We start from the raw sequence: 54626 nt of genomic DNA, 5'->3' as shown, positions 1-54626 counted from the left end.
ATCCTGCGCAACTCCGTTGACTCAGACCCCATCCCTTGCGCAGACTTCCAATGCACAGGAATCATGGGGCACGCAGCCATTGCGTTTCAGCAAGCTCAAACTGACCGGCTTCAAAAGCTTTGTTGATCCGACCGATTTGATCATCGCGGACGGGTTGACCGGTGTGGTGGGCCCGAATGGTTGCGGCAAATCCAACCTTCTGGAAGCTTTGCGTTGGGTGATGGGTGAAAACCGCCCCAAATCCATGCGCGGTGGCGCGATGGAAGACGTGATCTTTGCCGGGGCCGCCACGCGACCCGCGCGCAACTTTGCCGAAGTTGTCCTGACCATGGACAACTCGGAACGTCTGGCGCCGTCGGGGTTCAACGACAGCGATCAACTGGAAATCGTTCGCCGCATCACCCGCGATGTGGGCAGTGCCTACAAGACCAATGGCAAAGACGTTCGTGCGCGCGATGTGCAGATGCTGTTTGCCGATGCTTCGACCGGTGCGCATTCGCCCGCGTTGGTCGGACAGAACCGCATTGCCGAGTTGATCAACGCCAAGCCGCGCGCCCGGCGGCGCATTCTGGAAGAGGCCGCCGGGATCTCGGGCCTGTATCAGCGTCGCCATGAGGCCGAGCTCAAGCTGAAAGGCACCGAAGCCAACCTGACCCGCGTCGATGACGTGCTGGAGCAGTTGGGCGGACAACTGGCCCAGCTTGCGCGTCAGGCCCGTCAGGCGGCCCGCTATCGTGAAATTGGCGAACAGCTGCGTCAGGCCGAGGGGATGCTGCTGTATCGACGCTGGAAAGAGGCCGACATGGCCCGCCAGCAGGCCGAAGAAAAACTGCGTGAGCGGATCACCGAAGCCTCCCGTGCCGAGGCTGAAGCCCGCGCTGCCGCCGCAAAACGTGCCGAGATCGAGGAAACCCTGCCGCCGCTGCGCGAGGAGGAGGCCATTGCCGCCGCCGTGCTGCAACGCCAGCAGGTGCAGCGCGATCAATTGTCCGATCAGGAAACCCGCGCCCGTCAAGCGATCGAGACGCTGACCAACCGAATCCAGCAGCTGGCCAACGATATCGAACGCGAAGCCGGATTGAACCGCGATGCGGGACAAATGATTGAGCGGCTGGAATGGGAAGCGCGCGAACTGGCCAAAGCGGCAGAAGGTCACGATGAGAAAGTGGCCGAAGCGGCGGAAATCGCCCGCGAGGCAGCCTCGATCCTACAGGAACGCGAAGACTACCTGTCGCAGCAAACCGAAGATATGGCCCGTCTTGTCGCCCGGCACCAGTCCGCCCAGCGTCTGGTCGAAGACAGCCGCAAGACACTGGCCCGATCCGAAAGTGAAGAGGAAGAAGCCCGGAAAGCCGTGGACGAGGCCAAGACGGCCCTGATCCGCGCCAGCGAGGCGTTTGAAGACGCCCAATCGGGCGAAGAAGAAGCCCGTGAAGCGGTGGAAGCCGCCGAAGAGGCGCTTGCCGCGGCGGATGAACTGCGCAACGAAACGCAAGCGCGCGAAGCCGAGGCTCGGGCGAGACGGTCCGAGGCAGAAGGCGAGCTGGGCGCGATCCGGGCCGAAACCACGGCGCTGGCCAAGCTGGTGGAACGCGACACGGCGGAAGGCGGTCAGGTGCTGGACCTGCTGCGCGTCGAACCCGGTTATGAAAAGGCTTTGGGTGCTGCTCTGGCCGACGATCTTCGCGCGCCGCTGGTCGAGGGTGACGGGCCATCCGGCTGGGTGCAGGTGGCTGGATATGACAGCGACCAGCCATTGCCTGAAGGGGCCGAGCCTCTGGCGCTTCATGTATCGGGCCCCGATCGTCTCAGCCGACGCATTGCGCAAATCGGGTTGGTGGATGCGGATCAGGGCGCTCGGTTGCAGGCATCGCTGAAACCTGGCCAGCGTCTCGTGTCTCGCTCGGGCGACCTTTGGCGCTGGGACGGGTTCCGTGCCTGGGCCGAAGACGCGCCAAGCGCTGCTGCTCTGCGGTTGGAGCAGCTCAACAAGCTGGAAGCACTGAAACAGGACCTTGCCCGTGCCGAAGCACAGGCTGACGGTGCCCGTGCCGCGCATGAGGCGCTGTCTCAGCAATTGGCGGATGTGACCGAGGCAGACCGGCGCGCGCGTGAGGCCCGCCGTGCTGCTGATCAGCGCATGGCCGAAACCGCGCGCGCACTGTCGCGGGCCGAGGCCGACCGCAATCTGGCCCAGGGCAAGCTGGAAACTCTGACCCTCGCCGTTGACCGCCACAAGGACGACGCCACGGCCGCCCGCGCGCAACTGCGCGACGCCGAAGCGGCTTTGGCCGGTCTGGGTGATCTCGACAGTGCCCGCGCACAGGTCGAAGACATCAAGCAGACGGTCGAGGCGGCGCGGATCACCATGCTGACCCACCGTTCGACTCATGACGAGCTGCGCCGTGAGGGGGACGCTCGCACGCGTCGTACCCAGGAGGTCGCGAAAGATCTCAGCGGGTGGCGCCACCGTTTGGAAACGGCTGAAAAGCGGATTTCCGAACTTGCCGAGCGCAAGGAAAGCTCGGAAGAAGAGCTGACGGAGGCCATGGCCGTGCCCGGCGAAATCGCCGAGGCGCGTGAGGAGCTGAACGAACAGATCGAAGCCGCCGAAGCACGGCGCGCCGAAGCCGCCGACAAATTGGCCGAAGCCGAGGCTATGCACCGTGAAATCGTTCTGGCCGAACGGGAGGCCGAGCGTCTGGCATCAGAAGCGCGCGAAAGCCGTGCCGCGGCCGAGGCGCGCTGTGACGCGGCCAAGGAAAGTGTTGTCGCGGCGGCGGAACGGATTGCCGAGGATCAGCAACTGACCCCGAACCAATTGCTTAACCAGCTGGAAGTGAACCCCGACCAGATGCCAGCTGCGGACGTTCTGGAATCCGAAGTGAACCGTCACAAACGTCAGCGCGATGCGATGGGGGCCGTGAACCTGAGGGCCGAGGAAGACAGCAAGGAAGTTCAGGAAGAATTCGATACGCTCAGCAGCGAAAAAGCCGATCTGGAAGAGGCAATCAAGGCGCTGCGCAGCGGGATCGCCAGCCTCAACCGCGAAGGGCGCGAGCGGTTGCTGACCGCGTTTGAACAGGTGAATTCGAACTTTGCCATGTTGTTCAAGCATCTCTTTGGGGGCGGCGAGGCCAATCTTGTGATGGTCGAAAGTGACGACCCGCTGGATGCGGGCCTTGAGATCATGTGCCAGCCGCCTGGCAAGAAACTGTCGACTCTCAGCCTGCTGTCGGGCGGAGAACAGACCCTGACGGCGACCGCGCTGATTTTCGGCGTCTTCCTTGCCAATCCAGCTCCGATCTGCGTGCTGGACGAGGTTGATGCGCCTTTGGATGATGCAAACGTGACGCGTTTCTGTGATCTGCTGGACGAGATGTGCCGCCAGACTGACACGCGGTTCCTGATCATCACCCACCATGCGGTGACGATGGCGCGCATGGATCGCCTTTTCGGTGTCACAATGCAGGAACAGGGAGTCAGCCAACTGGTTTCGGTCGATCTGAAGAAGGCCGAACAGATGGTCGCCTGACCGCTCACTGGAAGTTTATGACGGTTGCGGCTTTATCGCGCTAACGTGAGCGCATGACGCGCTTCCTGATCCCCGCCCTCATCGCCGCCGGCCCTGTATTTGCAGCCGACTGGCCCGTCAAAACCGGGGATACGCCCCTTACAGCCGCAGAGCTTGATGCTTTGGCGGGGCAGACACTGACCTTTTACGACGACGGACAGGCCAAATTCTCGGCCGGGGGCGCCTATTCCTACACATACGCAAGCGGAGATTCTGCCTTTGGAACTTACGCGATTGCCGATGATGGCAGCGTGTGCATCGCGTACCGCAATGGGTTCAGCCGCTGTGATCTGTACGTGCGTAGCGGGGGGCGACTGATCCTGATAGACGAGAAGGGCGACCGCTATCCGGTGCGGCCGGAGTAGTGCGTACCATGATTAGTGTTCTTTCTTCGCCGCGAGAGGACGGACAAGTTCGGAAACGGCACTTTGAACGATAAGTATGTTCCGCCGCCAAGCTTTAATATTCTTAGGATCAACGTCAGGCCAATCATAGACTGAGCCATGATGATTGATGGTTACAAGTCTGATCTCTGCGAATATATCGTCAGAAACGTATAGAAGTAAGTCGCAGCCTTTTCCACCTAACTCAGCGGCCAGCGGGTTCAGCGATTCACGACATAGCAAAGCTTTATCGTCGTCTTCTTGGCCGATAAAATCTACTTGTGAATAAAGACGAGACACGGTTTGCGGGTTTTTGAGTGGGGAGTAGTTTGGATTCAATATGGCTCGCAATGATATGCCAAGCGTCCCTTCGGGCACATGAATTTCTAGTGCTTCTAGATCTTGGTGTCGCCAATAGACTGAGGTTGCATCCTCGGATAGCCAGGCAATCTTATCGTCTGACCAAGCGGGGGAGACCACAAAGCACACAGCTGTCTCTCTTGAAATCAATGGTAAATAGCCTTCTCCACAAACTGTCTCAGTTGAGGGCCTGTCAGAGTTGCCTTGTTCTGGTTTGTCGATCTTGCGCAATGGCAAGATGAAAGGGACAATAAGAAGCAATACAATTGAAATCACGGTAGCGCGTCGAAATTTTGAGCGATTGCTGGAGAGCTTTGGCATCATGACCGCAAGTTGAAGACTTCTGCTAAATGCAAGACTTAGTAAGACACTATAATTGTCCTAGCAACTCCACCGTCGGCCATGCATCCGCAGGCAATCCCAATCTCACCTGTTCGGCCCGCACTGCGGCGCGGGTACCGGCACCCAGAATCCCGTCGATCTTGCCCACATCATATCCTTTGGCTTGCAGCTTGGTTTGCAATTGCTTCATCTGCGCGCCGCTCAGGCCCGGCGTGGGGTTGCCAGCATCATAAATTTGTGCCCCTTCCAGACGTGTCCCGAAATAGGCGGCAGTCAATACATAGACAAAGCTCTGGTTCCATTCGAAATAGACGTCGAAATTCGGATAGGCCAGAAAGGCCGGGCCCTTGTGCCCCTGGGGCAGGATCAGCGAGGCAGGCAGGTTTGCCAGCGACCCGCTGCGTGCCTGAACGCCCATGGCCTGCCAATCGGCCACCGACCGGGGCTTGCCGGGGCCGGACAGAGACCAGTCCATCTGCGCGGGCACCGCGACCTCTTGCAGCCACGGTTCGCCTGCGCGCCAGCCCAGATGCGACAGCATCTTGGCCCCGGACATCAGCGCATCGGGGGCCGAGGTTTTCAGGCGGACATGCCCGTCGCCGTCACCATCGACACCGTTTTCCAGAATGTCCCGCGGCAGCATCTGGACCATACCGATTTCCCCGGCCCACGCGCCCGTTGTGCGGGCCGGGTCGAAATCACCATTCTGATAAAGTTCGATGGCCGCGAAGATTTGAGGGCGGAACAGGTCGGGGCGACGGCAGTCATGGGCCAAAGTCACCAGTGCATTGCGGGTGTTGAAGTCGCCCTGAAAGGATCCGTAGTCGGTCTCGAACGCCCAGAAGGCCAGCAACACCCCGCGTGAGATGCCGTATTGCTTTTCGATCCGGTCAAACACCGCGTCATATTTGCGCGACATCGCCTGCCCGCGTTCGATCCGATTGGCCGAGATCAGCCGCCGGGAAAACTCGATAAAGGGTTTCTGAAACACCCCCTGCGCCCGATCGGCCTTCAGCACGGCGCTGTCCTGCTGCACGCCTTTGAAAAATGCGTTCACGGTGGATTTGTCAAAGCCTTGCTGCACGGCCTCGGTCTTTAGCCCTTGGACAAAGGAATTGAAGCCACCACCACATTGGGCCAGGGCAGGTTGGGCAAACAGGGTGGCGGCGATCAGGCCGGAAAGAAAACGCATGACAAATGTCCGTCAGTAAATCAGGTCGATCCCAACCGACACCGACACGAGCCCAAGCGCAAGCCCCCAAACACGCCACAACATGCGACATGCGCGGAAAATGTCCAAAGCTCCGATCTCGCGCTGAGCGTTGCCATTGACCCATGCCAGATCCCGCACCTTGCCGTCATAGCTGCGCGGCCCGGCCAGGGCGACGTTCAGCGCGCGGGCCATGGCGGCCTCGGGCCAGCCCGCATTGGGCGAGATGTGACGGTGCGCATCTGCAAAGATTTCGCGCCAGCGCGACCACTGGCCCGACAGCGCCACGATCATCACGCAGGTCAGGCGGGCTGGGATCAGGTTCAGCAGGTCGTCGAACCGTGCTGAAGCCCAGCCAAACGCGCGGTACGTTTCATTGCGATACCCGATCATGCTGTCGGCCGTGTTCACCGCCTTGTAGACCAGCAGCCCCGGCAACCCGGCAATCAGAAACCAGAAAGCAGGCGCGATGACGCCGTCACTTAGGTTTTCAGCGGCGCTTTCGATGGCCGAGCGTGCCACCTGTGCCTCGGTCATGTCCCGTGTATCGCGCGAGACGATCATGGCCACCCGTGCCCGCCCCTCTGACAGCGAGGCCATCAGCCCTTCGCCCACGGCGCGCACATGGGTGACCAACGATTTTTGCGCCAACAGGATCGCGCAGACCAGGATTTCAACCACCGGCCCCAACAGGGACAAACCCCAGCCAAGCGCCCCAGCGCCGCAAACCAGCAGGACAAGCACACCCACCCCTTTTGAACGGCGCTGGGCCCCGTGGTTCAGGCGTGTATCCAGCCAGCCGATCAGGTTGCCGATCATCACCGCCGGATGCCTGACGCGCGACCAGAGCCAGTCGGGTTCCCCCAGTGCTGCGTCCAGACACATGGCACAGACCAGCATCAGGCCAGGGCTCACAGGGCCGCCTCCAACCTGTTCCATCCATCCTCGGGCGGGAGCCCAAGGCGCAGATAGGTTTCAGAATAGGGGAAGATGCGGCTCCAGATATGGGACCGTGCCAGACGACCTTGCCAATGGGCGGCGTTGTCGACCTGATAAAGTCGGAACAGGCTGGTGCCGCCGATCACCTTGGCCCCCTTTCTTGTGACCAGCGCATCCAGCCTTGAGGCCTCGTCAGCCAAACGCGCACGCGTGGCGTCCGCCCAACGGTTGTCCATCAAAGCCTGTGTGCCGACCCGCAAGGCCGGACCTGATACCGACCAAGGGCCGGTCAGATCGTTCAACCGGCTGATCATATCCGGCCGTCCTATGGCAAACCCCAGCCTTACCCCGGCCAGCCCCCAGAATTTGCCAAAACTCTTCAGCACGATCACTCCGGGGCGGTCTGCCAGATGGATCAAGGACTTGTCCGGCATGACGTCGCAAAAGCTTTCGTCAATCACGGTAAGTGGTGCCGATACGTCGCTTTCCTGCCAGATACGCCCGTCCGGGTTGTTCGGATGTACGATCACGCGGGCGTCGCTGGGCGCGTCTTGCCGTATCTTCCACCCCTGAGCCGAAAAGGCGGCGGCGTGTTCGTTATAGGTGGGCGGCGTGATCTGTACCGTACCCGTCGCGGCCAGAGCCGGCAGGCGCGCGATGATCGCCGACGCTCCGGGCGCGGGCAGAATCGCGGCACGCTGCGGCACGTTCCAGAACCGGCGCGCGGCATCGCTGAGCCGTTCAAACGCCCCGTGATCCGGCAATTCGGCCCAATCCCCGGCCGTCAGGCCAGACACGGGATAGGCATGAGGATTGATGCCGGTGGACAGATCGATCCAGTCGGTGCGTTGCCCGCCATAGTTGACAATCGCCTTGTCCAACCCGCCGCCATGGTCACGAACCGCGCGTGGATCCAGATCTTCGTCCAAAGTGTTCATCTGCTCTCTCTGCGAGAAATTACCGCTTTTGGCCCGCTTCAAGCGGATTTTCGCCTCTTACACAAGCAAATCCGCCTGTTCACGGGCCTGTGGGGCTGCTGTTAACACTTTGTTAAGGAAATAACGAGATCACGGACCACGGGGGTCGGCACCACTCACCATACCAAGTGCCGAGGTTGTTGCAAATGAAAGTTCTGATTGTTGAGAGTAATCCCGACCTTGGTCGGGTCTGGAAAAGGCATCTGGAACGGCAGGGCGCCGAGGTCACGCTGGTCGAGACGCAGGAAGCCGCCATTCTGGCGCTGTACGGCACGGATTTCGAAATCATCGTGCTGGATCTGGTCCTGGAAACCGGAAGTGCATTGGCCGTGGCCGATTTTGCAAGCTATCGCCGCCCCCAGGCGCGGGTGATCTTTGTCACTAACACCACTTTCTTCTCGGATGGATCGATATTTGCCCACAGCCCGAACGCCTGTGCTTATGTGCAAAGCGAAACACCGCCAGAGGATCTGGCGGCGATGGTCGAGCATTACGCCGCAGGGCGCTGATCGCGGCGGTGCGGTTCTGTGTAATCCAGCACCGGGTTCACCGGAATGATCCGGTGCGGATTGATGCTGTCATGGCTGTAGTGATAGTGGCGCACGATATGGTTCATGTTCACCGTGGGTGCCACCCCGGGCCATTGGTACAGTTCACGCGTATAGGCCCATAGGTTCGGGTAATCGATCAGGCGCCGCTTGTTGCATTTGAAGTGCAGATGATAGACCGGATCAAAGCGGATCAGCGTCGTAAACAGCCGCCAGTCAGCCTCGGTGATCCGATCCCCCATCAGGTAACGGTTCCGGGCCAGACGATCTTCCAGCCAGTCCAGCGTGTCGAACAACGGGCCCACGGCGGCGTCATAGGCCGCTTGCGAGGTGGCAAAGCCGGACTTGTAGACGCCGTTGTTGACGTCTGAATAGATGCGCGCGTTGACCTCTTCGATTTCATCGCGCATCGCTTCGGGCCAGTAATCATCGGTATTGCCGGTGACCCCGTCGAAGGCCGAATTGAACATGCGGATGATTTCCGAGCTTTCGTTCGACACGATGGTTTCCTGCCGCTTGTCCCACAGGATCGGCACGGTCACGCGCCCCGAATAGGCTGGATCGGCTTTGCTATAGATCTGGTGCGCAAAGCCCAGCCCGTAAAGGTCATCTCCTGTCGCGCCGTGGGCGTCTGTTTCAAAGGTCCAACCCTGATCCAGCATGTCAGGATGCACGACCGACACCGAGATCAGATCGCTCAGCCCTTTCAACTCGCGAAAAATCAGCGTGCGATGGGCCCAGGGGCAGGCATAGCTGACGTAAAGGTGATAGCGCCCGGATTCTGCTTTGAACCCGCCTTTGCCTGATGGCCCCGCCTTGCCGTCAGCTGTCAACCAATTGCGAAACTGCGCGGCGCTGCGCTTGAATGCACCGCCCGTGGATTTTGTATCATACCAGGTATCGTGCCATTTTCCGTCGACCAGCAGGCCCATGTCTTTTCCTCCGCATGTGCGTTTCGAAAAACATAGGGCCAGGGCTTGCATCTTCCTATGCGAGCGCCCGCGCAAATGTTCTGCATCCGTGCACAGTCGAGTTCGGGATTTCTGTGCAACAAACCTCGGCTGGATCGTGTTTCTGTGACGTGGTTCACTGGATTTTTACAACTTATCCCGCACAATAGAAGTCATTCACGGGGGAACGGATTAATGAGTACCTATGTTTCAAAGGAAATACGCGCCGAGTTGGACGCGGCCCGAATCGCCACATTGAAAAAAGCCAGCCGTTTACGGGTGGAGATGGGCGACAATACCTACAAAATACTCAAATTGTGGAAAGACGGTTTTACGGTTGAGGCGGAAACCACGCCGCGCTTGCGCGGGCTTGTTGATATCTTTGACGGGGCCAACCACCTCTATCAATGCCTCATCGTCGCGGATGAGGATGAAGGCGGTGAGATGCGATATGAATTCAAACGCAGCACGGCCGCCCATGACAGCGCGCCGCTTGACTTTTACCGCGCGCCCGATGCGCCGATCGCCCTGCTGGGGCGTGACGACTAGGGGCGAATTTCAACCGGTATTCCGATTTGGCTGAGGGTTTGGTCGATGCCAAAGGCCAGCGGTGCCAGCCTAAAGACAGGCACGCGCGGCCCAAAGCGGCCTCAACCAAGGCAACCGGCACCTGTGGAAACAGGGCAGGGTTTGCAAGCCCCGGCCGGCACGTACTTATTGCAGATCCCCGAAGGCTCGTTTCAGCCGCAGGCAAGCTTCCTCGACCCGCGCCCGTTGCGTGGCGAGGTTGAACCGTTCAAACGTTTCTCCTCCAGTGCCGAAACCCGGACCTGACGATGTCGCGATCCGCGCGTCCTCGCGCAACCGGCGGACAAATTCAGCGTGATCCATGCCGGTGCCCGAGAAATCGACCCAGGCGAGATAGGTCGCCTGCAAGGGCATCGACCAGAGCCCCGGAATCTCGGTGATGGTCTGATCGAACAGACGCCGGTTTCCCTCCAGATGCGCGATCTGGGCATCTACCCATTCGGCCCCTTCGGGGCTGTACGCGGCGGTGATCATCGCCACGCCCAACGCGCCGGGATCGTAATCCAATGTTTGCAGCCGTTGCTTCATGGCCGCGCGCAGTTTGGGATCGGGAATGATCATGTTGCCGGTCCGCTGCCCGGCGATGTTGAAGGTCTTAGACGCCGCAGTCAGCGTCACGGTCCACGGACGTGCATCCGGGGCCGCTACGTCCATCGGTACAAATTTGGCGCCGGGATAGACCAGATCGTGGTGAATCTCGTCCGATACCAGGATCAAACCGTTCCGTTCGGCAAACGCGGCCACGGCCTGCAACTCGTCGGGCGTCCAGACACGACCCGACGGGTTTTGCGGCGAACACCACAGCAGCATCTTCTCGGACCCGTCCAACCGGGACTGGGCGTTGTCCAGATCAAGGCCGTAACTTTCCCCGTCCCGCACCAAAGGGCACTCCACGACCCGGCGGCCCGATTTGTTCACCTTGTGGGCAAACTCATGGTAAACGGGGGTGAAGATCACGATGCCATCACCGGGATCGGTCCAGACATCCAGCGACAGGGCGACTGCATTGCCCAAGCCCTGGGTCGTCAGAATCCAATCCGTGTCGATTTCCCAATCATGGCGGGTTTTCATCCACCATTGAACTGAGGCCAGATAGTCCGGGTGCATCCATGAATAGCCGAACACGCCGTGATCTGCGGCCTTGCGCACGGCCTCGATCACGCAGGGTGCCGTCTGGTAATCGGAATCGGCCGTCCACATGGCCAGACCGTCCTCGGGCGAGACGCCATACAGCATCTCCATCTTGTCCCATTTTGAACTGTTGGTGCCCCGGCGGTCGATCAGGTCGTTGAAAGTCATGTCTGCTCCATTTTCTCGACCGAAAGCTAACCGCAAATCGGGCGGGTGCAAGGGGGGCGTTGCGGCGCGGGGCGGGATGGCCTAAATCAGCCTCATGAAACGCACTATCCTGATCCATCCCGATCCCCGCCTGAAAAAGGTCTGCGCGCCCGTATCCGACCTGACGGACGAGCTGCGCACGCTGGCTGACGACATGCTGGAAACCATGTATGACGCGCCCGGGATTGGCCTCGCCGCGCCGCAGATCGGTGTGCTGGAACGGTTGATCGTGCTGGATTGCATCAAGGAAGAAGGCGAAACACCGCGCCCGCTGATCATGTTCAACCCTCAGGTCATCGCCTCTTCCGAGGAAACCAATGTATACGAGGAAGGATGCCTGTCGATCCCGGATCAATATGCCGAAGTGACCCGCCCCAAGGTGGTCGATGTCACCTGGATGGACGAGAAGGGAAACCTGCGACAGGAGACGTTCGACGGGCTTTGGGCCACTTGCGTGCAGCATGAAATCGACCATCTGAACGGCAAGCTGTTCATTGATTACCTAAAACCGCTGAAACGGCAGATGATTACCCGCAAGATGCAAAAGCTCAAACGTGAACGGGCGCGCGCATGACCGTCCGCACCTGTCTGCCCTGGCCCGACAAACGCTTGCGCACAAAGGCGGATGAGGTGACTGAAATCACCGATGACATTCGCCGGATTTGGCAGGACATGATCGATACGATGGAGGCCATGCCCGGTGTCGGTCTGGCCGCGCCGCAGATCGGAGTGATGTTGCGTCTGGCCGTGGTCGATGGGTCGGCCGAGCGGGGCAAGGCCGTGCGTCTGGCGAACCCGGAAATCCTGCACAGCTCGATCGAACTGCGTGAACATGAAGAGGCCAGTCCGAACCTGCCGGGCGTGTCGGCCAAGGTAAAACGCCCACGCGCGGTGACTGTCAAATTCCTGAACGAGCAGGGCGTGGTGGACCGTCGCGATTTTGTCGGCATCGAGGCCACCAGTGTCCAGCACCAGATCGACCATCTGAATGGCCGGATGTATTTTGACCGGCTCAGCAAGGTCAAACGCGACATGCTGCTGCGCAAAGCCAAGAAACAGGGGTAAAAATGCGCGTTGTTTTCATGGGAACCCCGGACTTCTCGGTGCCGGTTCTGGATGCGCTGGTCGAGGCCGGGCATGAGATCGCCGCCGTCTATTGCCAGCCCCCGCGCCCGGCGGGGCGGGGCAAGAAGGATCGCCCGACACCGGTCCACGCGCGGGCCCAGGCGCTGGGTCTGGACGTGCGTCACCCAACCTCGCTGAAACCGGCCGAGGAGCAGGACAGTTTTGCGGCACTGAACGCGGATGTGGCGGTGGTTGTGGCTTATGGGCTGATCCTGCCCCAGCCCATCCTCGATGCGCCGGCTCATGGCTGCCTGAACATTCATGCCAGCCTGTTGCCGCGCTGGCGCGGGGCGGCTCCGATCCACCGCGCGATCATGGCGGGCGATGCGCAAACCGGCGTCTGTATCATGCAAATGGAGGCGGGCCTTGATACCGGCCCCGTTCTGTTGCGACAGGCCACCGATATCGGGCCCGAGGAAACCACTGCGGAACTGCATGACCGGCTCTCGGCGATGGGCGCGGCTTTGATTGTCGAGGCGTTGGCAAAGCTGCCCGGCCTGACCCCTGATCCGCAGCCCGAGATTGGTGTCACCTATGCCGCCAAGATCGACAAGTCCGAGGCCCGCGTGGACTGGTCGCGCCCCGCGGTCGAGGTCGATCGGCAGATCCGCGGCCTGTCGCCCTTTCCCGGGGCCTGGACCGAGATCGAAGGCAACAGGGTAAAATTCCTCGCTTCGCGTCTGGCGCAAGGGAAGGGCGCACCGGGGGAGGTTCTGAATGGCGATCTGTATGTGGCTTGCGGGCAGGGCGCCATAGAACTGCTGCGCTTGCAAAGGGCGGGCAAAGGCGCGCAGGATAAGGAAACGTTCCTGCGGGGCTGGCCAATCCCGATCGGCACCCGGATGTCTTCGGAGTAAAGCCATATGTTCATGGTGATGATGGGCACTGTCGTGATTGCCGGGATCGTCGGGTATCTGTCCGAACAGACCGGTTTCACCCATAACGGCTATTTGCAATCCATCATCATCTGTGTGGGCGGGGCGTTCCTGTTCTATTTCGTCCGTATCATGTTCGGTATCAGCTTTGGTCCTCCGGGGCTGGATGCGGTGATTTCCTCTGTTGGTGCCTTGATCATCGTGCCGACCCACTGGAGGAAGTGACATGCCAATCGTCGCCCTGATCATCATCGGTGCAGCGGCAGGGTTTCTGGCCACCCGCCTGATGCGGATCGAGGCGGATATCCCGACGACCATGCTGATCGGTATCGCAGGCGCCCTGATCGGAGGGATGCTGCTGCGGTTTCTTGTAACCGTTATGGGGTGGCTGTCTGGTTTTGTCGGGGCGGTTCTGGGTGCGTTGCTGGTGATTTGGATCTGGCAGACCTACCTGCGCCGTTGACCCCTTGACCCGGCGTCTTTCCTCCGTCCAGATCGCCTTCAACGAAAAAGGGGAATGATGATGCCGCATGATTTGAAGCCGGGTGATGTCGCTCTGATGGGCGTTCCTTTGGATCTGCATTCCTCGTTCCTGCAAGGGCCGGCCTTCGCCCCCGGACGCATCCGCGAGGCGCTGCATTCCGGTGCCGCCAACCTGACCGCCGAAGATGGCACCGATCTGGGTGCAAGCGCCAAATTCAGGGATACCGGCGATCTGGATGTGTTCGAAATGCGCGGGCAGGAACCGATTGACCGGATCGAGGCCGAAGCGGCGAAACGGATCGCAACCGGCGCGCGCCTGTTGTCTCTGGGCGGCGACCATTCGGTGGCCTATCCGCTGATCAAGGCCCATGCGGATCGGTACGAAGGGCTGAGCATCCTGCATATCGACAGCCACCCTGATCTGTACGACACGCAGGATATCGGACCGCTCGGCCATGGCTGCCCCTTTGCCCGGGTGATGGAGACCTGCCCGGTCAAGCGTCTGGTGCAGGTCGGCATCCGCGCCATGAACGCCCATCAGCGCGAACAGGCCGATAAGTTCGGGGTCGAGGTGATCGACATGCGCAACTGGCGCCCCGACTTGCAGATTTCATTCGATGGCCCGGTCTACCTGTCCCTTGATCTGGATGCGCTGGACCCGGCCTTTGCGCCGGGCGTCTCGCACCATGAGCCCGGTGGGCTGAGCACGCGCGAGGTTATCGACCTGATCCACCGGTTCAAAGGTCAGCTGGTTGGGGCGGATATCGTCGAGCTCAACCCGCATCGCGACCCCTATGGCATGACGGCGATGGTGGCCGCGAAATTCGTCAAGGAAATCGGCGCGCGCTTGCTGAACGGCTGACTTACCGTTCGTCGCACACCGTCGCAGACCCAAGTGCCGGAGCACCCTTGGTGGACAAATCGAACCGGTTCGCCTCGGCAGTGGTCATCCAGTGCATACTGTCGGCCGGGGCTGCGAACAGGGTGTACCAGTAAAACTCCTCGTCCACGCCGATATCCTTGAAATAGTCCAGGTATCGGTCATGTTCTGGATCGTCCTCGGGCAAGTCGGTCGCCACCAGACCCGACCCGGCCCAGCTGTGGACACCGACACAGGCCCCCGGTTGCAGCACGCGGCGGTTTCCGGCCAGGAACAGGTCGGTGCCACCGCTGGCCACCAGCCCGTTCGATGGAACAACGGTATCGAACCCGGCCCTGTGCACTTCGCGGGCGAAGATGACATTGGCGTCATCATCAACCGATCCTTCAATGTATTGCAGAACCAGAGTGCGGGCTTCGGGGTTTTGGGCTGTCACTTCCTCAAAGGCAGACAGCGTTGTCTCGTCAATCGTGCCCGAGGCGATGATCTGGTCGCCCTGCGCAACAAAACTGACAGGGGTGTAATACGCGCCGCATGAGGCGAGCAGGGCCAGGCAGGCTGTGATGGATGCAAGTCTATGTGTCACGTTGGCCTCCGGGCTGTGCTTTCAAAAGGGGTAACAGCATGCCGCTTTGGCGTCCACTGTCGGGCTCAGTTGCGCGGCGGACGGTTTTTGTAGACCGGCAATTGCCAGCCAAACATCAACGACCCGGCGCGCAATGCCCAGCACACCAAGGCGCAGAGAGCCAGAGAAAACGCAGGCTCTGCCCCCAATCTGGCAGCCAGAACTGCCGTTAGGGCACCTGTAAAGGCGCAGGACACATAAAGCTCGCCTTGTTTCAGCACCAGCGGCACTTCGTTGCAGACCACATCGCGCATCAACCCGCCCAGGCATCCGGTCGTCACACCCATCAAAACGACAATGACCCCGGACTGATCCAGCGACAACGCCGCGCCGGTTCCGGCCGCGACAGCCACTGACAGTGCAAAACTGTCCAGCCAGACCAGCCAGTTATAGCGGCTTTCCACCAGATGTGCGGTAAAGAACACCAGGACCGATGCCGCGACTGCGATCAGGATGTAATCCGGCTGCCCGACCCAAAAGATCGGGTGACGGTCCAGCAAAAGGTCTCGTACAGTGCCGCCACCTACGGCCGTCAGGCAGGCCATGAAGGCAAATCCCACCAGATCCAGCTGGGCACGGCTGGCCACCAGTGCCCCTGTCAACGCGAAGATCAGAACCGAGGCATAGTCCAGCAGCGTCAGCGCGGTCACGCCTGTGCCTTCTTCGGTTTGAACGGCGCCATTCCGGCCCGGGCCAGCTCATCAGCTTTTTCATTCTCGGGGTGGCCTGCGTGGCCCTTGACCCATTCCCATGTCACATCATGCCGTTCCTGCGCCTCATCCAGACGCTGCCAAAGATCGACATTTTTGACCGGTTTCTTGTTCGAGGTTTTCCATCCGTTGCGTTTCCAACCGAAAATCCAGCCGGTGACGCCGTTCTTCACATAGGCGCTGTCGGTGACGACGGTTATCTTCGACGGTCGCTCCAGCGCTTCAAGGGCGCTGATGGCGGCCAGCAACTCCATCCGGTTGTTGGTCGTCTCGGCTTCGCCCCCGTTCAGCTCACGCTCTTTCAGAACGCTGTCCCCGTCCATCGCGCGCAACAGCACACCCCAGCCTCCGGGGCCGGGGTTTCCGGAACAGGCACCATCCGTATAGGCAAACAATTCAGGCATGGGCGAACACCAGAATATATCCGTCATACGATCCGGCCAGGCCTTTGCCCATGCCATGGACTGCGCGGTCAATCGTGAACCCTGCCTTGTTCAAGGCGTCCTCGATCTCGGCCTCTGTGTAATAGGAATAAAAACGATCCAGATCATCCCGGTGTTCACCAGTGCCCAGCTTCATCCCCAGAAACAGCTGTCCACCGGGTTTCAGAGCCCTGTGGATCGTATTCAGATGCCGCTGGAAATCAGCGCGCGGCGCGTGCAGCAGGGAAAAGCTGGCGTAAACACCGTCATATTCGGCCGTCTCGGTGACGTCATCGAACGTACCCAGATAAGCATCCACACCGTTTTCCCGCGCATGTTCGACAAAGGCTGGCGTGGCATCCAGCGCGCGAACCTTTAGGCCCTGACGCATCAGGAACCCGCTGTCCGACCCCGGCCCGGACCCCAAATCCAGTACATAGCCGCCTGCGCCGACCGCATCAGCAAAAGCCTGACGGGCCTCAAGCTGCTCGGGCGGCAGAGGGATCTTCAGATATTCGGCCACCTTGTTTGTATAGGCGTTGATCGTGCGTTCATCGGTCACAGGTACACTCCGACTGCAAGACTAGCCAATACGACCGCGGTCAGCAGGATGCGCAACCGCATCCACCAGACCGGTGTCAGGCGCCAGTAGGAAAACAGGGCATCCAGCAACAACAAACCAGCGAACCCATACATCAGATTGGTGCCCGCATTGACCGGCCCGCCGCCTGTCATGGCAAAGGCCCAAAGCGCGGGCAGAACCGACAACAGATAACACAGGGCCGCTTTGCTGCCCGATGTCTTGGTGGCAAAACCCCAGAGAACACCGGACATGAAGCTGAGGATGACCGATCCATAGAACAGTTGCACATAAGGCCCCACGAAACGTGGGCCAAAGGTTTGCGCGCCCCAGGCACTCAGGTCGCTGTTCAGATAGGTCAGGGCGCCCCAGACAAACGGAACCAGTCCCGCCAGCCCCAGATAGAGAGGCGCTTTCGGCACTCCGTTCACGCCGGTTGCCTCAACACGCGGGGGACTTTGAACTCGACGTTTTCAACGGCGGTTTCGACCGGCTCGACGGTGACATCATAATGCGCGCTGAACGCTTCGATCACCTCGTTTACCAGAACCTCCGGGGCCGACGCGCCTGCGGTGACAGCCACGGTCGAGATACCCTCGAGCGCGCGCCAGTCAATCTCGGTGGCGCGCTGGACCAGCTGCGCGTACTGACACCCCGCGCGCGAGGCAACCTCGACAAGGCGGCGCGAGTTCGATGAGTTCGGCGCGCCCACAACCAGCAAGGCATCCGCCTTGGGGGCCACGGCTTTCACCGCTTCCTGCCGGTTGGTGGTGGCATAACAGATATCTTCCTTGTGCGGTCCGACAATGGCCGGGAATCGGGCCTGAAGGGCGGCGATGATATCCTTGGTGTCATCGACCGAAAGGGTGGTTTGGGTGACAAAGGCCAGCTTATCCGGGTCACGCACCTGCACCGTGGCCACGTCGTCCACGGTCTCGACCAGCAGCACATCGCCCTCGGGCAGCTGCCCCATGGTGCCCACGGTTTCGGGATGGCCTTTGTGGCCGATCATGATCATCTGCAACCCCGCGTCCGCGTGGCGCTGCGCCTCGACATGCACCTTGGAAACCAGAGGACAGGTGGCGTCCACATAGATCATCTCGCGCTGGGCAGCCTCGGCGGGAACGGATTTCGGCACCCCGTGGGCGGAAAAGATCACCGGGCGGTCATCGGGGCATTCCTGCAATTCCTCGACGAAAACGGCCCCTTTGGCGCGAAGGCCGTCGACCACGAATTTGTTGTGCACGATCTCGTGGCGCACATAGACCGGTGGGCCCCATTTCTGCAAAGCCATCACAACGATTTTGATGGCACGGTCCACACCGGCGCAGAACCCGCGTGGGGCGGCAAGGTAAAGTGTCAGTGGCGGCTTTTTCATCAGGCTGTCTCCTTGTGGCACAGGTAAGTCTTTTCCCGGCCTTGGTCCAGACAGGACATCGTCATTCATCTGACACGAATCGTTGCTAATCGGGTGATGTTTAAGCACCTGTACCTTGTTAAAGAAGCGCGGCCAGGACCGATGTCCTGACCGCGCGATTTTTCCCCATCATGACAGGCCTATCGTCTTGTCAGCTGTTGCTGGCAACAGCGACGCTGCGATGCTCCGTCGGCATTTCACGCGGCGGGCGACCGATGACATCGCGCAAATCCTCCAGCTCGATGAAATTGTCGGCCTGGCGGCGCAGTTCATCCGAGATCATCGGCGGTTGGCTGCGAATGGTCGACACCACCGATACGCGCACGCCCTGCCGTTGCAGGCTGGCGATCAACGGGCGGAAATCCCCATCACCCGAGAACAGCACGATATGATCGACGCGCGGCGCCAGTTCCATGGCATCGACGGTAAGTTCGATATCCATATTTCCTTTGACTTTCCGACGCCCCATGCTGTCGGTGTATTCCTTGGCCGGTTTCGTGACCATGGTGAAGCCGTTGTAATGCAGCCAGTCAACCAATGGACGGATCGGCGAATACTCGTCGTTTTCCAGCAGCGCTGTATAGTAGAAGGCCCGAAGAAGCTTGCCGCGGCGCATGAATTCCTGCCGCAGAAGTTTGTAGTCAATGTCGAAACCGAGTGCTTTTGCCGCGGCATAAAGATTCGAGCCGTCGATGAACAGCGCTAGCCGTTCGTCTTTATAAAACATAAATATTCCCTTCCGGTATAATCCAGTGCGTGCCGCGTTACGTGAGTGAGTGAGTGATAAAATGACGCGCTCTGGTACGCCTATAATTAGAACTTCTGTCGATTATCGCAAGTATGCAATGGGTCGAATGTAGGGTATCACATGAGCAAATCCATGCCAAATGCCGTTGTTGCGCTGGGCGCAAATCTCGATTTGAGAGGAAATGGTCCCGCTGTAACACTTCAGAACGCGCTTGACGCGTTATCGCGTCACGATGTGGTGATTCGCTCCGTCAGTCGTTTTTTTGCAACGCCGTGCTTTCCCGCCGGGGCCGGCCCGGACTATGTGAATGCCGCGGCGCTGATTGCAACCGAGAGGTCTCCTTCGCAGCTGTTGCAGGTGCTGCACGAGGTGGAGCAGGAATTCGGGCGCGAACGGGTGCAGCGCTGGGGGATGCGGACGCTGGATCTGGATCTGGTCTGTTTCGAAGATCAGGTCCTGCCGGATCGCGCCACGTTTGATCGCTGGCTGACCCTGCCGACCGACGCGCAAAGGCAAGAGGCACCGGATCAGTTGATCTTGCCGCATCCGCGCCTTCAGGATCGCGCCTTTGTCCTCGTGCCGATGGCCGATATCGTGCCCGACTGGCGCCATCCGGTTCTGGGTCGCACGGTCTGCGAGATGATCCAGACCCTTCCCGCGGCAGAGGTTGCGGCGGTCACGGCGTTGTGATCCGTGCAAATGCAGCATTTCCTGCTTGTCAAGGCGCGGATTCGCGCTTAGATAAACCCCTTCCTGACATGGATTCAGAAACGGAGAGCGCCCAATGGCCCGCGTGACGGTTGAAGATTGCGTAGACAAGGTTCCAAACCGGTTCGAGCTGGTGATGCTCGCCGCCCATCGGGCGCGTGAGATTTCCGCCGGTGCAGCGATTACCGTTGACCGCGACAACGACAAAAACCCTGTCGTGTCTCTGCGTGAGATCGCCGACGAAACCCAAAGCGCGGACGAATTGCGCGAGCGCCTGATTGAGGCCAACCAGACCCAGATCGAGGTTGACGAGCCCGAAGAAGATCAGATGGCGCTGCTGATGGGTGCCGAAACGGACAAACCCGCCATGGACGACATGTCGGAAGAGAAGCTCCTGCGCGCTCTGATGGAGGCTCAAGGGCAGGGGTAAGCCCTGAAGACGAAGGTGCGGACCGGATGATTTCAGCTGACGATCTGATTGCGCTGGTCCGCAACTACAATCCCAAGACGAATGCTGACCGCATTGCGCTGGCCTATGAATTTGGCCAGCAGATGCACGAGGGGCAGTTCCGCCATTCCGGCGAGCCCTATTTCACCCATCCCGTTGCCGTTGCCGCCATCCTGACCGAACAGCGTCTGGATGATGCGACTATCATCACGGCGCTGCTTCACGACACGATCGAAGACACCAAGGCCAACTATGGCAAGGTGGCTGAACTTTTCGGGGATGAAGTCGCCAAACTGGTCGACGGCGTCACCAAGCTGACCAATCTGCAACTGTCCAGCCGCGAGACCAAGCAGGCCGAGAACTTCCGCAAGCTGTTCATGGCCATGTCCAAGGACCTGCGCGTGATTCTGGTCAAGCTGGCCGACCGTTTGCACAACATGCGCACGATCAAGGCGATGCGTCCCGAAAAACAGATCGTCAAGGCCCGCGAGACGATGGATATCTACGCACCGCTTGCGGGCCGGATGGGTATGCAGTGGATGCGTGAGGAACTTGAAGACCTGGCTTTCCGTGTCCTCAACCCTGAAGGCCGCCAGTCGATCATCCGCCGCTTTATTACCCTGCAACGCGAGACCGGCGACGTGATCCATCGCATCACCGGCGACATGCGGCACGAGTTGGAAAAGGCCGGGATCGAGGCCGAGGTGTTCGGCCGCGCCAAGAAACCCTATTCGATCTGGCGCAAGATGCAGGAAAAGGATCAGGGCTTCTCGCGCCTGTCAGACATCTATGGGTTCCGCATCATCACCCAGACCGAGGAAGACTGCTATCGAACCCTGGGTGCCATCCACCAGCGCTGGCGCGCGGTGCCGGGGCGCTTCAAGGACTATATCAGCCAGCCCAAATCGAACGGTTACCGCTCGATCCACACCACGGTGTCGGGCCGGGACGGTAAACGGGTCGAGGTCCAGATCCGCACCCGCCAGATGCACGACGTGGCCGAAACCGGGGTCGCGGCGCATTGGTCCTATCGCGACGGTGTGCGCACCGAGAACCCGTTCGCCGTCGACCCGGCCAAATGGATTTCCAATCTGACCGAGCAGTTCGACAACGAGGAAGATCACGAAGACTTCCTCGAGGCCGTCAAGCTCGAGATGTATTCGGACCAGGTGTTCTGTTTCACCCCCAAGGGCGACGTGGTGAAGCTGCCGCGTGGCGCGACGCCGATCGATTTTGCCTATGCCATTCACACCCGGATCGGTCATGCCTGTGTCGGGGCCAAGGTTGATGGTATCCGCGTTCCGCTTTGGACGCGGCTCAAAAATGGTCAGTCCGTGGACATCATCACCGCCGATGGTCAGACGCCGCAGGTCACGTGGCTGGAGATTGCAGTCACCGGCAAGGCCCGTACCGCCATTCGCCGCGCCCTGCGCGAAGTGGATCGGGAACGATTCATCAAGCTGGGCAAAGAACTGGCCCGTTCCGGGTTCGAGCATGTGGGCCGCAAGGCGACCGACAAAGCACTCGATACCGCGGCAAAACACCTGCGCCTGAAAGATCGGCACGAGCTGCTGGCCCGCCTTGGCAGTGCCGAACTGACTGCGCATGAGGTGGTTCAGGCCGTCTATCCCGAACTTGCCAAGGACGACGGCGACGCCATTCCGCTGCGCCGTGCGGTGATTGGCCTAGAGCCGGGGCAGAAGTTCGACCGGGCCCCCTGCTGTCAGCCGCTGCCGGGGGAACGTATCGTCGGTATCACCTATCGGGGCAAGGGCGTGGTCGTGCATGCCATCGATTGCGATCGGCTCAGCGAGTTCGAAGGCGAACCTGACCGGTGGGTCGATCTGCACTGGCATTCGGGCACGCACCCGGCCGTCTATGGCGCGACGCTGGATCTGACCATTGGCAACGATGCCGGGGTTCTGGGCCGTATTTGCACATTGATCGGCGAGAAAAAGGCCAATATCTCGAACCTCGAGTTTGTTGACCGCAAACCGGATTTTTACCGCCTTCTGATCAATGTCGAACTGCGCGACCTTGAACAGCTTCATTCACTCATGCTGATGCTGGAGGCGGAAAGCGATGTTGCTGCGGTCGAACGGTATCGGGATCAGGTCAAAACTTCGGTTGCGGCTGGCTGAGAAGGGGTGATCACGGGTGGTATTCAAGCGCCGAGACCGACGCTCTCCAGTCCAGATCGCATCGGATTTCGTCTATCCGCGTGGCGGATGGACCCGCGCCTTCCATTACGTGAAACACCGCGTCCGGCGCTTGCCGGATACCCCTGACCGGATCGCGCGCGGCATCGGGGCAGGGGTGTTTGCCGCCTTTACGCCGTTTTACGGGTTGCATTTTCTTGTCGCCGCCATCGGTGCCCGGCTGATCAAGGGAAACATTCTGGCCGCGCTCAGCGGCACGTTTTTCGGCAACCCGCTCACTTATGTTCCGATCGGGGTGATCTGCCTTCAGACCGGGCATTTCCTGCTGGGCACCGAATACGAAGAAGGCGACACACAAGGGCTGATGGGCAAATTCGCCAGCGCCATAGGGGATCTCAAGAACAATTTTCTGGCGTTGTTTACGGATCGCGTGGCCGACTGGCACGGGCTGTCGCAGTTCTACGATGACGTCTTCTATCCCTACATGATCGGTGGGATCATTCCGGGCGTCGTTGCGGGGGTGATCTGCTATTACCTCAGCCTGCCGCTGATCCTGACGTATCAGCAGCGCCGCCGCGCCAAGATCAAGGCGAAGTTCGAGGAAATCAAGCGTTTGGCCGAAGATTCGGCTGCCGTTTCCTCGGCAGAGCCTCTAGGCTCGGGCAAGAACATGCAAAAGGAATCGAGTGATGTCTGAGAACCATCTGCGTCTGGGTGTGAACATCGATCACGTGGCCACCGTGCGCAATGCGCGGGGTGGGGATTATCCAGATCCGCTGCGCGCTGCCAAACTGGCGGAAGAAGCGGGGGCGGATGGCATCACCGCGCACCTGCGCGAAGATCGGCGCCATATATCGGACGTCGATATCGACGGGCTGATGGAGGTTCTGTCGGTGCCGCTGAATTTTGAGATGGCCGCAACGCCCGAGATGCAGAAAATCGCCCTGCGCCACAAGCCTCACGCGGTCTGCATCGTGCCCGAAAAGCGCGAAGAGCGCACCACCGAAGGCGGGCTTGAAGTCGCGCGCGAGGAAAACAAGCTGGCGCATTTCATCGCGCCTCTGCGTGAGGCTGGCTGCCGCGTGTCGATCTTCATTGCCGCCGATCAGCGTCAGATCGAAGCTGCGCATCGCATCGGTGCCGAAGTGATCGAGCTGCACACCGGCGCCTATTGCGACGCCCATGCTGAAGGTCGCATGGAAGATGCCGAACGCGAGCTTGAGTCGCTGCGCCAGATGTCCACCTTCGCCCATTCGCTGGGGCTCGAGGTTCATGCGGGCCATGGCCTGACCTATGACACCGTAAAACCGGTTGCCGCCTTCCCAGAAGTCAAAGAGCTGAATATCGGTCATTTCCTGATTGGCGAGGCGATTTTTCTGGGCCTGACCCCGGCCATTCAGGAAATGCGCCGCCTGATGGACGAGGCGCGCGCGTGATCACGCCCGGCTTTGTCGCCATCTGGCTGGCCTGGCTGATGGCTGGCGGCTCTCCGGGGCCTGCCACGATGGGCATTGCAGGAACCGCCATGAACGAAGGCCGCCGCGCCGGTCTGGTCTTTGCGCTGGGCATCTGTGCCGGGTCCGCCGCCTGGGGCATTGCCGCAGCGCTTGGCTTGTCGGCGATCATGCTGGCCAATGTCTGGGTCTTCGAGGTGATCCGCTATATCGGCGTGGCCTATCTGGGTTGGCTGGCCCTCAAGGCCCTGCGCCGCGCGATGACAGCGGATGAGGTCGCTTTGGGCAAACCGGCCACAGGTTCGCTGCCGACGATCTTCGCCAAAGGTGCCGCCATCCACTTGACCAACCCAAAGGCGATCCTCAGCTGGGGCTCGATCTATGCCATCGTCGCGCCCAATGATGCCAGCCTGTCGATGCTGCTGGGCTATTTCGCCATGCTCTATGCCGGATCGCTGATGGTTTTCATCGGCTATGCCTTCCTGTTTTCCTCCGAGCGCATGGTCCGAACCTACCGCCGCGCCCGCCGCTGGTTCGATTTCGCCTTTGCGGGGTTCTTCGGGGTGGCGAGTTACAAGATTTTGACGGTGCGGTTGGGGTGATGAAACTTTGGACACCCGAACAGAAAACCTTGTTGTTTAACCGGGTTGGATACGTGGCGTTGTTCATGATTTTTCTTGTGTCGTCGGGAGGCTCAGGCTTTGCCGAAGAAAAATTGGGCCTGAAAGGTTTTTTTTTCTTTCCGCTCGATGCCTTGGTATTCCCAGTTATTTTGGCGTCGTTGGTCCAAATTCTTCTATGGTCTAAGCGGCTTACTCAAGCGAATCCAAACGCTACGCTATGGTACAACGCCACTTACATGGTTGGTCTGTCATTGTCGGTTTTATGGGCTGCTCAAATCTCAGTATTGGTTTACGGTTTTGGGCATTGGCATAGAATTGACTTCTGGGACCTGATCCTGAGAAACGTCTTTTTACTTTTCTGGGCAGGGGTTGCCACAGCTATTTGTCGTGCTGTGTTGGGGCAAGCTATGCAAACAAAGCAAACGCTTTTTGGCGAAAAAAGAAACTGAGAAAATGATCCTCGGCATCGGCACAGACCTCGCAAACATCGACCGCATCCAGGGCACGCTCGACCGGTTCGGCGACCGCTTCCGCAATCGTGTCTTCACCGACACCGAACAGCGCAAAGCCGAACGCCGCGCCGATACGGCCGGAACCTATGCCAAGCGCTGGGCCGCGAAAGAGGCGTGTTCCAAGGCGCTGGGCACCGGTCTGCGCATGGGCATCGCGTGGAAGGACATGGCCGTCACCAATCTGCGCACCGGCCAACCGGTGATGCACGTGACCGGCTGGGCCGCCGAGCGCCTCAAGGAAATGACCCCCGACGGGCACGAGGCGATCATCCACGTCACCCTGACCGATGATCACCCCTGGGCGCAGGCTTTTGTGGTGATCGAGGCGCGTCCGGTTCAAGATCAGGCCGCGCAGCCTTGACTTGCCCCCATCCCCCCCGCATGTAGCAGCGAAGCCAAGCAAAGAACTGGAGCGAGCAGAATGGCCGAGGACGCCAAAACCGGAAATCCCGTCTGGGAGACGATCAAGACCATCGTCTACGCGCTGCTGATTGCCGGCGTGTTCCGCACCCTCTTCTTTCAACCGTTCTGGATCCCCTCGGGCTCGATGAAGCAGACGCTGCTGATCGGTGATTTCCTCTTCGTCAACAAGATGGCCTATGGCTATTCCTACGCATCCTGCCCCAGCCTGATCATCCCAAGCGTCGGCCTGAACGTGGATGCCGAAGATATCTGTGGCTGGATGCAGGGCGAAGACAATACCCGTATCTGGGGCGGTGATCCCGAACGTGGCGATGTCATCGTCTTTCGCCATCCGGTCACCGGACGTGATTATATCAAGCGCCTGATTGGGTTGCCGGGCGACCGGATCCAGGTCCGCAATGGCCAGATCATTCTCAATGGCACTCCGGTTCCTCAGCAGCCCGACGGCGTGTTTACCGAAATTGCCGAACCGCAAGGCCCGCAGCGCCTGCGGCCCCGCTGTGAAAACGGCCCTGTTGGAATAGGCGGCACCTGTGAAAAGTCGCGCCTGATCGAAACCCTGCCCAACGGTGTGTCCTATGACGTGCTGAACATCGGCAACCAGGCATCGGACAATACCGGCATCTATACCGTGCCCGAGGGCCATTATTTCTTCATGGGTGACAACCGTGACAATTCCAGCGACAGCCGTCTGCCGCAATCTGCCGGTGGTGTCGGATACGTGCCTTACGAAAACCTGATCGGTCGTGCCGACCGGATCATGTTCTCGTCCGCGGGCCGTTCGATGCTGTTCTTCTGGACATGGCGCGGTGATCGGTTCTTCAAGGCGGTCAATTGAAGCCCTCGGCTGAAATAAAGGCGTTCCAGCGGCGATTGGGGTATGAGTTCAAAAACCCCGAACTGCTGGTGCGCGCGCTGACCCATGGCTCGGTGTCTTCGTCCACCCGACCCGACAATCAGCGGCTGGAGTTTCTGGGAGACCGCGTTCTGGGCCTGGTCATGGCCACTGCGCTGCTTGAAGCCGACAAAAAGGCGTCCGAGGGTCAGTTGGCCCCACGGTTCAATGCACTGGTCCGCAAAGAGGCTTGCGCTGATGTAGCCCGTCAGATTGATCTGGGCGCGGTGTTGAAACTCGGCCGGTCCGAGATGCTGTCCGGTGGCCGTCGCAAGCAAGCGCTGCTGGGCGACGCGATGGAGGCCGTGATCGCCGCCATCTATCGGGATGCGGGGTTCGAGGTTGCCCGCGATGTCATCCTGGCGCTTTGGGGGGACCGCATCCACAAGGTTGAGGCAGATGCGCGTGACGCCAAGACCTCTTTGCAGGAATGGGCGCAGGCGCGTGGGCAAAAGCCGCCCTCATACGTCGAGGTTAAACGCAGTGGCCCAGACCACGCCCCGATCTTCACCATTGCGGCCCGCCTTCAGGACGGCACCGAGGCGCAAGCCACTGCAGGATCCAAACGTCAGGCCGAACAGGCCGCGGCGAAAGCTTTGCTGGAACAGCTCAGCCCGGCCGGGTCTTCCTAGGTACATGCGGCTCAGACCAGCCCGGAAATCGGACGCCGCCAGCCTGGCGGCGCTGTCGATCGAAGTCTGGATCAGCACCTACCTGCGCCATGGCGTGAGCGCCTTCTTCGCCGAGTTTGCACTGTCCGAGTTCACCACTGCACGGTTCGAAGCGCTGCTTGAAGAAGGCAAGGACCTTCTGATTGTTTCGGAAAACCGCGATGGCATAGATGGGTACATTCGGTTGGCAGAGGGTCGTCCCGCCCCGATCGACGGGCTGTCCGATCTTGAGATCGTGACCTTTTACGTGCAGCCGCGTCACCACGGAAAGGGCATCGGGTCAGCTTTGTTGCAGGTGGCCATTGACCATTGCCGCAACAAAGGCCGCACCGAAATTTGGCTGACGACCAATTCCGAAAACGCTCCGGCCATCGATTTCTACCTGTCCAAAGGTTTCCGTCAAGTTGGCGTCACGGATTTCCATATCGCGGACCAAGCCTATCCGAACTACGTTCTGGCGTTGAACATGGCACCGCTGGACTAGCGTCAAATCACCCGGATGAACCCGGTCAGCCCGGTTTTCTGGTGTTCGATCACGTGGCAATGAAACGCCCAGTCGCCGGGATTGTCCGCGACCAGCGCGATGTCGACGGTCTCGTCTTTGAACAAAAGCATGGTATCGGACAGCAACGGTGGCAGTTTGCGCAGGTTCGACGTCAGCGGAACGAAGGCCAGCCCGTGCAGGTGGATCGGGTGTAGATTGGGCGATTCATTGCGCAGTCGCAGAACATAGCTCTTGCCCCGTTGCAGAACGGCCAGCGGTCCGGTTCCCTGCGCCGCATCGCCCGGCCAGGGCGTGCGGTTGATCGACCAGAAACTATAGCCCAAAGACCCGCAGAACCCGTCATTCGGGGCGCCGCCTTCCGGGGTCCAGCCGAACACGAACTCATGCAACTCGGCCTGATCAAGATCAGGGCGCGGGACAGGGTTTGCCTGCAATGGGCGCAGCTCTCGCAGATCACGCGCGATGGAGTGTCCCGTGGCCCGCAACCGGACCATGGCGCGGTGTTTCTGCCCGGGAAACTTTGCCATCAGCAGGGCTGATTGCCCTTCGTCGTCCGGCATCCGAACGGCCAAATCCACCCGTTGACCCGGGGCCAGCAAGAGCGGCTGGGCTGCTGTGGGCCGTGTTACGTCTGTTTCTACCGGATGTCCGTCCCATGCGATGATACGGGTCTCGGCCCCTTCGGGATGCAAGTTGTAGATACGGGTCGTGTCCGTGTTGACCACCCGTACGCGCACCAGGCTGCCCGCGGCGTGGTCATATACTGCCTCGCTCTGCCAATTGGCGGTCTGCACGTTGCCGAACGTGCCGGCCCGCGCCGCGCCGCGGGCGGTATAGGCCGGCAGAAACGCGTCGTCTTCGTCCAGCCGGAAATCCCGCAGATTGATCACCTGTTCGCTGTCGAATCCCGGGTCTTCCGGTTCGGCAATCACCATCACACCGGTCAGCCCTCGGGCCATCTGGTCCATCGTCATGCAATGCGGATGATACCAATACGTGCCCGCATCCGGCGGCGTGAGTTCATAGGTAAAGCTCTCGTTCTCGCCGATGGGCATCTGGGTCAGATAGGGCACACCGTCCATTTTGTTGCGGATGCGCAGCCCGTGCCAATGCATCGCAGTATAATCGGGCAGGGTATTGCGCACCGTCAGACGCAATGTTTCGCCCTGGCGCCCGTAAAGAACCGGAGGCGGCGCATCCGGTGACAGGCTGACCATCCCCGTGGTCCGCTGACCGCGCAACCGATAGCTGGCAGGTTGTACCACCAGTTCCTGAACGGGATCGCTGGCCGCCAGAGACAACCCTCCCAAACCCAAAGCACCGGCAGCGGCGCTGCTTCCAAGAAGAAACTCGCGACGTTTCATGAAAACCTCACTGAACGGATTTGATGCCGGGCTGGGATTGGCTGGGCGTCTGCGTCCATCTGACATCGAAACCGCATGGCCGCAATGCGACAAATCCCTCTGGCCCGTCGAAGCTTTCTGCTATAGGGGTGCGCACTTGCAAACAGGATCGCCAGACTCATGACCACACGCGCCGGATTTATCGCCCTGATCGGAGAGCCCAATGCGGGCAAGTCAACCCTGCTGAACCGCATGGTCGGGGCCAAGGTTTCCATCGTGACGCATAAGGTGCAGACCACCCGCGCGCGTATCCGTGGCGTGGCGATGGAGGGCGACGCGCAGCTGGTTTTCGTCGACACGCCCGGCTTGTTCAAACCCCGCCGCCGCCTGGATCGCGCAATGATCGCCGCCGCATGGGGCGGGGCCGCGGATGCCGACATCGTTGTGCTTATGGTCGAGGCGCATCGTGGCATTACTGAAGGCGTCGAGCGCATCCTCGAAGGTCTCGAAGAGATCGGGCAAGGCCGCACGATCGCGTTGGCCATCAACAAGATCGACAAGGTGCCGTCCGAGAAGCTGCTGGCGCTGACCAGTGACCTGAACGCACGCTATCCGTTTGCCGAAACCTTCATGATTTCTGCTGAAAAGGGCCACGGCGTCGAGGACCTGCGCAAGTGGCTGGCCTCTGAACTGCCTGAAGGCCCGTGGTTGTATCCCGAAGACCAGATCGCCGATCTGCCCCTGCGCATGATCGCCGCCGAAATGACGCGCGAGAAGCTGACCCTGCGCCTGCATCAGGAATTGCCCTATCAACTGACCGTTGAGACCGAAAACTGGGAAGAGCGCAAAGACGGCTCTGCCAAGATCGATCAGGTCATCTATGTCATGCGCGACGGCCACAAAGGCATCGTGCTGGGCAAAAAGGGTGAGACGATCAAAGCCGTCAGCCAGGCCGCGCGCGCCGAGCTGGAAGAGTTCCTCGACCGCAGGATCCACCTGTTCCTGCAAGTGAAGGTCCGGCCCAATTGGCTGGAAGAATCCGAGCGGTATTCGGAAATGGGGCTGGATTTCAAAGACGGAAACGCATGACGCGGCTGACGGCGGAATTCTGGGTTCACGCCTATCTGGCGCGGCTGCGATTTCAGGATATCCCGGCCTATGTGGTGGCCCATGGCGATGACACCGCAGGCGCAGTTCTGGTCAAGCTGAACACACTGGACGGGCAGGCCGTTGCCTTCCAACGCAGCTTTGATCTGATGAGTGGCGAACGGAAATGGGTCGAACTCTCGTCCGGCCTTGAAGGTGACGTGGACCAGGCCATCCAGCGCCAACGCAGCTTTGACCCCGACCTCTGGGTGATTGAGGTAGAAGACCGTCAGGGGCGGCACCTGCTGGGCGAAGAAGGGCTTGAGTGACCAGTACTGAAGGGTCTTTGACGCAGAGACCAAAATGACTATTTTACCCCGGCAATTACACTGGCAGGGCTGGCTTGCCCTGTGGACAGGCGCAACCAAGAGGTGCTTTCGTGGCTGAAACGCTTGCTGAGAAACTGGAAAAATCGGAACTCGGCCACTGGATGCAGCGGTTCGAAAGCTTCATGGTCTTTGTCGGGGTTGTTGGTCCTTTTGCCACGCTTCCGCAACTGGTCAAGCTCTACTTTACCCATTCAGAACACGCTACTGGTCAGTCGCTTCTGTCCTGGTCGCTTTATGCCGGGCTGTCCTTCCTGTGGTTTGCGTATGGTCTGGTGGTGGGCAAGTTGCCCATCTATGTGGGCAACGGTATCTCGATGGTGCTGAACCTGCTGATGGTCATAGGAATTCTGGTTCATGCGGGTGTGACGTTCTGAACTTCACGCTGGCTTGGGTCTTTCTTGTTCGCGGTCGCAGACGATGCGTGGGTCCATCAATCCGCGTCGCCAAAATAGACAAAGCTCATCTTGTTCCCGTCAGGGTCGCGTGCGTAGGCACCAAAAAAGTTTGGGCCATATTGGGGGCGGTCCCCCGGATCACCTTCGTTTGTTCCGCCATTTGCAAGCGCGGCCGCGTGCGCATCACGCACTTCCTCTGTGCTTTGGCACAACAGGCCAACCATGTTTCCGTTGCCGATTGTCGCGTCTTTTTTGTCGAACGGTGTCGCGACCCATATGCATCCGCCGCCGCGCAGCTCATAGCATACAGCATGCGGCATATACTCGGCGACGACCTTTCCGCCGATCCGGGGCATAACCGCGTCGTAATAGCTGCGTGCCTTGGCAACGTCGTTGGAACCGATCATGACGTAATTAAGAGACATTTTGGGAATCCCGCTTTAGAACATAAGAAGAACATTATGGCCTGAACGGGATTAAAGCAACGCATTCTTTTGCCCGCAGTTGGCGACACCCCGGACGACAGACGGGGTTTCCATCGGCCAAGGGGCAGCAGGCGCGTGCTGGCGGGGCACATTGGTGATCTGAAGAATGGCGGTGGGTTCATGTTGAGGCACAACGGAATCCACCGTGGTCAGGTCTGGTCGCTATATCGTGCCGGACCGTTGCAATGAAAAGCCGATGCTCTGCCCTTCAGTCTATGCATGTCTTGGGATCACGCGCCATGTCCGCCGTTCCACCCGTCTTCGTACTCGCCCAACACCCTGGACAGGTGCAGCAGAGACGCAGAAAAGCGTGCGTAGACATCCCTCGACAACATCGGCTTGTTGTCATCTAGCACCTGCACAAGTTCGACAACGGTCGACGCAAACGTCTCATAGACCTGCATGTCTGCCGCCGTTGGGTCCGGTGTCCAGATTTCGCGTTCGTCGTAATATGTGGCGGGTTTCGGTTCGTCATCGATCATGGTGCAGCCCCTTCTGTTGACGCGCAGTTGGGGGTCGTAAAAACGCGTACAAGCCGGGTGGCGCGAATTCACAAAACTATGGCGGCTTCGGAAAAGAACACGCGCTGAAAAGGGGTTGAAGCACTTCCGGTCTTGCGTGCCAACGTCGCTTGGGATTTTCTGCGAACCAACCAAACCAGCAACAGGGTCAGGTTTTGGACTGGCGCGATCATGGAATACTCCTGACATTACGCCGCCATGGTGAAACAGCGGCGATCATCGAGGTCTTTACCGAAGGCCACGGGCGTCACGCCGGTGTGGTGCGTGGCGGGACCAGCCGCAAGATTGCGCCGATCCTGCAACCTGGGGCGCAACTGGACGTGCTGTGGCGCGCGCGGCTGGAAGAACATATCGGCACCTTTCAGGTCGAACCCCTGCGCTCCCGCGCGGCCGCCGCGTTTTCAGGGCGGCTGGCACTGTCCGGGCTGAACGCTGTCGTATCTCTGCTGTCCTTCTGCCTGCCCGAACGGGAACCACACCCCGCGCTTTATTCCCGGACGGAGCAGTTGATGGACCTGCTGGGGCAGGACGAGGTCTGGCCTCTGGCTTATCTGCGATGGGAACTCGCGCTGCTTGACGAACTTGGCTTTGGCCTTGATCTGACAGCCTGCGCCGTGACCGGTGTGACCGAAGGATTGATCTATGTATCGCCCAAAACAGGCCGTTCCGTCAGCGCCAATGGCGCCGGGGAATGGGCGGACAAGCTGTTGCCCCTTCCGCCCTGTCTGCGCGGGGAAGGCACTGCGCCCGATGCCGAGATCGCAGAGGCCCTGCGCACGACCGGGTATTTCCTGGAGCACCGCGTCGCGCCGTCTTTGGGGCATAATCCGCTGCCCGAAGCGCGGGCCCGGTTCGTGGATCAGGTCACTCGGCGGCTGTGAACACCATCTCGTGCCCATCCTCGTTTCGCAGGATCAGCACATTGCCTGACACTTCGGATTGGGTCATGGCCATGAGGGCGGCAAAGTAGACCCCTTCCGCCTCGAGCCCCGCGCAGGCGGCGCGCGTCGCGTTGAGGTTCTGAACCTCAAACCACGGGTAGGGTGCGTTGAGTGTTCCGTCATAGCTGTTGCACGGAGCGTTCCCGGCAATCCTGCCTTCTTCGGGAAACCGCAGCAGAGCGCTCGCCTCATAGGGCTGACCATCTATTTCCTGCAAAACCCAGGTCTGGTCCGCAGCACCATAGGCGGCGACGGTTTCGTCCTTGTCGCATTGGAACAATGCCATCAAGGGCAGGGTCAGGATCAGGCGAGTCATGGCTGGGTCTTAGCGCATAGGGGTTGTCGGCGGAACCGCGGTCAATGGGGGAGGGACCCGTTCAGCAGTTGCTCGCGCACTTCCTGCCGGGGTTTCCAGTTATAGCGCGTATCTTCACGCACCGGCGCCCAGAACAACGCGCCACTGTTGCGCCAGGGATCAAGGATGATGCCGTCATACATCGAATCCCCCTTGGCGCTGATCGACGCCGAATGGTGGATGATGCGAAAAGAAGTCGGCGGCGACGTGGCCCAGTGCAGATCCAGTGTTCGGAAGTTCTCCTGCCGCAGCCGCTTGGTCATGGCTTCGGCCCAGTCATTGCACAGCCCCTTTTCGCGGAACCCGTTGATGACCTTGGCGTTGTGGATGATGGCCGGGTCGGTGACGTTCCAATCCCGCGCCAATTGCTGCGAGTAGGAATAGGCGATTGTGGCCGCCCTCTGTGCCTCGACCGGATCGACTTCCGGCCCGAGCATTCGGATCGACTGCGCAAGCGCTTCGACATCGCTCTGATCGGCCGTTGGCGCAGGGGTGGTGCAACCCGCAAGAACGAGCACCGCCAGAGTGGTGCAAAGTGCAAAGATGGATCGGGTCATGTGGTGTACCAGGTGCTGATCGGGTTTGGGTCGGGTCAAACTGATGCTCTAGCGGCGAATGGGTCGGGATCAAAGGGGGAAGTTTGGATTGGTGCGGACACAGCTGGTCGTTGTTCAGCCGGTCAGAGATGCGGAAATGGTCCGTACAAAACGGAAGGTCCGTGGGTAGGAGGCGTACAAAACCTCAAAAACCAAGAAAAAGACCCGGCGCAATGGCCGGGTCAGTTGGGGAAACGGGCGCCGGTTCCGGTCACCCGAGCAGACGTCGTGCGATGACCTGTGCCTGAATCTCGGCCGCCCCTTCGAAAATGTTGAGAATGCGCGCGTCGCACAGAACGCGGCTGATCTTGTATTCCAGTGCAAAGCCGTTCCCGCCGTGGATTTGCAGCCCGTTATCGGCGGCTGCCCAGGCCACACGGGCGCCCAGCAGTTTGGCCATGCCCGCCTCAAGATCACAGCGTTGGCCGTGGTCTTTTTCCCACGCGCTGAAATAGGTCAGCTGGCGCGCGATCATGATCTCGACCGCCATCATTGCCAGCTTGCCCGAGACACGCGGGAAGTTGATCAGCGATTTGCCGAATTGCTTGCGGTCGATGGCATATTGCATGGCGATATCCAGCGCGCTTTGCGCCACGCCGATGGCGCGCGCGGCGGTCTGGATGCGGGCACTTTCAAAGGTTTCCATCAGCTGTTTGAAACCCTTGCCTTCTTCACCGCCCAGCAGGTTTTCACCCTTGACGTGGAAGCCGTCAAAGCCCAGCTCGTATTCCTTCATGCCGCGATAGCCCAGAACCTCGATCTCACCCCCGGTCATGCCGGGGGTGGGGAAGGGATTGTCGTCCGTGCCCGGTGTCTTTTCCGCCAGGAACATGGACAGGCCGCGGTGATCTGTGCTGTCGGGATCGGTCCGCGCCAGCAAGGTCATGACATGGGTCCGCGCGGCGTGGGTGATCCAGGTTTTGTTGCCGGTGATCTGGTAATCACCGTTCTCGTCCTTCACGGCACGGGTACGCAGGCTGCCAAGATCCGAACCGGTGTTGGGTTCAGTGAAGACAGCGGTCGGCAGAATTTCGGCGCTGGCCAGTTTTGGCAGCCAGTTGGCCTTTTGCTCGTCCGTGCCGCCGGCGATGATCAACTCGGCCGCGATTTCCGAACGGGTGCCCAGCGAGCCCACGCCGATATAGCCACGCGACAGTTCTTCGGACACAACACACATAGAGGCTTTTGACAGGCCGAAACCGCCAAACTCTTCCGGGATGGTCAGCCCGAAAACGCCCATTTCCGCCAGTTCTTCGATGATTTCCAGCGGGATCAGCTCATCCTTGAGGTGCCAGTCATGGGCGTACGGTTCGACCTTTTCCTGCGCATAGCGGCGGAACTGGTCGCGGATCATTTCCAGTTCTTCGTCCAGGCCCGACGCGCCGAACATGGTGGCGCCGGCCTGATCCTGCATCAGCTCGACCAAACGGCTGCGTGCGGCTTGTGAATTTGCCTGCGCCATCAAGGTCTGTACTTCGGACGATTGAAAGCCCGACAGCGCATCCCAGCCGAGGCCCATATCCTGAAGGCGCACGACCTCGCCCTGGTTCATCGGGATGCCACCAGCGACCTGATGCAGGTACTCGCCAAAGGCGATCTGGTGCAGCAACTGCTCCAGTTCGCCGAACTTGCCTTCGGCCTGAAGTGCTTCGGCCCAGCGCTGCATCTGTTGCAGCGACTGGTTGTACGTGGCCAGCCATGCCAATCCATGCGCGGCGGTCTGGTTTGCCTCGATCAAAGCACCAGAGATACGGCCATCCGCCGAGACCATGCCGCGCACCGATTCACGGGCTTTTTCAAAAACGGCTGCTACCGCAGGTACGGCAGCCCGGGTTAAGTTCAGAAGATCGGGCAAAACTGCAGCAGTTGTCATCTCGGTCATATCCTGTCCGTCGTGGGCCATGAATCGCGTCCTTTCCTCGGTCGTCTGGTCATATCATGCTGCACGTGCAGCGCAACAAAAATACTTATTACGCTACGAAAAAGTTCAAATATTACCTCAACATTTTTGCAATGCAGAAGAAAATCCAGATGATATCTAGGGGACATGACCCTGTTTTCCATTCTTTCCCCGCAGGAACTGCTGATGGCCATGGCAATCGCGTTTGCCTCTGGATGGGTCAAAGGCATGGTTGGTTTCGCGATGCCCATGATTTTGGTGTCGGGGTTGAATTCATTTCTGCCGCCGGATCTGACCCTGGCGGGACTTATTCTGCCGACGCTGGTGACCAATGGGCTGCAGGCCCTACGCGGTGGCCGTGTCGCCGCGATCGCCTCGATTCGGCGCTTTCGGGTTTTCCTTGTTGTTGGCGGTCTTCTTCTGCTGCTCAGCGCACAGTTGGTCGCATTGATCCCGGGGTCTGTCTTTCTGGTTCTGATGGGCGGCTTTGTGTCAGTTTTTGCGCTGTTACAAGTTCTGGGGTTCAGAATGGCGCTGAACCAACCCTCGACCGCAGTCGAGGCTGTGGTAGGTGGCGTGGCGGGGTTTGTCGGCGGCATGTCGGGAGTTTGGGGGCCTCCGACAGTTGCCTATCTGACGGCGCTGAACACCCCCAAGACCGAACAGATTCGAATTCAGGGCGTAATCTACGGTTTGGGGGCGGTTTTGTTGCTGGTCGCACATCTTGGATCAGGCATTCTGTATGCAGAAACACTTGAATTTTCGGCAGCCCTGATCGTTCCGGCCCTGGCCGGGATGTGGATAGGCATGAAGCTGCAGGACCGTATTGATCAGGCAAGTTTTCGCAAAGCGACCTTGTTCGTTTTGCTGATTGCGGGCCTGAACCTGCTTCGACGCGGTTTGGTGGGTTAACGCGTCAACTCGGCCGCTTGTCGGCGAGCCGAAAAGCAAAATACAGGCCTAGCATCAGGAAGAACAAACCCGAGATATCGCCGATCAGGAATGCGATATATTCCACCGTCGCGCTGCCAAAAGCCAGGTTGGTCAATCCGGAGACAAGGAAGGACGTTACGATTCCGACGCCCATCACACATATCCAACAGGGTTTGCGTTCCGGACGGGGAAACAGATCCCACCCGATTGCCTTCAGAAGATAAAACACGGTCGGGACCGTCAGAACCGCAATCGCCATGGCCATCAGGCGGCTGGGCAGGAACACATCCGTTCCACCCAAATAGGCAAAAACGATGAACACGCCGGGCAATAATGCGAAAACGGCGCGCCACCCCAACAGCCAGGCTGTCAGAACCCGCACGCCATGTGGCAGAAACAACAGGCTCGCGCGGCTTGGGTATTCCGGGAAAAACACGTTCTGCAACGGCATCAGGACGGCGAATGTAAGGAACGACGCCAGCACATAGGCCAAAGAGGCCAAAAGCGTTTCAGTAGCCCACCCGCGCAAAGTAATCACGGCCTCTTGCGCGGATGGATCGCATCACTTGGGTGCATGAACGATGTACCGTCCCCGGTTGGCGCTGCCGCTTTGAGAAAGATAGCCTTTTTCGACCAGCGATTTCAGCGCGCGAAAGAATGTTGGGCGCGAAACACTTTGAACCAACGTGTGCTCGATCAAACCGAATGTGCGCACCTCCTGATCGGATTTGGAAAGCTCTTCGGCGGCATAGTAGATGTCGCGTTCAACCGGAGATAGTTTCTCCAAGCCTAATGTACGCTCCATGCTTTGCATCAGCTTGCGCAGTTCGGTGAGTTTCGAGATCTCAGTCATAATGTTACCTATCGTTGCCGTGCCATTTGCCGCCTAATTGCGACTGTTTGAGCCATGCTGAATGACGCGCAAGTCAGCAAGTCTCGTATTGACACTCATCCCCTCTCGCTTAGACTAGGTGACTGATTAGGTTGCTCAATCCAGCGCTGTGAGTGTGCGCACATGAGCGACCCCCAATCTAATTTCAGTCAGTGCCCGGCGCAAAAGTGCCGGGTTTTTTCGTCTTAGCGATTATCAGGGCTAGCGCAAATTGCATTTTGAAACAACGCAATTGTATGTGCTTTTTGCGACAAACAACCTTAGCAAGAAGTACAGTGGGCGAAATAAAAAAGGGGCGCTGCGGCCCCTTTCTCCAATTTACCCAATTGCAACAGCTTTGATGTCGTCGTCAATGAAGGGCAGATATTGTTCAAAGTTCTCGGCAAACATCTGCACCAGTTTTTCGGCCTGTTTGTCGAAGGCTGCCTGATCGTCCCAGGTACGGCGCGGGTCCAGCAGAACTTCGGCAACCCCCGGGACAGAGACCGGAACGTCAAAGCCGAAATTTGCATCCTTGCGGAACTCGGCGTCGCGCAGAGACCCTTCCAGAGCGGCGGTCAGCAAGGCGCGTGTCGCGCGGATCGGCATCCGGCTGCCCACGCCATAGGCGCCGCCGGTCCAGCCGGTGTTCACAAGCCAGCAGGTCGCGCCGTGCTGGGCGATCTTGTCCCGCAACAGGTTGCCGTATTCCTCAGGGCGACGCGGCATGAACGGCGCGCCGAAACAGGTCGAGAATGTCGGCTGCGGCTCGGTGATGCCGCGTTCGGTCCCGGCCACTTTTGACGTGAACCCCGACAGGAAGTGATACATGGCCTGGGCCGGCGTCAGCCGCGCGATCGGTGGCAGAACACCAAATGCATCGCAGGTCAGCATGATGATATTCTTCGGGTGACCACCCAATGCGCTTTTGGATGCGTTCGAGATATACTCGAGCGGATAGGCGCAGCGCATGTTGGCGGTCAGCGAGTCATCGTCGAAGTCCAGTTCCTTGGTTTCGAGATCAAAGACCATGTTTTCGATCACGGTTCCGAACTTCGAAGTGGTGGCATAGATTTCCGGCTCTGCCTCGGCATTCAGGTTGATGGTCTTGGCATAGCAACCGCCCTCGAAGTTGAAGGTACCGCGATCAGACCAGCCGTGCTCGTCATCCCCGATCAGTATGCGCGAAGGATCTGCGGACAAGGTGGTCTTTCCGGTGCCGGACAGGCCAAAGAACACGGCCGTATCGACCGGGTTGCCAACAGCATGGTTTGCCGAACAGTGCATCGGCATCACGCCTTTTTCAGGAAGCATGTAGTTCAGCAGGGTGAAAACGGACTTCTTGTTTTCACCGGCATATTCAGTGCCGCCGATCAGGATCAGTTTGCGGTCGAAATTCATTGCAATCACAGTCTCGCTGCGGCAGCCATGCTTTGCCGGGTCGGCCTGAAAGCTGGGGCAGTTGATGACGGTGAAATCGGCCGTGAACTCATCCAGGTCTTCGCGGTCCGGGCGACGCAGCAGGTGGCGGATGAACAGGTTGTGCCACGCCAGTTCGGTAATCATTCGTACATTGATTGCGTAAGCCGGGTCCGCGCCACCGACGAGGTCCTGTACGAAATAGTCGCGGCCTTTCATGTGGGCCAGCATGTCTTCGTACAGTGCGTCAAAGCCCTCGGGGCTCATTTCGGCATTGTTTTCCCACCAGATGGTTTCGGCAACGCTGTCGGTCTTGACCACGTGTTTGTCCTTGGGCGACCGGCCGGTGAACTTTCCTGTGGTAACTAGGAACGCTCCACCATTGCCAAGTGTGCCTTCGCCGCGCTTCAGCGCCTCTTCGATCAGCGCCGGTTCCATGAAGTTGTAATAGACATTGCCCAGACCCTCGATGCCCTGATCTTCGAGGCGGAATTGCGGGTTAACCCGTCCAGATGTCATGTGTGTCTTCTCCTGTGGCGGCGCGAAGGTCGTTGGCCGTTGCGCCTTTGGGGCAGTGAGCCGGGAAAACCGGCGGCTGAGCGCGTCTTATCACGGTCGTTCATGGCATGAACAGGCGGGTTTGACGCAGTTAGCGCAACCAAGTTCGGGTTTAGCGCCATCAGAAATTCAATGTCGGAAAAGCGGGCAGATTTTTGCGGGCATCAAGGCAAATTTGCCGCAGACCTGCCGCAACAAAGGCATGATTCGCAGTTACGGATTGATTCGGCGTCTTAAAACCGCCAACAATGCCTTACAAATAAGCGAATTATTGCGCGAGTGAGCAGGAATAGGGGTGAGCCCGATGTCAAAGATTGCACTTGTGGATGACGATAGAAACATTCTTACGTCTGTATCCATGACCCTCGAAGCCGAAGGTTTCGAGGTTGAAACATATAATGATGGCCAGGCCGCGTTGGATGCGTTCAACAAGAAACTGCCGGACATGGCTGTTCTGGATATTAAGATGCCGCGGATGGACGGCATGGATCTGTTGCAACGGCTGCGTCAGAAGACGCAGATGCCGGTGATCTTCCTGACCTCGAAAGACGATGAGATCGACGAGGTACTGGGCCTGCGCATGGGCGCGGATGACTATGTAAAGAAGCCTTTTTCGCAGCGTTTGCTGGTCGAACGCATTCGGGCCTTGCTGCGCCGCCAAGAGGCGACAAGCGGCGATGCGGTCGCATCCAACAGCAATGACACCAAAGTCATGGAACGCGGCGACCTGAGAATGGATCCGCTGCGCCATGCGGTCAGCTGGAAAGGCAATGATGTGTCCCTGACCGTGACCGAGTTCCTGCTGCTTCAGGCCCTGGCCCAACGTCCGGGATTCGTCAAAAGCCGCGACCAGTTGATGGATGTCGCCTATGATGATCAGGTCTATGTGGATGACCGCACGATCGACAGCCACATCAAGCGCTTGCGGAAAAAAATGCGCGCGGCTGACCCCGAGTTCTCGGCGATTGAGACCTTGTATGGTATCGGTTACCGGTACAACGAAGAATAGGCGCGGCCGCCTGCAAGAGGTAATGGGGTCTCGTGCGCGACACCGAACAAGCCAGCGAAATGCGCGACGGTGACGTCGTTCTAGGGGATGACTGGGTCATTCCTCAGGACCCCGAGTCAGCGGAGCTGAGGGAAAAGCGATCGCGGAGAAACCTGTTTTCGCTGCGTGGTTCACCTCTGGCGCGCAAAATCATCACGTTCAACTTGATCGCTCTGGTGATTCTGGTCACTGGGTTGCTGTATCTGGACGACTCGCGAAAAGAAAAGGTTCAGCAGACCGCCCGCAATCTGCTGGGCGATGCGCAGCTTGTCAGCAACGTGTTTGAAACCCAGCTGCGTCAGGGCGCACAGCAATCCGGGCAGAATGCCGGGAACCTGGACGTCAAGGATACCTTGTCTGGCCTAACCCTGCCCGAAGGGGGCGAGGTTTTTGTATATGACGCCAGCGGCACGTTGATCGGCTGGACACGTGGTGCCCCGCAAGCCTCCGACATGCCGGTTCTTCTGCAATCCGAGGCCGAGATGCAGACCGGCAGCACGGTGATCAGCGACACGCTGAATGCCGTCTGGACAGGTTTGTCGAACCTGCTCAACTGGTCAACTGAAACCGAGGCACCGACGTTGGCGCAGCGTGTTCAGACCATCATTCCGCAAGCGATTGCCGGTAACAGCCAGGTACAGGCGGTACAGGACAGCGCGGGTGAGACGGTCATCGTGGCTGCGGCACCGATCCTTTATGCGGATGTTCCCGCCGGAGCAGTGGCCATTACCGGCCCGGCCGGTGAAATCGACGCGCTTGCCCGCCGCGAGCAGGAGCGCATTCTTCAGATGTTCGTGGTGGCGCTGCTGGTTTCCGTGGGCCTCAGCCTTGTTTTGGCCTCGACCATTGCCAACCCGCTGGCCGATCTGGCATCCGCGGCAGAGATGGGCAAAGACAGGGGCACGGGTGTCAATCCCGGGCGCATCCGCATTCCCGACCTCAGCGCCCGTCCTGATGAGATCGGACGCCTCAGTCGCGCTTTGCGGGGTATGGTGACCGCGCTGTACAACCGAATCGACGCAAACGAACAGTTTGCCGCCGATGTCGCCCATGAAATCAAAAACCCGCTGGCCAGCCTGCAATCCGCCGTGGGAACGCTGCGGATGGTCAAGCGCGAGGATCAGCGCGACAAGCTGCTGGACGTGATCGAGCATGACGTACGGCGTCTGGATCGGCTGGTCAGCGACATATCAAATGCGTCGCGTCTGGATGCGGAACTGGTCAAGGAAGAAGAGCAGCCCTTTGACCTGCTCAAGCTGCTGGGCAATCTCGGCCAGTATCTGGGCGAGGATGCGCGCTCCAAGGGCATCGATTACATTACGGATCTGCCCTCTGAGCCGATTGTGATCAACGGGCTGGAAGCGCGTCTGGCGCAGGTCTTCGTCAACCTGATCACCAACGCGATTTCCTTCTGCGAAGAAAACGACGCCATTCGCGTCTGGGTCAGACAGCGGGACAACCGTGTGTTGGTCGTTGTTGAAGACACCGGCCCTGGAATTCCCGAACAGGCGCTTACCAAAGTGTTCAAGCGTTTCTACTCGCAGCGTCCGGCGGAACATTTCGGCAATAACTCGGGCCTGGGGCTGGCGATCTCGAAGCAGATTGTCGAAGCCCATGGCGGAGTGATCTGGGCTGAAAACATCCGCCCGACCGAGGCCGATATCACGTCGGATCCTCTGGGTGCCCGCTTTGTCGTGGGGTTGCCCGTCTAAGTCCATGCATATTGATTCGTTGTCACTCGCGAAAGATCAGGACAGCGCCTGTGTTCATGCCTCCTGCGTATCGGTTGCCGGACGCGGACTTTTGATCATCGGTGCGTCCGGCACAGGGAAGTCCGGACTGGCGTTGCAAATGATGGCGTTCGGTGCGGAACTGGTCGCCGATGACCGCGTCAATTTGGAGATGCAGCAGAACCGGGTGATCGCCTCGGCAGTTTCGCAGATACGCGGTTTGATCGAGGCGCGCCAGATTGGCTTGATCAAAGCCGAACCTGGGGGGCCTGTCCCGCTGGATTACGTGGTGGATTTGGATCAGCCAGAGCCTCAGCGTCTGCCCGACCCTTTGACTGTTTCCGTGCTGAGGCAAACTGTTCCCTTGCTTCGGGGTGCGGGCGTGCCCAACTTGGCTGTAGCGATGATGCAGCTTCTAGGAAATGGGCGCGTAAACCCGGAATGGCCGAACACATGACATCGCAAAGGCGGATCGTACTTGTCACCGGGCCCTCCGGGGCAGGAAGATCCACGGCCATTCATGTGCTGGAAGATCTGGGCTTTGAAGCCATCGACAACCTGCCGATGGGGCTTTTGCTGCGCTTACTCGACAGCGCGGACAGCGACCGTCCGATGGCTTTGGGTATAGATGCCCGCAATCGCGATTTCTCGACGATTGGTTTCATAGAACTGGCTGAAAAGCTGGGCCGGTTGGCGCAGGTCGATCTGACGGTTCTGTATCTGGATTGCACGGATGATGTTCTGGTGCGCAGGTTTTCAGAAACCCGAAGGCGGCATCCCGTCGCCAAGAATGCCAGCCCGGAAACCGGCGTTCAGCGTGAAAAAGAGCTGCTGGCGCCGATACGAGAGATTGCGGATACGCTGATCGACACCAGCCTTCTGAACGTTCATCAGCTGCGGGAAGAGGTCGAGAACTGGTTCGCCCCGCAAGGCGGGCGGCATCTGGCGGTTTCCATCGAATCCTTTTCTTACAAACGTGGCCTTCCGCGTGGATTGGACATGGTGTTCGATTGCAGGTTTCTGGCGAATCCGTACTGGCGCCCGGAATTTCGCGCAGCGGATGGTCGAAACCCTGACGTTGCGCACTATGTGCAATCAGACGCTAACTACTTACCGTTTTTTGAACGTGTGCTGGACTTGCTGACCCTATTGCTGCCGGCGTTTCGGGCCGAGGGCAAAGCGCATCTTTCCGTGGCGTTTGGGTGCACAGGGGGCCAGCACAGATCAGTTGCCCTGGCAGAGGCCGTTGCAAAGGCCCTTGCGGAAGATGGGCAGCAGGTGGCAATTAGGCATCGCGAGATGGAACGTCGGTCGTTGAATGTGAGGTCGGATTGATCGGAATTGTGATCGTTGCACATGGTGGGTTGGCTCAGGAATACTTGGCCGCCACACAACACGTGGTCGGACCACAGGCCAGCCTCGTGGCGGTCGCGATCGAGGCTGACCATGACCGGGACGAAAAACAGGCCGAAATCTGCCGTGCCGCTGACGAAGTGGACACCGGCGATGGTGTCGTTGTTGTCACCGACCTCTTTGGCGGAAGCCCCTCGAATCTCAGTCTGCGTGCCTGCGCGCCTCAGGACCGGCGTATTCTGTATGGGGCAAACCTGCCGATGCTGATCAAATTGGCCAAAAGTCGCCACTTGCCCATTGGTGATGCCGTCCGTCAGGCAATGGAGGCTGGACGGAAGTACATCAATGCGCAGAATGTGACATTGGATTAAAAACGGATTATTGAATATGACGAGCCGAAGCCTGAAAATTATCAATGAAAAGGGCCTGCATGCACGCGCCTCGGCAAAGCTGGTTGAGGTTGTAGAGGGGTTCGATGCACATGCTGAGGTGTCAAAAGACGGACTTTCTGCATCAGGCGACAGCATCATGGGCCTTTTGATGTTGGCAGCATCGCGCGGAACAACTATTGACGTCGAGACGTCCGGGCCGGATGCTGAGGCATTGGCAGAAGCTCTGGAAACGCTTGTGAACGACAAGTTCGGAGAGGGGTTTTAAGCCACCCCGCCGGGACAGGAAGAACGGGAAGACCAGGAATTGGCGGAAACGACGCACGAGACCAAGACAAACCCGGTGGTGGATGGGACCACAGATCAGGGTGAGATCTACGACCGTAGAACGCTGACCTATGCGAATTCATTCGACGATGCCTGGACAGCGACCGCCATTCGGGCCATCGAATGGTGCACAGGCAAGCTGACCATTTTGCGCATGGTCAACAAGTTCGAAAAAAAGAACGAATACTATCGCGGCCAGCGGTTCTGGGGCGGTGCCCTCAAGACTATGGGAATCGACCTGACCACACCGCAGGAGCAGATTGACCGCATTCCCAAGACCGGCCCGGTCGTTGTCGTCGCCAACCACCCGCACGGTATGGTCGATGGCATGATTCTGGCGGAACTGATCGGCCGGGTACGCAGCGATTACCGCATCCTGACCCGTTCGGTTCTGACGGGTCTGGACGAAGCGGCCACGTCATTCATGATCCCGGTTCCGTTCCCACATGACCCCGAGGCGCAGGCCAAGATGCTGGAAATGCGCGGCAAAGCCATGGAGCATCTCAAAAACGGCGGCGTTGTGGCGCTGTTCCCATCCGGTGTTGTGATGTCCTCGGATGATTGGTTCGGGCCTGCGATCGAGCGGGAATGGAACGTGTTCACCGCCAAGATGATCCGCCGTTCGGGCGCGCGCGTGGTGCCGATTTTCTTTCCGGGCTGCAATTCACGCTGGTATCAGATCGCCAACCGTGTCTCTGCAATTCTACGGCAGGGATTGTTGCTGCATGAGATCGTCCGATCCTGCAACAAACCCCAGTCGCCGGTGATCGGCGAACCGATTTCGGACCACGATATGGAGTTGCTGGAGCGCGATCCGCGCGGTTTCATGGCCTGGCTCAGAAATCACACCATGTCTCTGGGCAAGTCGGAACAGACCTGATCCGCGTCTTCATCTGGCCAAAAATATCCCGGGGGTGAGCCCGGACAAAGTCCGGGCGAGGGGGCCGGCCCCCTCAGCGTGTCGGCACCGGAGCTTCGCCTCGGTAATCATAAAAACCGCGCTCGGTCTTGCGCCCCAGCCACCCGGCCTCGACATATTTCGTCAGGAGAGGGCAGGGACGATATTTGGTATCGGCCAACCCGTCATGCAGCACGTTCATGATCGCCAGACAGGTATCCAACCCGATGAAGTCCGCCAATTCCAGCGGGCCCATGGGATGATTCGCCCCAAGTTTCATTGACTGGTCGATGGATTGAACGTTCCCCACACCTTCATAGAGTGTGTAGACCGCCTCGTTGATCATGGGCATCAGGATCCGGTTCACGATAAAGGCCGGGAAGTCCTCGGCGCTGGCCGCCGTTTTGCCCAACCGATCCACCACCGCTTTGCAGGCGTTGAAAGTTTCTTCATCCGTGGCGATGCCGCGGATCAATTCCACCAGCTGCATAACAGGGACAGGGTTCATGAAATGAAAACCCATGAACCGTTCGGGCCGATCCGTGCGGCTTGCCAGGCGGGTGATGGAAATCGAGGATGTATTTGACGTCAGAATCGTATGCGGCAGCAGGTGCGGTTGGAGGTCCTCGAAAATCGCCTGCTTGATCGTTTCCCGCTCGGTTGCCGCCTCGATAACCAGATCGGTTTGACCCAGTTTCGGCAGCTCAAGAGTGGTCGTAATCCGTTTTAGCGCAGCCTTCATCGCCTCGTCGGTGATTTTGCCACGCGACGCCTGCCGCGCCAGGTTGCCTTCGATCGTGGCAATGGCGTTGTCCATTGCATCCTGGCTGACATCGTTCAGCAAGACGTCGTATCCCGCCAACGCCATAACATGGGCAATGCCGTTGCCCATTTGCCCCGCGCCAATCACCCCGACCGATTTAACTTCCATGTTCAGCTGCCTTTGCCCTGTAGGATACCGCGACAGTATCGGCAGACCGGGGCAGGCGGCAAGAGGATCAAGGCGGTCAATTTCGCTTCAAATGCGCGCATTAGGAAAATCTCAATATCTATGACCACAAGATGGCACCGGGTGAGAAAACGGGGGGCTTAATATGAGCTTTCATCAGACAAACAGCGGTAGGGAGTCCACCTGCCAGTATGCCAATTCGAAACTTTGGTTCCGGGGTCCACCCGGCACGTTGGATCAGCCCTATGTGGCCAGTCTGGGAGGAGAGGAAACTTTCGGCAGATTCGTCGATTACCCGTTTCCTGCCGTGCTTGAGAAGCGATTGGGAAAGCCATGCGTCAACTTCGGCAGCCTGTTTTGCGGAGTCGAAGCGTTGTCCACTGATCCGGGGGTGCTGAATCTGGTCAATCAGTCAGACCTATGCGTGTTGCAGGTGCCCGATCTTCTGCGCCAATCGAACCGGTTTTACCGCGTACACCCGCGTCGCAACGATCGGTTCCTAGAACCCACCGCGGACTTGCTGAGGCTGTACCCGGATGTTGACTTCACGGAAATCCATTTTGTGCGCCATTTGTTGGAGCACCTGAGCGCAACAAAAGACGCCCGTTTCGAAGTCGTAGCGCAGGAACTGCGAGAGGTCTGGATACGCGCCACCGGGGACTTGATAGAACGGATCGAACCCGGCGTGGTTCTGCTTTGGCTGCTTGTGCAGCGGCAAACCGGATCGCATGTCGACCATATCGTGCCCGATGCCGACTTGATCGAACAACTGCGCCCGCTATGCGCTGATGTCGTCGAAGTTTCGGTGCCTGTATCCGCTCGATCAGATTCTCTCGAAGATGTTATGTTCGGGACGCTTCAGCAGCCAATTGCGGAACATATGATCGGCCCGTCCGCGCACCGAGAAATTGCTGAACACCTGCTGATCGCCTTGCGGAACCTGAACTGAAAAAGGCCCGCCTGTTGGCGGGCCTTTGCAGATCAATCCGGATATCCGGTTCAGCCGAGCTTGTCGGTCAGTTCCGGCACGGCCTGGAAAAGGTCTGCGACCAGGCCGAAATCGGCGACCTGAAAGATCGGCGCCTCTTCGTCTTTGTTGATCGCCACGATGACCTTCGAGTCCTTCATGCCGGCCAGGTGCTGGATCGCGCCCGAAATACCGACGGCGACATACAGATCCGGGGCAACAACCTTGCCGGTCTGACCCACCTGCCAGTCGTTCGGTGCATAGCCCGAGTCAACGGCCGCACGCGACGCACCAACCGCCGCACCCAGCTTGTCGGCCAGCGTTTCGATCAGTTTGAAGTCCTCTTCTGAGCCGACACCGCGGCCGCCCGAAACAACGACGCCAGCCGAGGTCAGCTCTGGACGGTCGCTTTCCGCCACCTTGTCCTCGACCCATTCGGACAGGCCGGGGTTTTCGCCGACCGACACGGTCTCAACCGCGGCCGAGCCGCCTTCGCCGGCGGCGTCAAAGCTGGCGGTCCGGATGGTGACGACCTTCTTGGCGTCGTTCGATTTCACGGTCTGGATCGCGTTGCCCGCATAGATAGGACGCTCGAAGGTCGAGCCGTCAACCACGCCGGAGGCATCCGAGATCACCATCACGTCCAGCAGGGCTGCAACGCGGGGCATCACGTTCTTGGCGTCGGTGGTGGCCGGTGCCACGATGTGCTCGTAGCCATCGGCCAGGCCCACGATCAGGGCTGCGGTCGATTCCGCCAGGCGGTGGCCCAGCGACGGGTCTTCGGCGACCAGCACCTTGGAGACACCGTCGATCTTGGCTGCGGCCTCACCGGCAGCAGCGGCAGACCCGCCTGCGGCCAGAACGGTTACGTCACCCAGCACTTTCGCGGCGGTCACGGCCTTTGCGGTCGCATCCATCGCAAGTTCGCCGTTGTTCACTTCGGCAAGCAGAAGTACAGCCATTACACAGCCCCCGCTTCTTTGAGTTTCTCGACCAGCTCGTCAACCGAGCCCACGATGATGCCTGCCGCGCGTGCCGGCGGCTCTTCGGTCTTGACGATTTCCAGACGCGGGGTGACGTCGACGCCATAATCGGCGGCGGTTTTTTCATCCAGCGGCTTTTTCTTCGCCTTCATGATGTTGGGCAGCGAGGCATAGCGCGGCTCGTTCAGGCGCAGGTCCACGGTAATGATGGCCGGCATCTTGACGCTGATGGTCTGCAACCCGCCATCGACCTCGCGGGTGACCTTGGCGGTGTCACCTTCGATGTCCAGCTCGGACGCAAAGGTGCCCTGGGACCAACCCAGCAGCGCCGACAGCATCTGGCCGGTGGCGTTCATGTCGTTGTCGATCGCCTGCTTACCTGCCAGAACAATGCCAGGCTGCTCTTCCTCGACCACTTTGGCCAGGATCTTGGCAACGGCCAGAGGCTCGATATCGGTGTGTACATCGTCAGCCGCCACAACCAGGATTGCGCGGTCGGCACCCATGGCCAGCGCGGTGCGCAAGGTTTCCTGCGCCTGCTTTACGCCGATCGAAACAGCAACGACTTCGTCGGCCTTGCCGGCTTCTTTCAGGCGGATCGCTTCCTCTACTGCAATTTCGTCGAACGGGTTCATCGACATTTTGACATTGGCGAGATCAACACCGCTACCGTCCGCTTTCACGCGGACCTTCACATTGTAGTCAATCACGCGTTTGACAGGCACCAGTACCTTCATTGTAGCGCTTTCTCCTCAAAAAAACGGTAAGCCGCGCAGGCGACTCCACCAATGCTCTCGACCGACTAGATAGCGCCTGCCGCAGTGGCACAACAGAGCAAAATCGTCACGTCATGGCGTCGGGACGTCGCGTTTTGCAATTTTTTTGCCAAGAGGCGAAAGAATATTACCCGCGACTCTGTATTTAGCGATCAGCGGTTCGCGCCCGGAACCCACAACACGTCGTCTTTGCCGTTTGCGTTTGCGCAGCGTGCTGCAACAAAGAACCAATCGCTGAGACGGTTGAGGTATTTGACCGCCACGTCGTTGACGGGCTCCATATTCGTCAGTTCGACCGCAAGCCGTTCGGCCCGGCGCGAAACGGTGCGGCACACATGCAGATGTGCAGCCAGACGCGAGCCACCGGGCAGGATGAAGCTGCGCAGAGGTTCCAGCGCCTCGTTCATTGCGTCGATCTCGGCTTCCAGCCGGTCGATCTGGGCGGACACGATGCGCAGGGGGGGATAGTCGGCCTCGGCATCTTTTTCCATGTCGGGTCGGCAGAGGTCGGCCCCCAGATCGAACAGGTCATTCTGAATGCGCGACAGCGCGATTTCGACATCGCCTTCGGCCTCGGTTCGTGCCACGCCGACAAAAGCGTTCAGTTCGTCCACTGTGCCATAGGCTGCGACGCGGCCCGAATATTTTGCCACGCGCTCTCCGTTGCCCAGGGCGGTTTTCCCGTCATCGCCGGTGCGCGTGTAGATTTTGTTGAGTACGACCATTTATTGAACTCCCTGTCCGCGCAGATACACGAAAAGCACGATCAGCAACACGGCGATGAACTGAAAGAGAATGCGCAGGCGCATCATCTTGTTGCTTCTCTTCGCCGCCTCCATGCCGCCTTTGCCGAAATTCGCGATGCCCAAGGCCAGCACGACGACAACTGCCGCCATGGCCAGAAGAAGAATGACCATTACAAGGTCCATTTGAAGTCACCGTCCGGTTTTTTCGATTACCACCCATCTAGCGTCCGGAGGTCGAAAAGCGAACGGGAAATATCGTCTCAGATATCCGAAAGGATTCGATCAGTGGCGTTTGTTGGCAGAATCCGGCGCAGGATTCCGGCGATGTATGTCGGAGTGGTCACATAGTAACGTGGTCTGGGGCGTCGGGCCTCGACCGCATGGGCCAGCTTGTCCGTGACGGCAGAGGCGGGCAATTCAAATCGGTCCGGCCCACTGTTTTCGTAGAGGCGCTTCAGCAGTGATCCTTCATACTTTTCCCGAATGGCCGAGTTTTCCCAGTCGATGTATTTCTCGAACATGGGGATCGCCTTTTCCCGGAGTTTCGAGGTGATGGGGCCGGGCTCGATCAGGGAGACGTGGATGTCGGTATCCCGAAGCTCCAGCCGCAGCGTGTCGGTCAGCCCTTCGATCGCGTATTTCGTGGCGACATATGCGCCGCGCCACGGGAAGGCGACAAGACCCAGAACCGAGGAACACTGCACGATCCGGCCATGACCCTGTTCCCGCATGACGGGAATGACCTGTCGGGTCAGCTCGTGCCAGCCAAAGACATTGGTCTCAAATATATGGCGCAGGCCATCCGTCGGAACATCCTCTACCGCGCCGGGCAGGCCATGTGCGCCATTGTTGAACAGGGCATCCAGCGAGCCGCCTGTAGCCTCAAGAACATAAGACAAACCCGACGTGATGCTGTCTGTATCGGTGTAGTCGATTCTGGGGCTTTCAAAGCCTTGTGCGCGTAGGCGATCACAGTCGCGTTGCTGGCGGCAGGATGCAAAAACGCGCCAGCCTCTTGCACGCATGCCGTGTGCCGCGTCCAGACCGATGCCTGACGAGCATCCCGTGATAAGAATCGATTTCTGCATATGCCTTCCGAGCCTGATCCCCGCCCATAGCTATGGCGGGGTTTGCGGCAGGGCAATGACACTTCGATGTCAGTTCGTTGTTTTCCGGACGAGTGATGCCGAAATCCACCCAACCTGTTGCCCCGGCAACACGCGCAGGCGCAACCAGCCGGTACCTGAATCCCCAAAGACTTCAACCTGCTGACCGATCCTGGCCTTGCCGATGATCGGATAGATCGTCCCCGGTCCATCGCGCAGGTTCACGCGGGTTCCCGATATTTCGCGGATATCCTTGGCGGCCTCGACAGGCGCGGGCAGTTCAACCGTTGGCAGCTCGGCGTCGGTGGTGACCTGCTCGAGAGAGGCCAGACCCTGTTCCAGCGACGCAAGGGTCAGAGTGACGTTTTCGTCAGCGAACAACGAGGGGTTTGCCTTCAGGCCAGCCGCAACTTGCGACAACAGCGCTTTGGTTTCTGCTTCATCCAGCTCGGCGACGGGTTCAGTGACCGGTGCGACCGGCACCGAGGGCTTCACCGCAGCACGCGCGACCAACGTTTCCGCGGGCGCGGGTTCGATAGCTGGCTTTGAAGGTCTCGGGGCATTGGCAACACGCTCGGGCTCTGTGCTGCGGACCCCGCGCGGCTCAAAGTCGGGACCTCCGCTCATCACGTAAAAAGTCCAGCCGAGTGCGGCGAAGGTAACAAGTACAAGGCGCGTCATGGCGCATCCCCCAATTCAATCGTAACAACAAAATAGGCAGCAATCATTCAATTGTTGGAATGGTAGCATAATAGAAGGGCAGAGTCGAAAATTCGGGGAAAACACCGACTTGCCTCCCCCTGTTGCAAAAAGCCCGACTTGTCCCCAGTAAAATACGCGTTGCTTGCTTTACCAAGGCGTCCTTGCGTCGTATCACATCATATATGAACGATACGATCGACGACCCCAACATGGAGGCCCCCGACCACGGGGGTGAGGTGGCAGAACCGCTGCGCCGCGCGATAGGCGAGCGTTACCTGACCTATGCGCTGTCCACCATCATGCACCGCGCCCTGCCGGACGCGCGGGACGGATTGAAGCCGGTGCACCGGCGAATCCTCTATGCGATGAGAGAGCTGCGACTCAGTGCAACCGGAGGTTTTCGCAAGTCCGCCAAGATTTCCGGCGACGTGATGGGCAATTACCACCCGCATGGCGACGCCGCGATTTACGACGCAATGGCGCGCCTGGCGCAGGACTTCAACGTGCGTTACCCGCTGGTCGACGGGCAGGGGAATTTCGGGAATATCGACGGCGACAATCCGGCGGCCTCGCGCTATACCGAGGCGCGGATGACCATCGTGGCCGAGGCGCTGCTGGAAGGTCTGAACGAAGACGCCGTGGATTTCCGCGACAACTATGATGGCACGCTGACTGAACCGGTGGTGCTGCCTGCGCAGTTTCCGAATCTTTTGGCCAACGGCGCCAGCGGTATCGCCGTCGGCATGGCCACGAACATCCCGCCGCACAACATCTCGGAGCTTTGTGACGCCTGCCTGCACCTGATCAAAACACCGGACGCGCGGGACGACACGTTGCTGAAATATGTCCCCGGCCCGGATTTTCCGACCGGTGGCGTGATCGTCGAACCGCCCGAGAACATCGCGCAGGCTTATCGCACCGGGCGCGGCTCGTTCCGGCTGCGCTGCAAGTTCGAGGTCGAGGATCTGGGGCGCGGCCAGTGGCAGATCGTGGTCACCGAGATTCCCTATCAGGTTCAGAAATCCAAGCTGATCGAAAAGATCGCGGAACTGATCCAGACCAAGAAAATCCCGATCCTCGCAGATGTGCGCGACGAATCCGCCGACGATATCCGTCTGATCCTTGAACCGCGTTCGAAAAACGTGGACCCCGAGGTGCTGATGGGCATGTTATACCGCAACTCGGACCTCGAGGTGCGGTTCAGCCTGAACATGAACGTATTGATCGATGGGGTGACACCCAAGGTCTGTTCGATGAAGGAAGTGTTGCGCGCCTTCCTCGATCACCGGCAAGAGGTGCTGCTGCGCCGCTCGCGTCACCGCATGGCCAAGATCGACCACCGGTTGGAAGTGCTCGAAGGCTTTATCGTCGCCTTCCTGAACCTCGACCGTGTAATCGACATCATCCGTTATGACGACGACCCCAAGGCCGCGCTGATGCGCGAGGACTGGGGCATCGACCACGTTCGCGCCACCGATGAATCTGACTACGTCACACCCAAGCCGGGCGAGGGCGAGCTGTCAGAAGTTCAGGTCGACGCCATCCTCAATATGCGCCTGCGCTCCTTGCGTCGTCTGGAAGAGATGGAGCTGGTTCGCGAACGTGACGCGCTGATGGAAGAGCGCGCCAATCTCGAAGATCTGCTGGCCGATCCCGCCCTGCAATGGGCCAAGATTGCCGAGCAATTGAAAGAAACCAAGAAGACCTTTGGCAAAGACTACGAAGGCGGTGCACGCCGCACCAGATTTGCCGAGGCGGGGCAGGTCGAGGAAGTGCCGCTTGAGGCGATGATCGACAAGGAACCGATTACGGTCGTCTGCTCGCAGATGGGCTGGATTCGCGCCATGACCGGCCATATCGACCTGAAGCGCGAGTTGAAGTTCAAGGACGGCGACGGCCCGCGTTTCATCTTCCACGCGGAAACGACCGACCGGTTGCTGGTCTTTGCCTCGAATGGCCGATTCTATACCGTCAGCGCAGCCAACCTGCCCGGCGGGCGCGGCATGGGCGAGCCTTTGCGCCTGATGGTGGATCTGCCGAACGAGGCGCAGATCATCGACATTCTGATCCACAAGCCGGGGCGCAAGCTGCTGGTGGCCTCGGATGCGGGCAACGGCTTTATGGTGCCCGAGGATGACGTGCTGGCGCAGACGCGCAACGGCAAACAGGTGCTGAACGTCAAGGGTGACGAGACCGCGATGATCTGCAAGCCGGTTGACGGAGACCACGTCGCCGTGGTGTCACAAAACGGCAAGTTCCTGGTTTTCCCAACCCAAGAGCTGCCTGAGATGACGCGCGGAAAAGGCGTGCGTTTGCAAAAGTACAATATGGCACGCGGCCGGCAGGGAACGCTCGAGCTGGATGGCGGATTGTCGGATGTAACGACCTTCAACTGGGAAGAAGGCCTGAAATGGTCCATGGGCGGCGACAAGACCCGACATGAGGCGGATATGACGCAATGGCTGGCAAAACGAGCCAGTGTCGGGAAAAAACCGCCCTATGGCTTCCCGCGCGACTATAAGTTTTCGTGATCGCGCTGCTTCGCGGGTGAATTTCCGCCGATACGGCTTTGCACAACCCGTATCGGTGCGCTAGATCAACAAAAAACAGGCCTATCGAGACGAGACATGTTGCGCATTCTGACGCTGATCACCGGACTGGCCCTGATGGCCGCTTGCACACAGACACAGGTGTATGAGCCGCCTGAATCCCTAGGAGAATTCAAGCTTCGTGTGAATTATGCCTTTGCGGACAAGGCCGTTCAGGGACCTGTATCGCGGGACGCCACACCTGACGAATGGACGAAGGCGATCCAGAACGCGGTTGATATTCGTCTGGGGCGTTACGAAGGCAAACAGGAATATGACCTTGGCATCAGCCTTGAGGGTTACATGCTGGCCCCGCCGGGGATCCCTGTGATCTACAACCCCAAAAGCACTGCGATTGTGTTGGTCAACGTCTATGACGTGAAGAAAAAAGAGTTTCTGGCCAAGGGTAAGCAATTCCAGGTGCTGGAAGACACCACCGGCGGAAGTGCCCTCAAAGGATCGGGGCATGAGCGCACAAAAGAAGAACAGATGAGCGGTCTGGCCCTCAAAATAGCCGACCGTGTCGAGGAATGGCTGGCTGAAGAGCACAAGGAAAATGGCTGGTTCGACCGGCGGCCGGACCTGATCCAGCCTCTGGAATCCGTCGAGGTCACGCAAAATCCAACGTGATCGGCGCATTTCCCTCAGGATGTGCTTGATTTTCCCCTTTGAACCAAATATCTCGCGCGCGCAGATGTAACCACGGGACCAAGGGTCCCCCAAATCGCAAAAGGGCGCCTGAGGAATGGCAAAGGAAAAGTTTGAGCGTACAAAACCGCACGTCAACATCGGCACGATTG

General features: G+C 59.3%; 67 protein-coding genes. 37 read left to right on the top strand and 30 right to left on the bottom strand.

What is annotated here, in order from left to right; all coding sequences use genetic code 11:
* Window positions 1-79: 79 nt before the first annotated feature.
* Both GS614_RS19405 and GS614_RS19400 read left to right on the top strand, forming a co-directional pair.
* The gene (locus tag GS614_RS19405) at window positions 80-3535 is read left to right on the top strand and encodes a chromosome segregation SMC family protein (protein WP_171727109.1); all 3456 of its coding nucleotides are present in this window, start codon (window positions 80-82) and stop codon (window positions 3533-3535) included.
* 53 nt (window positions 3536-3588) lie between these two features.
* Window positions 3589-3939, top strand: a complete 351-nt coding sequence (locus GS614_RS19400; protein WP_171120295.1) for a hypothetical protein — start codon at window positions 3589-3591, stop codon at window positions 3937-3939.
* A 12-nt stretch (window positions 3940-3951) separates the two neighbouring features.
* On the opposite strand, the gene GS614_RS19395 is transcribed toward GS614_RS19400, so the two are convergent.
* The 4 genes from GS614_RS19395 to cobD are packed head-to-tail and all read right to left on the bottom strand — an operon-like array spanning window position 3952 to window position 7746.
* Window positions 3952-4641: a hypothetical protein gene (locus GS614_RS19395; RefSeq protein ID WP_171727108.1), complete on the bottom strand. Its 690-nt coding sequence runs from the start codon at window positions 4639-4641 to the stop codon at window positions 3952-3954.
* A gap of 46 nt (window positions 4642-4687) precedes the next feature.
* Entirely contained in the window at window positions 4688-5851 is a 1164-nt protein-coding gene (locus GS614_RS19390; RefSeq protein WP_171727107.1) for a lytic murein transglycosylase, read from the bottom strand.
* 12 nt (window positions 5852-5863) lie between these two features.
* Window positions 5864-6784, bottom strand: a complete 921-nt coding sequence (gene cbiB, locus GS614_RS19385; protein ID WP_171727106.1) for an adenosylcobinamide-phosphate synthase CbiB — start codon at window positions 6782-6784, stop codon at window positions 5864-5866.
* Window positions 6781-7746: a threonine-phosphate decarboxylase CobD gene (gene cobD / locus GS614_RS19380; RefSeq protein WP_171727105.1), complete on the bottom strand. Its 966-nt coding sequence runs from the start codon at window positions 7744-7746 to the stop codon at window positions 6781-6783. The genes cbiB and cobD overlap by 4 nt, the downstream gene beginning before the upstream one ends.
* Before the next feature lie 185 nt (window positions 7747-7931).
* Here cobD and GS614_RS19375 point away from each other — a divergent pair, with 185 nt between their 5' ends.
* Window positions 7932-8294: a response regulator transcription factor gene (locus GS614_RS19375; RefSeq protein WP_117869888.1), complete on the top strand. Its 363-nt coding sequence runs from the start codon at window positions 7932-7934 to the stop codon at window positions 8292-8294.
* On the opposite strand, the gene GS614_RS19370 is transcribed toward GS614_RS19375, so the two are convergent.
* Complete coding sequence (locus GS614_RS19370; RefSeq protein ID WP_171727104.1) at window positions 8276-9265, bottom strand: glutathione S-transferase family protein; 990 nt, start codon at window positions 9263-9265, stop codon at window positions 8276-8278. The genes GS614_RS19375 and GS614_RS19370 overlap by 19 nt on opposite strands.
* Window positions 9266-9478: 213 nt before the next feature.
* Between GS614_RS19370 and GS614_RS19365 the strand changes: the two genes are divergently transcribed.
* Window positions 9479-9832 carry a hypothetical protein gene (locus GS614_RS19365; protein WP_171169191.1) on the top strand — a complete coding sequence of 118 codons (354 nt, stop codon included), beginning with the start codon at window positions 9479-9481 and terminating at the stop codon, window positions 9830-9832.
* 165 nt (window positions 9833-9997) lie between these two features.
* On the opposite strand, the gene GS614_RS19360 is transcribed toward GS614_RS19365, so the two are convergent.
* The gene (locus tag GS614_RS19360) at window positions 9998-11170 is read right to left on the bottom strand and encodes a MalY/PatB family protein (RefSeq protein ID WP_171727103.1); all 1173 of its coding nucleotides are present in this window, start codon (window positions 11168-11170) and stop codon (window positions 9998-10000) included.
* Window positions 11171-11264: 94 nt separating this feature from the next.
* Here GS614_RS19360 and def (GS614_RS19355) point away from each other — a divergent pair, with 94 nt between their 5' ends.
* From def (GS614_RS19355) to speB, 6 genes are read left to right on the top strand one after another with little or no spacing between them, the layout of a single operon-like run.
* Window positions 11265-11783: a peptide deformylase gene (gene def / locus GS614_RS19355; protein WP_171120285.1), complete on the top strand. Its 519-nt coding sequence runs from the start codon at window positions 11265-11267 to the stop codon at window positions 11781-11783.
* Window positions 11780-12274 carry a peptide deformylase gene (gene def, locus GS614_RS19350; RefSeq protein WP_171120283.1) on the top strand — a complete coding sequence of 165 codons (495 nt, stop codon included), beginning with the start codon at window positions 11780-11782 and terminating at the stop codon, window positions 12272-12274. Before def (GS614_RS19355) ends, def (GS614_RS19350) begins: the two co-directional genes overlap by 4 nt.
* Window positions 12275-12276: 2 nt before the next feature.
* Complete coding sequence (fmt, locus tag GS614_RS19345; RefSeq protein WP_171727102.1) at window positions 12277-13191, top strand: methionyl-tRNA formyltransferase; 915 nt, start codon at window positions 12277-12279, stop codon at window positions 13189-13191.
* Between the two features lie 6 nt (window positions 13192-13197).
* Complete coding sequence (locus GS614_RS19340; RefSeq protein ID WP_170344822.1) at window positions 13198-13434, top strand: hypothetical protein; 237 nt, start codon at window positions 13198-13200, stop codon at window positions 13432-13434.
* 1 nt (window position 13435) lies between these two features.
* Complete coding sequence (locus GS614_RS19335) at window positions 13436-13672, top strand: GlsB/YeaQ/YmgE family stress response membrane protein (RefSeq protein ID WP_171120279.1); 237 nt, start codon at window positions 13436-13438, stop codon at window positions 13670-13672.
* A gap of 60 nt (window positions 13673-13732) precedes the next feature.
* Window positions 13733-14554: an agmatinase gene (gene speB, locus GS614_RS19330; RefSeq protein ID WP_171727101.1), complete on the top strand. Its 822-nt coding sequence runs from the start codon at window positions 13733-13735 to the stop codon at window positions 14552-14554.
* A 1-nt stretch (window position 14555) separates the two neighbouring features.
* On the opposite strand, the gene GS614_RS19325 is transcribed toward speB, so the two are convergent.
* The 7 genes from GS614_RS19325 to GS614_RS19295 all read right to left on the bottom strand — a co-directional run bounded on the left by GS614_RS19325 (window position 14556) and on the right by GS614_RS19295 (window position 19053).
* Window positions 14556-15158, bottom strand: coding sequence for an alpha/beta hydrolase (locus GS614_RS19325; protein ID WP_171727100.1), 603 nt, complete (start codon window positions 15156-15158; stop codon window positions 14556-14558).
* Between the two features lie 65 nt (window positions 15159-15223).
* Window positions 15224-15847: a TRIC cation channel family protein gene (locus GS614_RS19320; RefSeq protein WP_171727099.1), complete on the bottom strand. Its 624-nt coding sequence runs from the start codon at window positions 15845-15847 to the stop codon at window positions 15224-15226.
* On the bottom strand, window positions 15844-16311 hold the full coding sequence (rnhA, locus tag GS614_RS19315; protein WP_152457071.1) for a ribonuclease HI: 468 nt from the start codon (window positions 16309-16311) through the stop codon (window positions 15844-15846). The genes GS614_RS19320 and rnhA overlap by 4 nt, the downstream gene beginning before the upstream one ends.
* On the bottom strand, window positions 16304-16891 hold the full coding sequence (locus tag GS614_RS19310) for a methyltransferase domain-containing protein (RefSeq protein WP_171364551.1): 588 nt from the start codon (window positions 16889-16891) through the stop codon (window positions 16304-16306). The genes rnhA and GS614_RS19310 overlap by 8 nt, the downstream gene beginning before the upstream one ends.
* Window positions 16888-17340, bottom strand: a complete 453-nt coding sequence (locus GS614_RS19305; RefSeq protein ID WP_171364552.1) for a DUF3429 family protein — start codon at window positions 17338-17340, stop codon at window positions 16888-16890. Before GS614_RS19305 ends, GS614_RS19310 begins: the two co-directional genes overlap by 4 nt.
* On the bottom strand, window positions 17337-18287 hold the full coding sequence (gene ispH, locus GS614_RS19300) for a 4-hydroxy-3-methylbut-2-enyl diphosphate reductase (protein ID WP_171727098.1): 951 nt from the start codon (window positions 18285-18287) through the stop codon (window positions 17337-17339). Before ispH ends, GS614_RS19305 begins: the two co-directional genes overlap by 4 nt.
* A 190-nt stretch (window positions 18288-18477) precedes the next feature.
* A complete protein-coding gene (locus GS614_RS19295; RefSeq protein WP_117869875.1) occupies window positions 18478-19053 on the bottom strand; it encodes an NYN domain-containing protein in 576 nt (191 codons plus the stop codon).
* 141 nt (window positions 19054-19194) lie between these two features.
* On the opposite strand from GS614_RS19295, the gene folK reads away from it, so the two are divergent.
* The 11 genes from folK to GS614_RS19240 all read left to right on the top strand — a co-directional run bounded on the left by folK (window position 19195) and on the right by GS614_RS19240 (window position 27451).
* On the top strand, window positions 19195-19764 hold the full coding sequence (folK, locus tag GS614_RS19290) for a 2-amino-4-hydroxy-6-hydroxymethyldihydropteridine diphosphokinase (RefSeq protein ID WP_171120268.1): 570 nt from the start codon (window positions 19195-19197) through the stop codon (window positions 19762-19764).
* A 94-nt stretch (window positions 19765-19858) separates the two neighbouring features.
* Window positions 19859-20212, top strand: a complete 354-nt coding sequence (rpoZ, locus tag GS614_RS19285; protein ID WP_117869873.1) for a DNA-directed RNA polymerase subunit omega — start codon at window positions 19859-19861, stop codon at window positions 20210-20212.
* Window positions 20213-20238: 26 nt separating this feature from the next.
* Complete coding sequence (locus tag GS614_RS19280; protein ID WP_117869872.1) at window positions 20239-22371, top strand: bifunctional (p)ppGpp synthetase/guanosine-3',5'-bis(diphosphate) 3'-pyrophosphohydrolase; 2133 nt, start codon at window positions 20239-20241, stop codon at window positions 22369-22371.
* Between the two features lie 16 nt (window positions 22372-22387).
* Window positions 22388-23086, top strand: coding sequence for a DUF2062 domain-containing protein (locus tag GS614_RS19275; RefSeq protein WP_171205740.1), 699 nt, complete (start codon window positions 22388-22390; stop codon window positions 23084-23086).
* Entirely contained in the window at window positions 23079-23825 is a 747-nt protein-coding gene (locus GS614_RS19270; RefSeq protein ID WP_171120263.1) for a pyridoxine 5'-phosphate synthase, read from the top strand. Before GS614_RS19275 ends, GS614_RS19270 begins: the two co-directional genes overlap by 8 nt.
* Complete coding sequence (locus tag GS614_RS19265; protein ID WP_171727097.1) at window positions 23822-24445, top strand: LysE family transporter; 624 nt, start codon at window positions 23822-23824, stop codon at window positions 24443-24445. Before GS614_RS19270 ends, GS614_RS19265 begins: the two co-directional genes overlap by 4 nt.
* On the top strand, window positions 24445-24915 hold the full coding sequence (locus tag GS614_RS19260; RefSeq protein ID WP_171727096.1) for a hypothetical protein: 471 nt from the start codon (window positions 24445-24447) through the stop codon (window positions 24913-24915). The genes GS614_RS19265 and GS614_RS19260 overlap by 1 nt, the downstream gene beginning before the upstream one ends.
* Window positions 24916-24919: 4 nt before the next feature.
* A complete protein-coding gene (acpS, locus tag GS614_RS19255; RefSeq protein ID WP_171120258.1) occupies window positions 24920-25339 on the top strand; it encodes a holo-ACP synthase in 420 nt (139 codons plus the stop codon).
* Window positions 25340-25399: 60 nt separating this feature from the next.
* Complete coding sequence (gene lepB, locus GS614_RS19250) at window positions 25400-26239, top strand: signal peptidase I (RefSeq protein ID WP_171229134.1); 840 nt, start codon at window positions 25400-25402, stop codon at window positions 26237-26239.
* Window positions 26236-26928, top strand: a complete 693-nt coding sequence (gene rnc / locus GS614_RS19245; RefSeq protein ID WP_171727095.1) for a ribonuclease III — start codon at window positions 26236-26238, stop codon at window positions 26926-26928. The genes lepB and rnc overlap by 4 nt, the downstream gene beginning before the upstream one ends.
* 4 nt (window positions 26929-26932) lie before the next feature.
* The gene (locus GS614_RS19240) at window positions 26933-27451 is read left to right on the top strand and encodes a GNAT family N-acetyltransferase (RefSeq protein WP_171727094.1); all 519 of its coding nucleotides are present in this window, start codon (window positions 26933-26935) and stop codon (window positions 27449-27451) included.
* 2 nt (window positions 27452-27453) lie between these two features.
* Here the strand turns inward: GS614_RS19240 and GS614_RS19235 are convergent, their stop codons facing one another.
* The gene (locus GS614_RS19235) at window positions 27454-28836 is read right to left on the bottom strand and encodes a multicopper oxidase family protein (protein ID WP_171727093.1); all 1383 of its coding nucleotides are present in this window, start codon (window positions 28834-28836) and stop codon (window positions 27454-27456) included.
* Between the two features lie 159 nt (window positions 28837-28995).
* Between GS614_RS19235 and era the strand changes: the two genes are divergently transcribed.
* From era to GS614_RS19220, 3 genes are all read left to right on the top strand, one after another.
* A complete protein-coding gene (era, locus tag GS614_RS19230; protein ID WP_171364561.1) occupies window positions 28996-29904 on the top strand; it encodes a GTPase Era in 909 nt (302 codons plus the stop codon).
* A complete protein-coding gene (locus tag GS614_RS19225) occupies window positions 29901-30230 on the top strand; it encodes a DUF1491 family protein (protein WP_152457087.1) in 330 nt (109 codons plus the stop codon). Before era ends, GS614_RS19225 begins: the two co-directional genes overlap by 4 nt.
* Window positions 30231-30340: 110 nt before the next feature.
* Window positions 30341-30664 carry a SemiSWEET transporter gene (locus tag GS614_RS19220; protein ID WP_152457088.1) on the top strand — a complete coding sequence of 108 codons (324 nt, stop codon included), beginning with the start codon at window positions 30341-30343 and terminating at the stop codon, window positions 30662-30664.
* A 56-nt stretch (window positions 30665-30720) separates the two neighbouring features.
* Here GS614_RS19220 and GS614_RS19215 read toward each other — a convergent pair whose 3' ends face one another.
* Window positions 30721-31110 (bottom strand): VOC family protein, encoded by a 390-nt coding sequence (locus tag GS614_RS19215; RefSeq protein WP_152457089.1) that lies wholly within the window; start codon window positions 31108-31110, stop codon window positions 30721-30723.
* 290 nt (window positions 31111-31400) lie between these two features.
* A complete protein-coding gene (locus tag GS614_RS19210; RefSeq protein ID WP_152457090.1) occupies window positions 31401-31652 on the bottom strand; it encodes a hypothetical protein in 252 nt (83 codons plus the stop codon).
* Window positions 31653-31846: 194 nt separating this feature from the next.
* On the opposite strand from GS614_RS19210, the gene recO reads away from it, so the two are divergent.
* Window positions 31847-32572, top strand: a complete 726-nt coding sequence (recO, locus tag GS614_RS19205) for a DNA repair protein RecO (RefSeq protein WP_171727136.1) — start codon at window positions 31847-31849, stop codon at window positions 32570-32572.
* Here the strand turns inward: recO and GS614_RS19200 are convergent.
* From GS614_RS19200 to GS614_RS19190, 3 genes are all read right to left on the bottom strand, one after another.
* Window positions 32556-32948, bottom strand: coding sequence for an META domain-containing protein (locus GS614_RS19200; protein WP_170344845.1), 393 nt, complete (start codon window positions 32946-32948; stop codon window positions 32556-32558). The genes recO and GS614_RS19200 overlap by 17 nt on opposite strands.
* Before the next feature lie 41 nt (window positions 32949-32989).
* Window positions 32990-33544 (bottom strand): hypothetical protein, encoded by a 555-nt coding sequence (locus GS614_RS19195; RefSeq protein ID WP_171727092.1) that lies wholly within the window; start codon window positions 33542-33544, stop codon window positions 32990-32992.
* 250 nt (window positions 33545-33794) lie between these two features.
* Window positions 33795-35486, bottom strand: a complete 1692-nt coding sequence (locus tag GS614_RS19190) for an acyl-CoA dehydrogenase family protein (protein WP_171329985.1) — start codon at window positions 35484-35486, stop codon at window positions 33795-33797.
* A 144-nt stretch (window positions 35487-35630) separates the two neighbouring features.
* On the opposite strand from GS614_RS19190, the gene GS614_RS19185 reads away from it, so the two are divergent.
* Window positions 35631-36395: a sulfite exporter TauE/SafE family protein gene (locus tag GS614_RS19185; RefSeq protein ID WP_171169150.1), complete on the top strand. Its 765-nt coding sequence runs from the start codon at window positions 35631-35633 to the stop codon at window positions 36393-36395.
* Between the two features lie 4 nt (window positions 36396-36399).
* Here the strand turns inward: GS614_RS19185 and GS614_RS19180 are convergent, their stop codons facing one another.
* The 3 genes from GS614_RS19180 to GS614_RS19170 form a co-directional block, all read right to left on the bottom strand.
* Window positions 36400-36954 carry a hypothetical protein gene (locus tag GS614_RS19180; RefSeq protein ID WP_367396955.1) on the bottom strand — a complete coding sequence of 185 codons (555 nt, stop codon included), beginning with the start codon at window positions 36952-36954 and terminating at the stop codon, window positions 36400-36402.
* Between the two features lie 24 nt (window positions 36955-36978).
* Complete coding sequence (locus GS614_RS19175; protein WP_152457096.1) at window positions 36979-37269, bottom strand: hypothetical protein; 291 nt, start codon at window positions 37267-37269, stop codon at window positions 36979-36981.
* Between the two features lie 357 nt (window positions 37270-37626).
* On the bottom strand, window positions 37627-39225 hold the full coding sequence (locus GS614_RS19170) for a phosphoenolpyruvate carboxykinase (RefSeq protein WP_171727091.1): 1599 nt from the start codon (window positions 39223-39225) through the stop codon (window positions 37627-37629).
* Between the two features lie 55 nt (window positions 39226-39280).
* Between GS614_RS19170 and GS614_RS19165 the strand changes: the two genes are divergently transcribed.
* The 8 genes from GS614_RS19165 to GS614_RS19130 are packed head-to-tail and all read left to right on the top strand — an operon-like array spanning window position 39281 to window position 44991.
* Window positions 39281-39547, top strand: coding sequence for a hypothetical protein (locus GS614_RS19165; protein ID WP_152457098.1), 267 nt, complete (start codon window positions 39281-39283; stop codon window positions 39545-39547).
* Window positions 39548-39568: 21 nt separating this feature from the next.
* The gene (locus GS614_RS19160; RefSeq protein WP_171169148.1) at window positions 39569-40273 is read left to right on the top strand and encodes a response regulator transcription factor; all 705 of its coding nucleotides are present in this window, start codon (window positions 39569-39571) and stop codon (window positions 40271-40273) included.
* Window positions 40274-40332: 59 nt separating this feature from the next.
* Complete coding sequence (locus GS614_RS19155; protein ID WP_170345114.1) at window positions 40333-42024, top strand: sensor histidine kinase; 1692 nt, start codon at window positions 40333-40335, stop codon at window positions 42022-42024.
* Between the two features lie 19 nt (window positions 42025-42043).
* Window positions 42044-42499 (top strand): HPr kinase/phosphorylase, encoded by a 456-nt coding sequence (locus tag GS614_RS19150; RefSeq protein WP_253285458.1) that lies wholly within the window; start codon window positions 42044-42046, stop codon window positions 42497-42499.
* Entirely contained in the window at window positions 42496-43377 is an 882-nt protein-coding gene (gene rapZ, locus GS614_RS19145) for an RNase adapter RapZ (RefSeq protein WP_171727135.1), read from the top strand. Before GS614_RS19150 ends, rapZ begins: the two co-directional genes overlap by 4 nt.
* A complete protein-coding gene (locus tag GS614_RS19140) occupies window positions 43374-43766 on the top strand; it encodes a PTS sugar transporter subunit IIA (RefSeq protein WP_152457103.1) in 393 nt (130 codons plus the stop codon). The genes rapZ and GS614_RS19140 overlap by 4 nt, the downstream gene beginning before the upstream one ends.
* Before the next feature lie 16 nt (window positions 43767-43782).
* The gene (locus GS614_RS19135) at window positions 43783-44052 is read left to right on the top strand and encodes an HPr family phosphocarrier protein (protein ID WP_152457104.1); all 270 of its coding nucleotides are present in this window, start codon (window positions 43783-43785) and stop codon (window positions 44050-44052) included.
* Window positions 44053-44091: 39 nt separating this feature from the next.
* Window positions 44092-44991, top strand: a complete 900-nt coding sequence (locus GS614_RS19130; protein ID WP_171120236.1) for a lysophospholipid acyltransferase family protein — start codon at window positions 44092-44094, stop codon at window positions 44989-44991.
* A 73-nt stretch (window positions 44992-45064) separates the two neighbouring features.
* Here the strand turns inward: GS614_RS19130 and GS614_RS19125 are convergent, their stop codons facing one another.
* The gene (locus GS614_RS19125) at window positions 45065-45940 is read right to left on the bottom strand and encodes a 3-hydroxybutyryl-CoA dehydrogenase (protein WP_171727089.1); all 876 of its coding nucleotides are present in this window, start codon (window positions 45938-45940) and stop codon (window positions 45065-45067) included.
* 163 nt (window positions 45941-46103) lie between these two features.
* Between GS614_RS19125 and GS614_RS19120 the strand changes: the two genes are divergently transcribed.
* Window positions 46104-46907, top strand: a complete 804-nt coding sequence (locus tag GS614_RS19120; protein WP_253285456.1) for a DUF6473 family protein — start codon at window positions 46104-46106, stop codon at window positions 46905-46907.
* A 50-nt stretch (window positions 46908-46957) separates the two neighbouring features.
* Here GS614_RS19120 and GS614_RS19115 read toward each other — a convergent pair whose 3' ends face one another.
* From GS614_RS19115 to GS614_RS19090, 6 genes are all read right to left on the bottom strand, one after another.
* Window positions 46958-47887 (bottom strand): electron transfer flavoprotein subunit alpha/FixB family protein, encoded by a 930-nt coding sequence (locus GS614_RS19115; RefSeq protein ID WP_171329992.1) that lies wholly within the window; start codon window positions 47885-47887, stop codon window positions 46958-46960.
* Window positions 47887-48645 carry an electron transfer flavoprotein subunit beta/FixA family protein gene (locus GS614_RS19110; RefSeq protein ID WP_152457108.1) on the bottom strand — a complete coding sequence of 253 codons (759 nt, stop codon included), beginning with the start codon at window positions 48643-48645 and terminating at the stop codon, window positions 47887-47889. The genes GS614_RS19115 and GS614_RS19110 overlap by 1 nt, the downstream gene beginning before the upstream one ends.
* 191 nt (window positions 48646-48836) lie before the next feature.
* The gene (locus tag GS614_RS19105; RefSeq protein WP_170344859.1) at window positions 48837-49409 is read right to left on the bottom strand and encodes a cob(I)yrinic acid a,c-diamide adenosyltransferase; all 573 of its coding nucleotides are present in this window, start codon (window positions 49407-49409) and stop codon (window positions 48837-48839) included.
* Window positions 49410-49613: a twin transmembrane helix small protein gene (locus tag GS614_RS19100; RefSeq protein ID WP_171727088.1), complete on the bottom strand. Its 204-nt coding sequence runs from the start codon at window positions 49611-49613 to the stop codon at window positions 49410-49412.
* Between the two features lie 77 nt (window positions 49614-49690).
* The gene (locus tag GS614_RS19095) at window positions 49691-50518 is read right to left on the bottom strand and encodes an SDR family NAD(P)-dependent oxidoreductase (RefSeq protein WP_171727087.1); all 828 of its coding nucleotides are present in this window, start codon (window positions 50516-50518) and stop codon (window positions 49691-49693) included.
* A gap of 69 nt (window positions 50519-50587) precedes the next feature.
* Window positions 50588-51217: an SH3 domain-containing protein gene (locus GS614_RS19090; protein ID WP_253285455.1), complete on the bottom strand. Its 630-nt coding sequence runs from the start codon at window positions 51215-51217 to the stop codon at window positions 50588-50590.
* A gap of 203 nt (window positions 51218-51420) precedes the next feature.
* Between GS614_RS19090 and parC the strand changes: the two genes are divergently transcribed.
* Together parC and GS614_RS19080 are read left to right on the top strand one after the other, a co-directional pair.
* Window positions 51421-53769, top strand: a complete 2349-nt coding sequence (parC, locus tag GS614_RS19085; protein WP_171727086.1) for a DNA topoisomerase IV subunit A — start codon at window positions 51421-51423, stop codon at window positions 53767-53769.
* A 96-nt stretch (window positions 53770-53865) separates the two neighbouring features.
* The gene (locus GS614_RS19080; protein WP_171229118.1) at window positions 53866-54456 is read left to right on the top strand and encodes a hypothetical protein; all 591 of its coding nucleotides are present in this window, start codon (window positions 53866-53868) and stop codon (window positions 54454-54456) included.
* On the opposite strand, the gene GS614_RS22000 is transcribed toward GS614_RS19080, so the two are convergent.
* Window positions 54437-54626 (bottom strand): hypothetical protein (locus GS614_RS22000; protein WP_216597966.1); only part of this gene is annotated, 190 nt, incomplete at its 5' end. The two genes, GS614_RS19080 and GS614_RS22000, sit on opposite strands and share 20 nt — an antisense overlap.

Source organism: Ruegeria sp. HKCCD6604, assembly GCF_013110635.1.
Taxonomy (GTDB): Bacteria; Pseudomonadota; Alphaproteobacteria; order Rhodobacterales; family Rhodobacteraceae; genus Ruegeria.
Note: the sequence above shows the minus strand (reverse complement) of the source record. Positions and strands in the feature narration are given on the sequence as shown.

Excerpts from the sequence above, each read along its gene's own strand:
- GS614_RS19400 (WP_171120295.1), top strand. The coding sequence starts at position 3,589 with ATGACGCGCTTCCTGATCCCCGCCCTCATCGCCGCCGGCCCTGTATTT.
- GS614_RS19395 (WP_171727108.1), bottom strand. The coding sequence starts at position 4,641 with ATGATGCCAAAGCTCTCCAGCAATCGCTCAAAATTTCGACGCGCTACC.
- GS614_RS19390 (WP_171727107.1), bottom strand. The coding sequence starts at position 5,851 with ATGCGTTTTCTTTCCGGCCTGATCGCCGCCACCCTGTTTGCCCAACCT.
- cobD (WP_171727105.1), bottom strand. The coding sequence starts at position 7,746 with ATGAACACTTTGGACGAAGATCTGGATCCACGCGCGGTTCGTGACCAT.
- GS614_RS19375 (WP_117869888.1), top strand. The coding sequence starts at position 7,932 with ATGAAAGTTCTGATTGTTGAGAGTAATCCCGACCTTGGTCGGGTCTGG.
- GS614_RS19370 (WP_171727104.1), bottom strand. The coding sequence starts at position 9,265 with ATGGGCCTGCTGGTCGACGGAAAATGGCACGATACCTGGTATGATACA.
- GS614_RS19365 (WP_171169191.1), top strand. The coding sequence starts at position 9,479 with ATGAGTACCTATGTTTCAAAGGAAATACGCGCCGAGTTGGACGCGGCC.
- GS614_RS19360 (WP_171727103.1), bottom strand. The coding sequence starts at position 11,170 with ATGACTTTCAACGACCTGATCGACCGCCGGGGCACCAACAGTTCAAAA.
- def (WP_171120285.1), top strand. The coding sequence starts at position 11,265 with ATGAAACGCACTATCCTGATCCATCCCGATCCCCGCCTGAAAAAGGTC.
- def (WP_171120283.1), top strand. The coding sequence starts at position 11,780 with ATGACCGTCCGCACCTGTCTGCCCTGGCCCGACAAACGCTTGCGCACA.
- fmt (WP_171727102.1), top strand. The coding sequence starts at position 12,277 with ATGCGCGTTGTTTTCATGGGAACCCCGGACTTCTCGGTGCCGGTTCTG.
- GS614_RS19340 (WP_170344822.1), top strand. The coding sequence starts at position 13,198 with ATGTTCATGGTGATGATGGGCACTGTCGTGATTGCCGGGATCGTCGGG.
- GS614_RS19335 (WP_171120279.1), top strand. The coding sequence starts at position 13,436 with ATGCCAATCGTCGCCCTGATCATCATCGGTGCAGCGGCAGGGTTTCTG.
- speB (WP_171727101.1), top strand. The coding sequence starts at position 13,733 with ATGCCGCATGATTTGAAGCCGGGTGATGTCGCTCTGATGGGCGTTCCT.
- rnhA (WP_152457071.1), bottom strand. The coding sequence starts at position 16,311 with ATGCCTGAATTGTTTGCCTATACGGATGGTGCCTGTTCCGGAAACCCC.
- ispH (WP_171727098.1), bottom strand. The coding sequence starts at position 18,287 with ATGAAAAAGCCGCCACTGACACTTTACCTTGCCGCCCCACGCGGGTTC.
- GS614_RS19295 (WP_117869875.1), bottom strand. The coding sequence starts at position 19,053 with ATGTTTTATAAAGACGAACGGCTAGCGCTGTTCATCGACGGCTCGAAT.
- folK (WP_171120268.1), top strand. The coding sequence starts at position 19,195 with ATGAGCAAATCCATGCCAAATGCCGTTGTTGCGCTGGGCGCAAATCTC.
- rpoZ (WP_117869873.1), top strand. The coding sequence starts at position 19,859 with ATGGCCCGCGTGACGGTTGAAGATTGCGTAGACAAGGTTCCAAACCGG.
- GS614_RS19280 (WP_117869872.1), top strand. The coding sequence starts at position 20,239 with ATGATTTCAGCTGACGATCTGATTGCGCTGGTCCGCAACTACAATCCC.
- GS614_RS19270 (WP_171120263.1), top strand. The coding sequence starts at position 23,079 with ATGTCTGAGAACCATCTGCGTCTGGGTGTGAACATCGATCACGTGGCC.
- GS614_RS19260 (WP_171727096.1), top strand. The coding sequence starts at position 24,445 with ATGAAACTTTGGACACCCGAACAGAAAACCTTGTTGTTTAACCGGGTT.
- acpS (WP_171120258.1), top strand. The coding sequence starts at position 24,920 with ATGATCCTCGGCATCGGCACAGACCTCGCAAACATCGACCGCATCCAG.
- lepB (WP_171229134.1), top strand. The coding sequence starts at position 25,400 with ATGGCCGAGGACGCCAAAACCGGAAATCCCGTCTGGGAGACGATCAAG.
- GS614_RS19240 (WP_171727094.1), top strand. The coding sequence starts at position 26,933 with ATGCGGCTCAGACCAGCCCGGAAATCGGACGCCGCCAGCCTGGCGGCG.
- GS614_RS19235 (WP_171727093.1), bottom strand. The coding sequence starts at position 28,836 with ATGAAACGTCGCGAGTTTCTTCTTGGAAGCAGCGCCGCTGCCGGTGCT.
- era (WP_171364561.1), top strand. The coding sequence starts at position 28,996 with ATGACCACACGCGCCGGATTTATCGCCCTGATCGGAGAGCCCAATGCG.
- GS614_RS19225 (WP_152457087.1), top strand. The coding sequence starts at position 29,901 with ATGACGCGGCTGACGGCGGAATTCTGGGTTCACGCCTATCTGGCGCGG.
- GS614_RS19215 (WP_152457089.1), bottom strand. The coding sequence starts at position 31,110 with ATGTCTCTTAATTACGTCATGATCGGTTCCAACGACGTTGCCAAGGCA.
- GS614_RS19210 (WP_152457090.1), bottom strand. The coding sequence starts at position 31,652 with ATGATCGATGACGAACCGAAACCCGCCACATATTACGACGAACGCGAA.
- GS614_RS19200 (WP_170344845.1), bottom strand. The coding sequence starts at position 32,948 with ATGACTCGCCTGATCCTGACCCTGCCCTTGATGGCATTGTTCCAATGC.
- GS614_RS19195 (WP_171727092.1), bottom strand. The coding sequence starts at position 33,544 with ATGACCCGATCCATCTTTGCACTTTGCACCACTCTGGCGGTGCTCGTT.
- GS614_RS19190 (WP_171329985.1), bottom strand. The coding sequence starts at position 35,486 with ATGGCCCACGACGGACAGGATATGACCGAGATGACAACTGCTGCAGTT.
- GS614_RS19185 (WP_171169150.1), top strand. The coding sequence starts at position 35,631 with ATGACCCTGTTTTCCATTCTTTCCCCGCAGGAACTGCTGATGGCCATG.
- GS614_RS19175 (WP_152457096.1), bottom strand. The coding sequence starts at position 37,269 with ATGACTGAGATCTCGAAACTCACCGAACTGCGCAAGCTGATGCAAAGC.
- GS614_RS19170 (WP_171727091.1), bottom strand. The coding sequence starts at position 39,225 with ATGACATCTGGACGGGTTAACCCGCAATTCCGCCTCGAAGATCAGGGC.
- GS614_RS19160 (WP_171169148.1), top strand. The coding sequence starts at position 39,569 with ATGTCAAAGATTGCACTTGTGGATGACGATAGAAACATTCTTACGTCT.
- GS614_RS19155 (WP_170345114.1), top strand. The coding sequence starts at position 40,333 with ATGCGCGACGGTGACGTCGTTCTAGGGGATGACTGGGTCATTCCTCAG.
- rapZ (WP_171727135.1), top strand. The coding sequence starts at position 42,496 with ATGACATCGCAAAGGCGGATCGTACTTGTCACCGGGCCCTCCGGGGCA.
- GS614_RS19135 (WP_152457104.1), top strand. The coding sequence starts at position 43,783 with ATGACGAGCCGAAGCCTGAAAATTATCAATGAAAAGGGCCTGCATGCA.
- GS614_RS19125 (WP_171727089.1), bottom strand. The coding sequence starts at position 45,940 with ATGGAAGTTAAATCGGTCGGGGTGATTGGCGCGGGGCAAATGGGCAAC.
- GS614_RS19120 (WP_253285456.1), top strand. The coding sequence starts at position 46,104 with ATGAGCTTTCATCAGACAAACAGCGGTAGGGAGTCCACCTGCCAGTAT.
- GS614_RS19115 (WP_171329992.1), bottom strand. The coding sequence starts at position 47,887 with ATGGCTGTACTTCTGCTTGCCGAAGTGAACAACGGCGAACTTGCGATG.
- GS614_RS19110 (WP_152457108.1), bottom strand. The coding sequence starts at position 48,645 with ATGAAGGTACTGGTGCCTGTCAAACGCGTGATTGACTACAATGTGAAG.
- GS614_RS19105 (WP_170344859.1), bottom strand. The coding sequence starts at position 49,409 with ATGGTCGTACTCAACAAAATCTACACGCGCACCGGCGATGACGGGAAA.
- GS614_RS19100 (WP_171727088.1), bottom strand. The coding sequence starts at position 49,613 with ATGGACCTTGTAATGGTCATTCTTCTTCTGGCCATGGCGGCAGTTGTC.
- GS614_RS19095 (WP_171727087.1), bottom strand. The coding sequence starts at position 50,518 with ATGCAGAAATCGATTCTTATCACGGGATGCTCGTCAGGCATCGGTCTG.
- GS614_RS19090 (WP_253285455.1), bottom strand. The coding sequence starts at position 51,217 with ATGACGCGCCTTGTACTTGTTACCTTCGCCGCACTCGGCTGGACTTTT.
- parC (WP_171727086.1), top strand. The coding sequence starts at position 51,421 with ATGAACGATACGATCGACGACCCCAACATGGAGGCCCCCGACCACGGG.
- GS614_RS19080 (WP_171229118.1), top strand. The coding sequence starts at position 53,866 with ATGTTGCGCATTCTGACGCTGATCACCGGACTGGCCCTGATGGCCGCT.